Origin of the sequence: Chryseobacterium sp. C2(2020), assembly GCF_014218915.1 — a bacterium.
Taxonomy (GTDB): domain Bacteria; phylum Bacteroidota; class Bacteroidia; order Flavobacteriales; family Weeksellaceae; genus Chryseobacterium; species Chryseobacterium mucoviscidosis.
On sequence record NZ_JACLCT010000031.1, the window covers coordinates 1 to 50,577 of the forward strand.

General features: G+C 36.6%; 48 protein-coding genes and 1 tRNA gene. 34 read left to right on the forward strand and 15 right to left on the reverse strand.

Annotated features, from left to right (window positions below):
- Window positions 1–66 precede the first annotated feature (66 nt).
- The 3 genes from H6W52_RS15780 to H6W52_RS15790 form a co-directional block, all read right to left on the reverse strand.
- Entirely contained in the window at window positions 67–381 is a 315-nt protein-coding gene (locus tag H6W52_RS15780; RefSeq protein ID WP_116099251.1) for a GxxExxY protein, read from the reverse strand.
- Between the two features lie 192 nt (window positions 382–573).
- On the reverse strand, window positions 574–1,545 hold the full coding sequence (locus H6W52_RS15785) for an iron ABC transporter permease (RefSeq protein ID WP_116099250.1): 972 nt from the start codon (window positions 1,543–1,545) through the stop codon (window positions 574–576).
- A 14-nt stretch (window positions 1,546–1,559) separates the two neighbouring features.
- The gene (locus H6W52_RS15790; protein WP_116099249.1) at window positions 1,560–2,114 is read right to left on the reverse strand and encodes a TlpA family protein disulfide reductase; all 555 of its coding nucleotides are present in this window, start codon (window positions 2,112–2,114) and stop codon (window positions 1,560–1,562) included.
- 33 nt (window positions 2,115–2,147) lie between these two features.
- Here H6W52_RS15790 and H6W52_RS15795 point away from each other — a divergent pair, with 33 nt between their 5' ends.
- Window positions 2,148–3,272 carry a ferredoxin--NADP reductase gene (locus tag H6W52_RS15795; protein ID WP_116099248.1) on the forward strand — a complete coding sequence of 375 codons (1,125 nt, stop codon included), beginning with the start codon at window positions 2,148–2,150 and terminating at the stop codon, window positions 3,270–3,272.
- A complete protein-coding gene (locus tag H6W52_RS15800) occupies window positions 3,269–3,886 on the forward strand; it encodes a vancomycin high temperature exclusion protein (protein ID WP_185140318.1) in 618 nt (205 codons plus the stop codon). The genes H6W52_RS15795 and H6W52_RS15800 overlap by 4 nt, the downstream gene beginning before the upstream one ends.
- Window positions 3,887–3,929: 43 nt before the next feature.
- On the opposite strand, the gene H6W52_RS15805 is transcribed toward H6W52_RS15800, so the two are convergent.
- On the reverse strand, window positions 3,930–6,527 hold the full coding sequence (locus H6W52_RS15805; RefSeq protein WP_116099247.1) for a BamA/TamA family outer membrane protein: 2,598 nt from the start codon (window positions 6,525–6,527) through the stop codon (window positions 3,930–3,932).
- Here H6W52_RS15805 and H6W52_RS15810 point away from each other — a divergent pair.
- Window positions 6,513–7,244, forward strand: coding sequence for a TrmH family RNA methyltransferase (locus tag H6W52_RS15810; protein WP_116099246.1), 732 nt, complete (start codon window positions 6,513–6,515; stop codon window positions 7,242–7,244). The two genes, H6W52_RS15805 and H6W52_RS15810, sit on opposite strands and share 15 nt — an antisense overlap.
- Before the next feature lie 138 nt (window positions 7,245–7,382).
- Here H6W52_RS15810 and H6W52_RS15815 read toward each other — a convergent pair whose 3' ends face one another.
- From H6W52_RS15815 to porQ, 5 genes are all read right to left on the reverse strand, one after another.
- The gene (locus tag H6W52_RS15815) at window positions 7,383–7,880 is read right to left on the reverse strand and encodes a phosphoribosyl-ATP pyrophosphatase (protein ID WP_087710037.1); all 498 of its coding nucleotides are present in this window, start codon (window positions 7,878–7,880) and stop codon (window positions 7,383–7,385) included.
- 3 nt (window positions 7,881–7,883) lie between these two features.
- The gene (locus tag H6W52_RS15820) at window positions 7,884–8,192 is read right to left on the reverse strand and encodes a phage holin family protein (RefSeq protein WP_076390303.1); all 309 of its coding nucleotides are present in this window, start codon (window positions 8,190–8,192) and stop codon (window positions 7,884–7,886) included.
- Window positions 8,193–8,276: 84 nt separating this feature from the next.
- Window positions 8,277–8,621, reverse strand: coding sequence for a YtxH domain-containing protein (locus H6W52_RS15825; protein WP_076390302.1), 345 nt, complete (start codon window positions 8,619–8,621; stop codon window positions 8,277–8,279).
- Window positions 8,622–8,716: 95 nt separating this feature from the next.
- Window positions 8,717–9,391, reverse strand: coding sequence for a (d)CMP kinase (gene cmk / locus H6W52_RS15830; protein WP_076390301.1), 675 nt, complete (start codon window positions 9,389–9,391; stop codon window positions 8,717–8,719).
- A 96-nt stretch (window positions 9,392–9,487) separates the two neighbouring features.
- Window positions 9,488–10,480 (reverse strand): type IX secretion system protein PorQ, encoded by a 993-nt coding sequence (porQ, locus tag H6W52_RS15835; RefSeq protein WP_116099245.1) that lies wholly within the window; start codon window positions 10,478–10,480, stop codon window positions 9,488–9,490.
- Between the two features lie 380 nt (window positions 10,481–10,860).
- On the opposite strand from porQ, the gene pyrH reads away from it, so the two are divergent.
- Window positions 10,861–11,568 carry a UMP kinase gene (gene pyrH / locus H6W52_RS15840; protein WP_116099244.1) on the forward strand — a complete coding sequence of 236 codons (708 nt, stop codon included), beginning with the start codon at window positions 10,861–10,863 and terminating at the stop codon, window positions 11,566–11,568.
- A 105-nt stretch (window positions 11,569–11,673) separates the two neighbouring features.
- Window positions 11,674–12,228 carry a ribosome recycling factor gene (gene frr, locus H6W52_RS15845; RefSeq protein ID WP_116099243.1) on the forward strand — a complete coding sequence of 185 codons (555 nt, stop codon included), beginning with the start codon at window positions 11,674–11,676 and terminating at the stop codon, window positions 12,226–12,228.
- 64 nt (window positions 12,229–12,292) lie between these two features.
- On the opposite strand, the gene H6W52_RS15850 is transcribed toward frr, so the two are convergent.
- The 5 genes from H6W52_RS15850 to H6W52_RS15870 form a co-directional block, all read right to left on the reverse strand.
- Window positions 12,293–12,931 carry a hypothetical protein gene (locus H6W52_RS15850; protein WP_116099242.1) on the reverse strand — a complete coding sequence of 213 codons (639 nt, stop codon included), beginning with the start codon at window positions 12,929–12,931 and terminating at the stop codon, window positions 12,293–12,295.
- A gap of 310 nt (window positions 12,932–13,241) precedes the next feature.
- Window positions 13,242–14,030, reverse strand: coding sequence for a hypothetical protein (locus H6W52_RS15855; protein ID WP_116099241.1), 789 nt, complete (start codon window positions 14,028–14,030; stop codon window positions 13,242–13,244).
- Between the two features lie 131 nt (window positions 14,031–14,161).
- Window positions 14,162–15,622, reverse strand: a complete 1,461-nt coding sequence (locus H6W52_RS15860) for an LptF/LptG family permease (protein WP_116099240.1) — start codon at window positions 15,620–15,622, stop codon at window positions 14,162–14,164.
- Window positions 15,623–15,940: 318 nt separating this feature from the next.
- Window positions 15,941–16,588, reverse strand: coding sequence for a LolA family protein (locus tag H6W52_RS15865; protein ID WP_087710051.1), 648 nt, complete (start codon window positions 16,586–16,588; stop codon window positions 15,941–15,943).
- Between the two features lie 62 nt (window positions 16,589–16,650).
- A complete protein-coding gene (locus tag H6W52_RS15870) occupies window positions 16,651–19,224 on the reverse strand; it encodes an FtsK/SpoIIIE family DNA translocase (RefSeq protein WP_116099239.1) in 2,574 nt (857 codons plus the stop codon).
- Window positions 19,225–19,639: 415 nt separating this feature from the next.
- Here H6W52_RS15870 and ccsA point away from each other — a divergent pair, with 415 nt between their 5' ends.
- The 3 genes from ccsA (at window position 19,640) to H6W52_RS15885 (ending at window position 24,448) form a co-directional block, all read left to right on the forward strand.
- Entirely contained in the window at window positions 19,640–22,885 is a 3,246-nt protein-coding gene (ccsA, locus tag H6W52_RS15875) for a cytochrome c biogenesis protein (RefSeq protein WP_116099238.1), read from the forward strand.
- Window positions 22,886–23,206: 321 nt separating this feature from the next.
- On the forward strand, window positions 23,207–24,073 hold the full coding sequence (locus tag H6W52_RS15880) for an SPFH domain-containing protein (protein ID WP_116099237.1): 867 nt from the start codon (window positions 23,207–23,209) through the stop codon (window positions 24,071–24,073).
- Between the two features lie 186 nt (window positions 24,074–24,259).
- The gene (locus H6W52_RS15885; protein ID WP_076390291.1) at window positions 24,260–24,448 is read left to right on the forward strand and encodes an Arc family DNA binding domain-containing protein; all 189 of its coding nucleotides are present in this window, start codon (window positions 24,260–24,262) and stop codon (window positions 24,446–24,448) included.
- A gap of 81 nt (window positions 24,449–24,529) precedes the next feature.
- Here H6W52_RS15885 and H6W52_RS15890 read toward each other — a convergent pair whose 3' ends face one another.
- Window positions 24,530–24,730, reverse strand: coding sequence for a hypothetical protein (locus H6W52_RS15890; RefSeq protein ID WP_116099236.1), 201 nt, complete (start codon window positions 24,728–24,730; stop codon window positions 24,530–24,532).
- A 135-nt stretch (window positions 24,731–24,865) separates the two neighbouring features.
- On the opposite strand from H6W52_RS15890, the gene H6W52_RS15895 reads away from it, so the two are divergent.
- From H6W52_RS15895 to H6W52_RS16020, 26 genes are all read left to right on the forward strand, one after another.
- Entirely contained in the window at window positions 24,866–26,416 is a 1,551-nt protein-coding gene (locus H6W52_RS15895) for an aldehyde dehydrogenase family protein (RefSeq protein WP_116099235.1), read from the forward strand.
- A 93-nt stretch (window positions 26,417–26,509) separates the two neighbouring features.
- Window positions 26,510–27,835, forward strand: coding sequence for an L-lysine 6-transaminase (gene lat, locus H6W52_RS15900; RefSeq protein ID WP_116099234.1), 1,326 nt, complete (start codon window positions 26,510–26,512; stop codon window positions 27,833–27,835).
- A 62-nt stretch (window positions 27,836–27,897) separates the two neighbouring features.
- Window positions 27,898–28,125 carry a DUF2007 domain-containing protein gene (locus tag H6W52_RS15905; RefSeq protein WP_116099233.1) on the forward strand — a complete coding sequence of 76 codons (228 nt, stop codon included), beginning with the start codon at window positions 27,898–27,900 and terminating at the stop codon, window positions 28,123–28,125.
- Between the two features lie 209 nt (window positions 28,126–28,334).
- On the forward strand, window positions 28,335–28,604 hold the full coding sequence (locus H6W52_RS15910) for a SemiSWEET family sugar transporter (RefSeq protein WP_076390286.1): 270 nt from the start codon (window positions 28,335–28,337) through the stop codon (window positions 28,602–28,604).
- A 29-nt stretch (window positions 28,605–28,633) separates the two neighbouring features.
- Window positions 28,634–29,146 carry a GNAT family N-acetyltransferase gene (locus H6W52_RS15915; protein WP_116099232.1) on the forward strand — a complete coding sequence of 171 codons (513 nt, stop codon included), beginning with the start codon at window positions 28,634–28,636 and terminating at the stop codon, window positions 29,144–29,146.
- Between the two features lie 123 nt (window positions 29,147–29,269).
- Window positions 29,270–29,716 (forward strand): transcriptional regulator, encoded by a 447-nt coding sequence (locus H6W52_RS15920; protein ID WP_228457591.1) that lies wholly within the window; start codon window positions 29,270–29,272, stop codon window positions 29,714–29,716.
- A gap of 2 nt (window positions 29,717–29,718) precedes the next feature.
- A complete protein-coding gene (locus tag H6W52_RS15925; RefSeq protein ID WP_116099230.1) occupies window positions 29,719–30,903 on the forward strand; it encodes an efflux RND transporter periplasmic adaptor subunit in 1,185 nt (394 codons plus the stop codon).
- Window positions 30,903–34,049: an efflux RND transporter permease subunit gene (locus tag H6W52_RS15930; protein ID WP_116099229.1), complete on the forward strand. Its 3,147-nt coding sequence runs from the start codon at window positions 30,903–30,905 to the stop codon at window positions 34,047–34,049. The genes H6W52_RS15925 and H6W52_RS15930 overlap by 1 nt, the downstream gene beginning before the upstream one ends.
- Window positions 34,050–34,138: 89 nt before the next feature.
- On the forward strand, window positions 34,139–35,554 hold the full coding sequence (locus tag H6W52_RS15935) for a TolC family protein (protein ID WP_116099228.1): 1,416 nt from the start codon (window positions 34,139–34,141) through the stop codon (window positions 35,552–35,554).
- Window positions 35,555–35,754: 200 nt separating this feature from the next.
- Window positions 35,755–35,828, forward strand: a tRNA-Ala gene (locus H6W52_RS15940).
- A gap of 27 nt (window positions 35,829–35,855) precedes the next feature.
- A complete protein-coding gene (locus tag H6W52_RS15945; RefSeq protein WP_076390280.1) occupies window positions 35,856–36,233 on the forward strand; it encodes a hypothetical protein in 378 nt (125 codons plus the stop codon).
- A 403-nt stretch (window positions 36,234–36,636) separates the two neighbouring features.
- Window positions 36,637–37,203, forward strand: a complete 567-nt coding sequence (locus tag H6W52_RS15950; protein WP_076390551.1) for a C40 family peptidase — start codon at window positions 36,637–36,639, stop codon at window positions 37,201–37,203.
- Between the two features lie 737 nt (window positions 37,204–37,940).
- On the forward strand, window positions 37,941–38,753 hold the full coding sequence (locus H6W52_RS15955) for a 2,3,4,5-tetrahydropyridine-2,6-dicarboxylate N-succinyltransferase (RefSeq protein ID WP_076390279.1): 813 nt from the start codon (window positions 37,941–37,943) through the stop codon (window positions 38,751–38,753).
- A gap of 30 nt (window positions 38,754–38,783) precedes the next feature.
- Window positions 38,784–39,953: a glycosyltransferase family 87 protein gene (locus H6W52_RS15960; protein WP_185216813.1), complete on the forward strand. Its 1,170-nt coding sequence runs from the start codon at window positions 38,784–38,786 to the stop codon at window positions 39,951–39,953.
- A gap of 2 nt (window positions 39,954–39,955) precedes the next feature.
- Entirely contained in the window at window positions 39,956–40,885 is a 930-nt protein-coding gene (locus tag H6W52_RS15965) for a glycosyltransferase family 2 protein (RefSeq protein WP_116099227.1), read from the forward strand.
- Window positions 40,886–41,662 carry a polysaccharide deacetylase family protein gene (locus H6W52_RS15970; RefSeq protein ID WP_116099226.1) on the forward strand — a complete coding sequence of 259 codons (777 nt, stop codon included), beginning with the start codon at window positions 40,886–40,888 and terminating at the stop codon, window positions 41,660–41,662.
- Window positions 41,659–42,753: a glycosyltransferase family 4 protein gene (locus H6W52_RS15975; protein ID WP_116099225.1), complete on the forward strand. Its 1,095-nt coding sequence runs from the start codon at window positions 41,659–41,661 to the stop codon at window positions 42,751–42,753. The genes H6W52_RS15970 and H6W52_RS15975 overlap by 4 nt, the downstream gene beginning before the upstream one ends.
- 246 nt (window positions 42,754–42,999) lie before the next feature.
- On the forward strand, window positions 43,000–43,857 hold the full coding sequence (gene hisG, locus H6W52_RS15980) for an ATP phosphoribosyltransferase (RefSeq protein ID WP_116099224.1): 858 nt from the start codon (window positions 43,000–43,002) through the stop codon (window positions 43,855–43,857).
- Between the two features lies 1 nt (window position 43,858).
- Complete coding sequence (gene hisD, locus H6W52_RS15985) at window positions 43,859–45,151, forward strand: histidinol dehydrogenase (RefSeq protein WP_116099223.1); 1,293 nt, start codon at window positions 43,859–43,861, stop codon at window positions 45,149–45,151.
- Complete coding sequence (gene hisC / locus H6W52_RS15990) at window positions 45,138–46,163, forward strand: histidinol-phosphate transaminase (protein ID WP_116099222.1); 1,026 nt, start codon at window positions 45,138–45,140, stop codon at window positions 46,161–46,163. Before hisD ends, hisC begins: the two co-directional genes overlap by 14 nt.
- A 66-nt stretch (window positions 46,164–46,229) precedes the next feature.
- Window positions 46,230–47,324 (forward strand): bifunctional histidinol-phosphatase/imidazoleglycerol-phosphate dehydratase HisB, encoded by a 1,095-nt coding sequence (gene hisB / locus H6W52_RS15995; protein ID WP_116099221.1) that lies wholly within the window; start codon window positions 46,230–46,232, stop codon window positions 47,322–47,324.
- Window positions 47,324–47,902 (forward strand): imidazole glycerol phosphate synthase subunit HisH, encoded by a 579-nt coding sequence (gene hisH / locus H6W52_RS16000; RefSeq protein WP_185144428.1) that lies wholly within the window; start codon window positions 47,324–47,326, stop codon window positions 47,900–47,902. The genes hisB and hisH overlap by 1 nt, the downstream gene beginning before the upstream one ends.
- Before the next feature lie 8 nt (window positions 47,903–47,910).
- Window positions 47,911–48,633 (forward strand): 1-(5-phosphoribosyl)-5-[(5-phosphoribosylamino)methylideneamino]imidazole-4-carboxamide isomerase, encoded by a 723-nt coding sequence (gene hisA, locus H6W52_RS16005; RefSeq protein WP_116099219.1) that lies wholly within the window; start codon window positions 47,911–47,913, stop codon window positions 48,631–48,633.
- The gene (gene hisF / locus H6W52_RS16010) at window positions 48,626–49,378 is read left to right on the forward strand and encodes an imidazole glycerol phosphate synthase subunit HisF (protein WP_116099218.1); all 753 of its coding nucleotides are present in this window, start codon (window positions 48,626–48,628) and stop codon (window positions 49,376–49,378) included. The genes hisA and hisF overlap by 8 nt, the downstream gene beginning before the upstream one ends.
- Complete coding sequence (gene hisIE, locus H6W52_RS16015; protein ID WP_116099217.1) at window positions 49,375–49,962, forward strand: bifunctional phosphoribosyl-AMP cyclohydrolase/phosphoribosyl-ATP diphosphatase HisIE; 588 nt, start codon at window positions 49,375–49,377, stop codon at window positions 49,960–49,962. Before hisF ends, hisIE begins: the two co-directional genes overlap by 4 nt.
- Before the next feature lie 192 nt (window positions 49,963–50,154).
- Window positions 50,155–50,295, forward strand: a complete 141-nt coding sequence (locus H6W52_RS16020; RefSeq protein ID WP_157967267.1) for a hypothetical protein — start codon at window positions 50,155–50,157, stop codon at window positions 50,293–50,295.
- Window positions 50,296–50,577 lie beyond the last annotated feature (282 nt).

Sequence of the window (50,577 nt, forward strand, 5' to 3'; positions counted from 1 at the left end):
CCCGAACTGGATAAATGCATAGATGGCAAGGAAAACTAAATATAATTCAATATTTTAGCGTCGAGTTCACGTTAAATTACAATTCGTCATTTTGAGATAAGTTAGAAGTTGTGCTTTATGCGTTGAGTTAATATAATCAACAGTTTTTATCTCTAAAATTAATTTGTTTTCGACAATCATATCTAATCTGAAAGCACTTTCAATTTTTAATTCTTCATAAACAATTGGAAGTAACTTCTGTTTTTCTACAAAAAGTCCGGCTTTTTTAAGTTCGTAGAATAAACATTCTTCGTAAACATGCTCAAATAATCCGGCTCCTAGTTTTTTATGAATTTTTAATCCTATCTCAAAGACAATCTTTGATAATTCGTTTTCTGTCATTTGTGTTGCGTTTTTATTTTATCCTGTGTTGGTTTTTCGCAAAGGCGCAAGAAAATCAAAGATTTTCAGCAAGTGTACTGCGTTAATTTTGTAATAATTTTGCGATCCTAAATTTTATCAAAGATAAAATCCTTGCGCCTTAAACGCAAAATTATAAAAATAACTTTGCGCCTTTGTGAAAAACCAACAATATTAAATCTTATTCTGGTTCAAAAGCATCAGTAAAATTACGGGAATTCCGAAAACGGAGCTTATAACATTTAAAGGAATCTGTGTTTTTTCTGCGATGATGGAGAAAAAAAGCATCATCAGCATTCCCAGCATCATGTTTAAAATCCATTGCTGCCAAAGCTTTGCCGGATTATAAATCAGTCTGCTGAAATGCGGAACAATGATTCCGATAAATAAGATAGGACCTAGAAAAGCGGTGATAGAAGCAGAAAGAAGGGAAGAGGCCGCAATAATAAATAGTTTAAGCTGATTGAGATTAACTCCCAGACTTTGTGCATATGAAGTTCCCAATGAATTTCCTATCAATGGTTTTATTGTTTTAAAACAGACAAACAAGCCGATTATTATTAAAACAGATAAAACATAAATCTGATTTCTTGAAACCATATTATTCGCTCCGAAAGACCATAAAATATAGTTTTTAAGACTCTGATCTTCTCCATAAAACTGCAACAGAGAAACAATAGCTCCTGCAAAAGCCGAAACCAGAAACCCAAAAATAATGAGGTAAGATTTATCCTGAAATTTTTTGGAAATGGAAAGAAGAATCAGCATCAGTAAAAGACTTCCGCCGATGGCTGCAAAGCTTAAAAAACTGTTCTGAAGAAATTCCGGGATGAGAAGATCGTGCGAAAAAAAGATGTAAAATGCGACAGATAAACTGGCAATGGAAGTAATTCCTAAGATATCCGGTCCCGCAAGAGGATTCTGAAAATATTCCTGCATCAGAAAACCGGAAGTTGGGATAGAAATTCCTGCCAAAAGCATTACCAAAACACGGTTCACACGTATTTCCGCAATCTGGCTGTTGGAAGATTCTCCCCAAAAGTCCTGAAAATGTAAACTTAAAAATCCTGTATTCAGATTAATAACCGCTGCCAAAATAATGGCGATTAATAAAACGAAACACAGGATTTTAAACTTGTCTGACATAAAACGTCTGAAGTTTATTTTAATAAAGAATTGATTTTTTGGTTAAGCTGCTCTTCACTGATCATCCCTAAAGTTTCATCAGTTTTATCCCCTTTTCTCATGAATGTAAACGGAATTGCATTTCCTGTCCACTCTTTAAAATTAGAAGTAAAAAAATTACCGTCAAGCGAAGCACCGTCCAAAAGAATTGTGTTTTTTTCAATCCCCTGTTCTTGTACAAACTGCGGAACTTTTGTAGTCCACTCTTCTTTACTATCCAGACTAATAAAAGTAATTTTTACCGGTTTGCCTTTAAGCTCTTCAATCTTACTTTTAAAGTGAGGAATTTCCTTTACACATGGACCGCACCATGTTGCAAAAAAATTCGTGACATACAGCGTGTCATTTTTTTTGCCTAAAAATTCAGTTGCCTGCTCATTTGTAAATGTCTTTAAAGCAGATTGAGAGACTTTTGGTTCAGAAACTGCAACAGAATCCGTAACCGTGGAAGTTTCTTCACTTTGTTGATTTTCCTTTTTACAGCTTGCGAGTGAAAAAACTACAAGCGTGGATAAAATTATCTTCTTCATAAATTATTTTTTATCTATTTTTGAGTTGAAGTTATGGAACAACAAATCTATAAAGGGAAACTTACACAGTTTCATTGGTTAAAAATAGCGAAAAAGGAAGAACTGACCAAAAATACTTTTTCTCTGGAATTCGAGATTCCGGATAATCTGAAAGAAAATTTCAGGTTTGATGCCGGTCAGTTTGTCAGCATACAATTTCACGCTCACGGTAAGGAAATCATCAATGATTATTCGATGACTTCTGCTCCGTACGAACAAAAAATTACTTTAGGTATAAAGGTAAATTCTCCTGAAGGAGCTTCTTCAGAGTTATTTAAAAATTATCATGAAGGCGATGAGTTATTGGTAAGTGAGCCAAACGGAAGATTTACTTTAATTTCAAAACCCAGCGAATTCAGAACCATTGTAGGATTTGCGGCGGGAATAGGAATTACGCCGATTTTAAGTCATTTTAAAAATATTCTTCACAATGAACCGAGAACAAGATTATTTTTATTTTTTGGAAATAAAAGTTCTGAAGATCTGATTTACAGAGATGAACTGGATCGGCTCGCTACAATGCACGGAGAAAGATTGCAGATTTTTTATTTTTTCTCCAGAGAGAAAACCGCCAATAGTTTTTTCCATGGAAGACTGGATGATAAAAAATTAAGTCTTATCATCAACCAGATCCTTCATCTGGATGATACGGATGAAGAATCTACCATTTGGGATGCGGTGGATGAAGTTCTGATCTGCGGAAAAGGAGAAATGATAAAAACTCTTGCCAATGCATGTTATCATCACGGAATTCCGAAAAAAAATATTCATTTTGAGCTTTTTGAAGAATTTAATGACGATATTTATCCTGTAGAAAAAGAATTTCCGTTATTAGAAAACGTTGAGCTGGCTTTTAAAATGCTTGGAAAAGAATATACTACCATACTTCCGACCAACGAGGAAAGAATTTTGCAGCAGTTACTTGTACAGAAATTTCAGGTTCCGTATTCCTGCAAATCGGGAATTTGCGGAAGCTGTGAGTGTATTCTGGAGGAGGGCGATGTAGAATTGCTTGAAAATGAATATTTAACGGAGAATGAAGAGGAGAGAGGACATATTTTGGCTTGTATGTCGATTGCTAAAAGCAAAAAAATAAAGCTTAACTTTGACCTTAGTTGAGAATAATAAAAAACATATTTAACCTGATATTCATATCAATAGAAATGGGAATTCTGTTGATATGTCTCGCCAATGCGTGGGTTTTTGCGCTTACAGACGGAAGAACCTATACCAAAATTTCAAAAATTCCTCCAAGAGAAGTAGCTCTGGTTTTGGGAACTTCACCCAAAATGAGATCCGGCGTATCCAATCCTTATTTTACGAAAAGAATGGATGCGGCAGCCTTGCTTTATCATCACGGGAAAATCCGGAAAATTCTTGTAAGCGGTGAAAAAAGCAAAGGATATGATGAGCCTGCTGCTATGAAAAACTATCTTATTTATCAGGAAGGAGTTCCTGAGGAAATTATTATGGAAGATCCGAAAGGCTTTAATACCTATCAAAGTATTCTCCGATGTAAAGATGTGTATAGAAAAGACAATGTAATTATTGTTTCTCAGGGATTTCACAATCTTCGTGCTTTATTATTTGCCAGAAATAACAATATGAATGCATTAGGTTTTGACGCGCAGGATGTTACAAAACCTGAAAGTTATTACAGAAATCAGTTCAGAGAAATTCTTGCGAGAACGGTTGCAGTGGTATATTTTGCTTTAGGAATTTCGCCGGATTAAAAAAACAGGCAATATCATTTAGAGATACTACCTGTTATACTTTTTAGAAAGGATATCCGAATGCAATATTCAGAGTAGGTTTAAACGGCTGAATGTATTTCAGTCTCCATCTTTCACCTTCCGGTCTGTTGGGTTCGTACATTTTATAGGCTAAATCCAGTCTCAGTTTAATGTAGGCAATATTTACCCTTAATCCGAAACCGCTTCCTACACCAACCTGTCTGATGAATTTGTTAAATTTAAACTCATCTCCATATCCGTTGTTGTAGTTTTTAAGACTCCAGATGTTACCGATGTCCGTAAAAAGAGCGCCTTCATACATATCATTAAAAGGCATCCTGAATTCGATATTCGTAGTCAGTTTTAAATTATCAGTCATATATGTTCGAACTCTTTCATCCACCTGAGAATCTGCAGGACCCAATCCTCCGAAAGGAACCCATGCTCTGATGTCATTCGGTCCACCGTTGAAATAAGAACGGATGACAGGCATATTGGAAGAGTTTCCGTACGGAATTCCGACTCCGATAAACTGACGAAGCGCTAAAGTATTGTTTCCGAATTTAAAATATTTTCTAAAATCAAGATCAAATTTCACAAACTGCGCATAAGGAATATTGAAAATGGTTCTTTCCGGACTGGTAACAACACCTCCGTCATTTCTTTTCTGATTAAAAATACTAAAGATATTTCCTGCCAGTTCTACTTTTCCGTTAAAATAAAAAGCATTTGGATAATCTTTTTTCCCTATCTCATTGTAAATAAAATTATAAATGAAAGAAGAAATCAAAACATCCTGAGTCTGTCGGTCTTTATTTACCAAAGTTCCCACAAAGGCTACAAACCGGTCAACTCCCTGCTGATTTAATCCCTGAAGATAGGTCGTGTCTTCAATAATGCGCTGCGAAACCTGATCAATCGTCAGTAATCCGGCTTTAAATTCCTGATATACCGATGAGTTGTAAGCGAAATAATCTGCGAAAAACTCTTCACGGATAGCATTATCGTTAACGAAATAATCATAATACGCATCTTTGTTCTTCGTTAAACTCAGTTGCGTATTAAATAAGGTAAGTCTGTGCGTTACTTTATCATTTACCGTTGCCAGATAATTCAGACCGGTATTAAAGTTAAGTCTTCCCAAACCGATGTTACTCTGATCTGAAACACCCAGAGTAATAGAGGAGGTTGGGCTGTATCTTTTCGGAATTAATTTATAATAATCAAAAGGCAAAAGCAATCTGGGAAAATTCAATGAAGCCTGCGCCGAGATTTCGTAAGCCCAGATCCTGTTATCAATATTTTTAGGATTTACGATTCGCCCGAAAGTTCCGGAAAGACTGGTTGTAAGGTTTTCCGCCCCTCCAAAAATATTTCTCGTGGTAAGATCGATGGAAGGAGAAACCCCGAAATTCAGGACTTCGGAATAGTTTAAATCTGTTCCCACTTTCAGGTCGTATTTCGGAAGCGGTTTCAGTACGTACATTACATCTACGATGCTGTCATTCGGGCTTGTACCGCCACCTCTTCTTAAAGAATCTCTGGCTTTCAGAATGCTGAAATTATTCATTGCCAGAATATTTCTTTTGGTAAGATCTAGCTTTTTCTGATCGTAAACCTGTTTGTTTCCTACGATGATGGCTCTCCAGATCGCACGGGAATCGTAGCTGTTGTCTGTTTTATGAAAACGGATACCTCTTAAGCTGTCTTTTCTTGTATTATTCGGAAAATCTTTTGCCTCGTCTACGATGGCAACATCAATATTTCCGATGGTTGCCTGTTTATAAGGACTATCAAGAGAATCTTTGCGGATTTCCAGAACCAGCGGAACCTGTTTTGTGCTTTTAAGAGAATCTGCCACAAAACCTACCTCATCGCCTAAACTGTTAAAACGGTAATATCCATACTCCCTCATAAGATCATTAATCCTTCCAACTTCTTTCTCCAAAATGGTCTGATCCAGAATTTGTCCTTTCTTTATAAGAGTTTCCCGGATTTTCTGCTGATAAAGGCTTTTGATATTTGGATCTGATATGTTGTAATAATAATCCTTAATATAAGTAGGCTGGTTGTGGGTAATAAAATAATTAACGGCAGCTTTTTTTGCAGCGGAATCAAGTTCATGCTTAAATTTCACCTCTGCATCCCAATAGCCGCGGTACGTCATTCTTTTCTGGATAGATTCCGCACTTTTTGAAGTTTTTGTCTGGTCGAGAATCACCGGTGCAGAACCCCAGTTGTGGTATAACCTGTCGAAAAACAGACTTTTACCCACACTGTTTTTCATGTTGTATTTAATGAATAGAGAATCTCTCAGTTTTTGATTTCTCAGTTCATTAGGGTACGTCATGTACTCGTTAAGAAGCGTGTCGTATTTGGGATTGGCAGCATTGTAAAGCCAAAGGCTTAAAGGCATGAAAAGAAGCTGTCTTTTATTGGGCTTCTGCTGTACGTAATCTTTCAGTTCGCCATCGAAGGGTTCTTTCTTATCTTCAAACTGAAAATTGTTTTTTACCAGCAAATATTCGCCGTCCGGAACTTTTTTAGTGGTACTACAAGCATAAAGGAGACCTACAAATGTTGCAAATGATATTATTTTATAATACTTTTGAGGAGAATTCTTATAATGCTTACAGCTCATACAATAAAAATTTTACAGTCTTTAGATAAAAAGAAGTTCAGGCAAAAATACAATTTGTTTTTGGTTGAAGGTAATAAAATCATTCGTGAACTTCCCGATTCCAGATTTAAAATTAAAGAAATATTTTCTACGGATCCGCAAAAATTAGACCGTATGGAAGCTCCGGTAACTCATATCTCTGAAAATGAGTTGAAAAAAATCAGTTTTCTGCAAAATCCAAAAGATTCTGTGGCGGTCTGTTATCTTCATCCTGAAGAAAAAGCAGAGGATAAAAATCTCCAGTTGGTTTTGGATGGGATTCAGGATCCCGGAAATCTGGGAACGATGATCCGTCTTGCAGACTGGTTCGGCATCGAGCAGATTATCTGCAGTGAAGATACCGTAGATTTCTATAATCCTAAAGTTATTATGGCAAGTATGGGATCTTTTACGAGGGTAAATATCGTTTATACAAACCTGACTGAATATTTATCCGAAACAGGAAATATCAACATCGGAACCGATATGGACGGTGAAAATATTTATTCTTTCGAAAGACCTGAAAAAATGAATTTAATTTTAGGAAATGAAGGCAATGGGATGCGTCCGGAAACGGAAAAACTGCTTCATAAAAGTGTGATGATCCCAAGATTCGGAAAATCGCAGTCTACAGAAAGTCTTAATGTTTCAATGGCAGCAGGGATTATTTTAGGACAGTTGTTTGGAGGAAGTGAGTAATAGAGTGAGAGAATTGGAGGGTTTGTGTGAAAAAGATCAATAGACAGATCTTGAGGTTTAATCAAATATTAAAGGGTTTTAGAATGGGAGCGTAATGAGATTAACTCTTAAACACTCCAACTCTAAAACCCTCAAACTTTAAATAAGCTGTTCCATACTCGAAACACTTTTGTTTTTCTGATACGTTTCAAGTTTTTTTCTTACATATCTTAAGGCGACAGGAGCGAGATAGATCATCGCAGCGCCAATTAATTTATTCTTCCAGTTTGAACTTTTAAAGTTTTTTCTGGCATAATTTCCGACAAATGTTGTGACTGCAAGGTTTATCATAATATCCGCCGCATCTCCTTTGAAGGCAGAATTGGCTATTCCCATTGCTGTATTTTTATTGATCAGAGCTCCTTTAATTTCGGAAGTAATCTGTTTAGCAATAACATCTTTTCGCAGAACTACTTTTTCATCACCGTCTTCATCTACTTTTTCCTGAAGGTACTGGTCTGTTAAGCCATTGGTAAAAGCACTAAGGCTTTCCTTGGTATTTTTGAAGGTAAGGAGATCTTCCAGACCGTCTATTTCCTGCTTCAGCAGCTTTTTCTTTCTTCTCAGTTCCTCTAAGCTTTCATATTTTCTGCTCATAGTTTAATGATTTAAAAATTTAATTACCTGATCTGCCACATAATTTACGATTTTCTTTTTAAACAGCACGATAAGAATCATTGTTAAAAGATAGAATGCAGCTACAATAAGGAATCCGTAAGACTGGTCGCCCAATGCTTTACCGATAAGAAAGGCAATTCCGAAGTTGAACAGAATGATGAAAAAACCAAAAGCGACCAGCAAAACCACGAAATAGGTGATCATTCCTGCCGAAAGAGAGGATTTTTCGGTAGCTTCAATTTTCAGGAGATCGATCCTTTTTGAAGCGTATTCTTTAATAGTTTCAATCATTGTTTTTCTTTAAAGTTACAAAAAAAGGAACTTTCATTTATAAAGTTCCTTCTCATAATTTACCTAAAAAAATAAACTATATTATTATTTTAGATCATTTAGTTCAGATTCTACATTTTTTACTACGTCTGCAGTTTTAGAAACGATCTGATCTTTGTATTTATCATATCCGTCTTTTACGGTGTTTGCAACGCTGTTTGCTGTTTCTTTAAAAGTAGAAGAGATGTTACCATACTGGTCTTTTACTTTTTCAGAAACTTCTCCGTATTTATTTTTAGCCTGATCTTTAAGATCGTTCGCTTTAGTTTTAATTTTCTTTCTTGTTTCTTTACCTTCTTCAGGAGCATAAAGCATTCCTAAGATAACACCTGCCGCAGCACCTGCAAGAAGTCCTGCCAAAATACCCGCTGTATTGTTTTTTTTAGACATTTTCGTTTTTTTTAATAGTTAATAATATTAGCTTTTTACTTATGATGAAATGTACAATTAACATACCAAAGGAGAAAGACATCTATTAAAAAATGTTAAATCTTTTGGATGTGAGATAAAATCTCATCAATAGTTTCTTTCTTAGAAATATTGGTATTATCAATAACAATGGCATCTTCAGCCTGCTTTAACGGGGCGATTTCGCGTTCGCTGTCTATTCTGTCGCGTTCTATAAGGTTTTCTTTCACCTGCTGTTCATCTGCTTCAATTCCTAAAGAAATCAGTTCCTGATAACGTCTTCTGGTTCTTTCATCGATACTTGCGGTAAGAAAAAATTTATATTCCGCATTTGGCAGAACTACTGTCCCGATGTCACGTCCGTCCATAATAATGCCGCCTTTTTCTGCCAAATTGCGCTGAGACTGAAGCAGAAAATCTCTTACTTCTTTCTGTTTGGCAACAAAACTTACATTCTCCGAGACTTCATTCGTACGTATTGCTTTGGAAATATCAATATGATTCAGGAAAAGAACCAGTTCTCCATCAAGATTTTTAAATTCAAGCCCGATCTGATCAAACGAAGAAAATAATTTCTCAAGATCAATGGTTCCGCTGTCATTTAAACAGTTCTGAAGAGCAAACCATGTTACTCCTCTGTAAAGCGCACCTGTATCCAGATGAATAAGTCCCAGCTTTGCTGCAATGACTTTAGAAATTGAACTTTTTCCGGTAGACGAGTACCCGTCGATAGCTATTACAGGTTTTTTCATACTGCAAATTTCAAGATTTTTTCTTAAAAATCAAGAAACCTCAGGAGATTTTCTTGAGGTTTCTGATATTTATTTTGTTTTGAAAATGATTAACAATTAGTATCCTGCGTGGCTTGTAAGATCAATGGAAACTCCTATCTGGTTGACATTCGCAGAATTATGATACCTTACGTGTGCGTAATCCACACGGAATCTGGCAATTTTAATCCCGAATCCTGCCGAAAGTCCTGAGAAATTTCTCTGATCTGCAACGGCTAATTCATTCCCTCTCTTCACATTATATCCTAGTCTGATGTTGAATCCTTTTTCCGGAAACAATTCTGCCCCGATAGAGAAGTGATCGGCGATTTTTCTGCCTGTATTTACTTCCTGTCCGTTAACGTTGTACTGGGAAGAAATATTAAACTCCTGTAAATCATGCGCCGTAATGGTAACTGCTAAAGGAATTACTTTTAAAATTCTTGTATATCCCAAATCTACACGGAATGGCAGGTTTTCCCTTGTTCCGTTGAAAGAATTGAACTGATATCCAAAATTTCTGAAAACAACAGATGCTGTTTCCTTATTTTTTTTGTTGTGGTACGTAATTCCTGCGTTTCCTGAAATGGCAGAAGAAGTATAGGTGTCGATTTTCGAAGTAATGAAATTCAATCCTCCTCCAATCGTCCAGTCTTCTTCAAACTGATAGGCATATCCTGCTCCAATGGCAACATCCGAAGCTTTGAAAGTTCCGTTTTCGAAACCGCTGTCGTCTGTTCGCGGAATATCTCCGTAGCTCATGTATCTTGCATTGATGGTCGCCATGTGACCGTTATCAAAGTCTTTTGCATAGGCAATCGTTCCGTATTTGGAATCTGCAAGATAGGCAGTTGCATTTACAGAAAGCTGATTATCGGAATCTTTATTCAGTAGTGAGGGGTTTGCAATAGCAAAGGAAACATCACGATCTCTCACAGAAATTGCATCTCCTCCCAAAGCTGCCTGTCTCGCTGAAACAGGGATATTTAAGAATGGATAAACGTTTGTTCCTGTTTGTGCATAAGAAACAATTCCTGACAGAAATAATGAAAAAATGACAATTTTCTTCAACTCAGTTTATTAGTAATGCAAAAATAATCCTTTTTCGTACTTTTCAAAATATTTCTCACATTATTTATATTTAAATATTTAAGTTTTGTGGAAATCGTGGTTTTATTTTAAGTTCTATGCCATTTTTATTGAGCTTAATCTTTTAGCGTAAGATTATTATTTTGAATCTTCATGTTTTGTAATTTAATTAAACAGCCATCTATTCACTCAAATTATAAAAACAGGGACATTATTTATAAGGAAAAATGCTTTGCTGATCCCATAAAACATCACTTTTAAAATTTATAATGTATAATGAAAAATCAACCTTATTAATGATTATATTTGCAAAGTCAAATTTTAGACAGATATATCTAACGAAAAAAAGTTATTTACATACAATGAAATATAAAAGAATCCTTCTGAAACTGAGTGGTGAAGCCTTAATGGGAAACAGACAATATGGTATTGATAATGAAAGGCTACAGGAATATGCTGCAGAAATTAAGAAAGTGGTAGAAAAAGGCTGTGAAGTTGCCATTGTAATCGGAGGAGGAAATATTTTCCGCGGTGTAGCAGGAGCTGCAAAAGGAATGGACAGAGTACAGGGAGATTATATGGGAATGCTTGCAACGGTAATCAACGGGATGGCTTTGCAGGGTGCTCTGGAAGATGCGGGAATTAAAACAAGACTACAGTCTGCCATCGAAATGGATAAAGTAGCGGAACCATTCATCAAAAGAAGAGCAGTAAGACATCTTGAAAAGGGCAGAGTAGTGATTTTCGGAGCCGGAACAGGAAATCCGTATTTCACAACAGATACTGCCGCAACGTTAAGAGCCATCGAAATCGGGGCAGATGTTATTTTGAAAGGAACAAGAGTAGACGGAATCTACGACAGCGATCCTGAAAAAAATGCAGATGCAGTAAAATATAATTCACTATCTTTCGACGAAGTTTATGCGAAGAATCTAAAGGTAATGGATATGACGGCATTTACTTTAAGCCACGAAAACAAACTGCCGATTATTGTTTTTGATATGAACAAAGAAGGAAATCTGGAAAAAATTGTTGACGGCGAAAATGTTGGTACTTTAGTTGATTTGTAATAGTAAGTTCAGGGTTTTGAGTTTAAAGTTTTAAAAATTACTCATTACCAATTACTTATTACTTATCATTAACATATGTGTAACTTATCAAATTTTATTATAGTAATGGAAGAATTAGATCTTATAGTAGAGTCTGTACAGCAGGACATGGAAGCAGCTATTAAGCACCTGGATCATGCATTTCAGAGAATCAGAGCGGGACGTGCGTCTACAACAATGGTTCAGGATGTGATGGTGGAATATTACGGAGCATTAACTCCAATTAATCAGGTTGCCAATGTTTCTATTCCCGATGCAATGACGATTTCTATTCAACCTTGGGACGCAAAAGCCATTAATGATATTGAAAAAGCAATCATCAATTCAAATTTAGGATTTGCACCTTCTAATAACGGGATCAACATTATCCTTAATGTACCGCCTTTAACGGAAGAAAGAAGACGTGAACTGGCAAAACAGGCTAAGTCTGAAACAGAAGACACGAAAGTAGTTGTAAGAAACGCAAGACAGAACGGTCTGAAAGAGCTTAAAAGACTGGAAGGAGTTTCTGAGGACATCATTAAAGGTGTTGAAGCAGATATTCAGACGCTTACCGACAAATATGTAAAAGCTTGCGACGAGCATCTTAAAGTAAAAGAAGCTGAAATTATGAAAGTATAATTTTCGGCTCCTGAAAATATAAAAAGCGGTTTCATTTTGAAGCCGCTTTTGTTTTGTGTACAGTTTAAAGGCAATTGATTTCTCCTTTTCTGTCTTTATTTTTAAGGATTAAATGATAGTTTTTCATCAGCTCAGCAATATCACATTTTGTTTCTTTATTCGGAATTGAATCAGGATTCAGGTTATTTCCTTTTGAACGGATCGTGTAATTTTTTTCGAGGCACTGAATGGCTTTATCGTTTAAAACATAGCTTCTTTTTTCATTGACATCATCTTTTGTTTCCGGTTTTTCGGGCGTTCCGCTTTCATCAAAATTCCATACCGTTTCTTCTTTAAAAATGAAAAATACGCTGTTGTTTTTTACATAATATTTTGTGGATGAAGAAAAATGACTGTGTTCTGCATAAGAATCTTTGATCATTCTGAGATCTTTATTCTCATAATATAAAACAACTTCACCTTCTTTTTCGTCGCAGTTATACGTGAATTTTGTTGAATCCAGTTTTTTTGCAGATAAAAGATTATTTACGGCTGCATATTCTTTCTTTATATCTTCAACGGAAGTAATGGAATCACTCAATTTTTCCGAAACTGTATTCATGGTTGTATTATCAGTCACTGAATTATTTTGAATGTTTTCTGCATTTTCTTTCTTACAGGAAACAATAACAAGAAAACTTAAAGTAAAAAGAAGTATTTTCATAAAAATAATTTTGTTTAAGCATACTGCAAAAAATATGCGCAAAACTTATTTAAACTTAATCACTGTAACCATCGCAAAGGCGGAAAATATTCATTAAATATTGTCATGTTTTAAAGCGCAAAGATTTTATCTAAATAAAATTAAGCACCATCCTTATTGAAAATCTTTGATTTTCTTGCGTCTTAAAAATTTGAGATTAATAAAAATCTTGCTTTTTTGTACTTTTTGACAAGAATATTTCCATTAATAAAAAACTAAAATAAAAAAGCAGCTCCAAACTGAAACTGCCGTAAAAAATATTTTTAATAGATTATTTACAATTTTCGTTATAATCATAGATCACTTCATTCACGATCGAAAGATTATCTGCCATCGCATTGTCGATTTCATTTCGGATGAATTTTCCTAAACCCGATCTCTTTTTGGTATCATTTTTCAAAGAACCATATTCTCCTTTTGTTATTTTAGCTTTCACAACAGGGCAGTCTGCGGTAATGATCTTTGCTTTTGCAACATTAAGTTCTTCCGGTTTTCCGCCTTTTTTGGAATACACATACGCCGGATTTTCTCTCATTCTTTTGTTTTCCTCGTCTGCAACTGCAATTTGTCCGCCTGCTGAGAAAGTAGTCGGGAATCCGTATACTTTGTACACTTTAATTTTTCCGTCTGCCACAACTTCAGCAAACTGATTACTTTTTGTAAGGTTGTTGAAAGCTTTTAAACCACCACTTAAACCTCCGTTCTGGGTGTTGTACGCTTCTTTGGTGTTCGTGTATTTTATGGTTTCAAAAACTCTTTCCGTATTGTTGTCGATCGCCATATAACCTTTAAGATCATCTACATCATACGTTTTGAATTTTTGCTTTTTCTTTGAGTTGTCAATGTCCGAAGTTGCAATGAATTTCACTTTTTTCTGATTCGTCCACGGATTCATTTCGTCTCCGGCAAGTCTTACAATACCTTCGATCTTTTTCCCGCTTTTATCAATAATGTATCCCGGCTTTTCCCCGATTCTCATTTCATATTCCGTATTGTCTTCCTGCGCATAAGCATTGAAAGAAACAATACTGAATAAGCCAATCAATAATAATTTTCTCATATAGAATTGTTATAATTTTTGACAAAGATAATTTTTTACAGCTAAAATGAAATTGAAATTCATTTTTTAACATACCACAAAAAAATCCGGAAAAATTCCGGATCTTTTTATATTGTATAAGGTACAGCTTATTATTGATACCTTTTGTGTTCTTCATTCTTTACAAAAAGTTTGATAACAGGCTTGAAAGCCGCTTTGTATTTTTCGGCATCAAACAGTTGAGAATCCGTAAGAGCTTTGTACGTCATCCATACTCCGAAAGGAAACAGAACCAGATTCGGAACCCACGCTGCAAGATAAGGATTGATCTTTCCGGACCACGCCATGTTTTCAAAGCCTACATTAATCACATAGAAAATAATGAAAATAACAATCGCAATTACCACAGGAAGTCCCATTCCTCCTTTTCGGATAATGGAACCCAAACTCGCACCGATCAGAAAGAAAATGATGCAGGTGAAAGAATACGTCACGATTCTTTGCTGATAAATCACTACTTTGCTGTAATATTTTACGCCGGGATCAATCTCGTTATTTTTTCCTTCAAGCGTACTTTTCAGGTTATCAAGACGGTTATAAGCATTATTGATGATCTCCAGTTTTTTATCCCCTTTCACCGTATCGAGCTTAATAATCTGCTTCGGTTTTGCCTTTGCGCTGTTCTGTTTGGTGTCCATATAACTTACCACAGAATTGGTCTGTCCCAAAACATCGCTGCTTACATTGGTGAAGAATTTCTGATTGTCTTTTTTCGTTTTATCGATTGTCGTATTCAGCTCATGGAACGTCTGGAAACGGTAATCGTCCGTAATTTTTTCTTCTTCAATGGCTTTGTTAATGATCTCACTTACGTCGAAATGAAGCGTTAATGTATCAAATTTAATCACCTGGTCGGGCTGTTTCAGACGGATGTTTTCTCCTTTCCCGGCAAAATTATCTTCATAAACAAATCCGTTGAACAATTTTAGCTTTAAATAATTTGTATTTTCTGCCGGAGCAAAAACACCTTTCTGGGCAATTACAGTCTGCTGATTTTCGTAGGAGCTTGCTTTCTTATGAACAAAAACACCTTCTATATTTTCATCATTTTTGCCGTAAATCTTATCGAACTTCACCATGTTTCCTGGAATCTGATCGATAAACTGTCCCGGTGTGAAATTCAGTGCAGGTTTGGTCTGGGCAATATTGAAAAGCATATTTTTCGCCTTCCTCTGAAAATCCGGAATGATATTGTTGGAGAAAAAATACAGCATAATGGAAAGTACAACGGTTACTCCCAAAAGCGGCATCATCACTCTGGTCAGCGAAATTCCCGCGGCTTTCATGGCGGCGAGTTCATACCGTTCCCCGAATTCCCCGAAAGACATAATGCTCGCCAGAAGAATCGTGAGCGGTAAAACCATACTGATTACACTTACCCCGAGGTAAAAAAGAAGTTTCATGATTTGCCAGTAGCTCAGTCCTTTTCCCATAAACTGACCCAGCTGAATCCAGATAATGTTCACAATAAAGATGAAAAACAATACGCTGAATATAAAGAAAAACGGTCCGAAGAAGGTTTTTATAATATATCGGTCTAGTATTTTTAACATTCGCCAAAATTAAACAAAAAGCCACAAAGTTTTCTTTGCAGCTCTTATATTTTATGAAATTTTTATAATAAGTTTCGTTAAACTAATTTTAAATGTAACCGCAAAAGAGACAAAAGACTTTGTTGAGTTTATTTAAAGTATTTCAAAAGTCTGCAAAGAGAAAAATCTTTGATTTTTTTAACTTATGTGCTCTTTTTACATTTAAGTATTAAACTTAATAACTAAAGTGTTACAATCTTTTGCATCTTTTGCGGTAAAAAAGTTTAGACAAGTTTAATTAAAAGCAAATCCGCGTATTCGCTTGTCTGCTGATTATTTTTAAAGTTCTGTGATCAGGTAATTTTTGTATTTGTTTTTATCAAACGTAAACATTCCCGGATCCAAAGTCTGGTTTTCCTTGTATTCTTTAATCGCAATTACGGCAAGGTCTTTATTGTTTCCGTGCTGTTCCAGTTTTACCATCTGTTTTTTAGCAGAATCTACAAAAAGATAAACGTATTTTATTCCGTTGGATTTTACCGGAGTTAATTTAATGAAGTCTGCATTTACACCATCTACATTTTTCTTTCCTCCGTACGTTACATTATAATCTTTTCTGTAAGTAGAAAGATAGTTGATAGGGGAGAACATGGAGCTGCTTCCGTTAGGTTTCGCTACCGTAACTTCCATATCTTCTGTGTTGATGTTGTAGATTTTACTTCCGTCGAAGATCTGTTCTGTTTCCATGATCTTCAGTTTGTATTTATCTCCTGCAGCGTAATAAATTCCGGGTTCCGTTTTATCAACCTTTCCGTTGGTTCCGCTTCCGAAAGAAAACTTGAAGTACGAATTTTTCTTAGAGTTATAATTAGCTGTAATATCATCAAGAATTTTTTTTGCCTTTGCATCAATCTTCTGTGCATTCGTAAATCCGACCGCTCCAACTACCAAACTGCTTACTATAACTTTTGAAATAATATTTTTCATTTTATTAAATTCTTTAATCTTTAGACTTTCTTTAATGTTAAAAGTTAAACTGAAATTTCGCTTTAACTGCGCAGATCTTCCAAAAACTGTTCCAAAGAATGAAGGTCACTGATGAGAACCTCTCTTGCTTTTGCCCCGTTAAATCCGCCGACAATTCCGCTGGCTTCCAGTTGATCCATAATTCTTCCGGCTCTGTTGTAGCCCAGTTTCAGTTGTCTTTGAAGCATTGAGGTAGAACCTTGCTGAGTAGAAACAATAATTCTCGCTGCATCTTCGAACAAAGCATCTTTTTCATTCGGATCAAAAGCTCCCACTGTACTGGTAGAATCTTCAGAAACATATTCCGGAAGGATAAATGCGGAAGCGTATCCTTTTTGTTCCCCGATAAATTCTGCAAGTCTTTCCACTTCCGGAGTATCTACAAAAGCACACTGAAGTCTTAAAATTTCATTTCCGTTAAAATAAAGCATGTCTCCTTTACCAATTAACTGATCTGCTCCCGGAGAATCCAGAATCGTTCTGGAATCGACACTGGAAATTACCCTGAACGCTGCTCTTGCAGGGAAATTCGCTTTAATCATACCTGTAATTACATTTACGGAAGGTCTTTGTGTTGCGACAATTAAGTGGATTCCCACCGCTCTTGCCAACTGAGCCAATCTGGCAATCGGTAATTCAACTTCTTTTCCGGCAGTCATAATTAAATCTGCAAATTCGTCCACCACCAAAACAATGTACGGTAAATAACGGTGACCGTTTTCAGGATTTAATTTTCTTTCCGCAAATTTTTTATTGTATTCTTTTAAATTTTTACAAAATGCATTTTTAAGCAAATCATATCTCGTATCCATTTCAATACATAAAGAATTCAGAGTGTTGATTACTTTATTCGTATCGGTAATGATGGCTTCTTCCGCATCCGGAAGTTTGGCAAGATAATGTCTTTCGATTTTTGAATATAATGAAAGTTCCACTTTTTTAGGATCTACCATTACAAATTTCAGTTCACTCGGATGCTTTTTATATAGAAGAGAAGTGAGAATTGCATTAATTCCGACCGATTTACCCTGTCCTGTTGCTCCCGCCATCAGTAAGTGAGGCATTTTGGATAAATCTGCCATGAAAATTTCGTTTGAAATAGTCTTTCCGAAAACCACAGGAAGATCCATATCTGTATTTTGGAATTTCTGCGAAGCAATCACTGAACGCATAGAAACCATCGTCGGATTTTTTCTCGGAACTTCAATCCCGATGGTTCCTTTTCCGGGCATCGGTGCAATGATACGGATTCCTAAAGCAGAAAGATTCAGGGCGATATCATCCTGCAGTTTTTTAATCGCTGCTACACGAATTCCAGCTTCCGGTACAATTTCATATAAAGTAACTGTCGGTCCTATCGTCGCTTTAATTTCGGCAATTCCTACGTTAAAATTTTTCAGCAATCCGACAATTTTATTTTTGTTTTCTTCTAATTCGTCTTTGTTGATCGAAATTTCTTCGTTTCCGTAATCTTTCAGCAATTCAACAGGCGGCATCTGGAATTTGGCAAGATCCAGTTTATGATCGTACAATCCATGTTTATCTACCAATTCCTGAGACTGTCTTTCGGAATCATCAAGAATATCGATAACCGGAGCCACTTCTACATTAAATTTAATATTTTCCTGAGGTGCAGCCGCAGTAACTGTACTTACCGGAATAGAAGGTGTCATATCAAACGCCTGTTCCGGATTTGAAGTCGGAACTTTAGGTCTGGAATCGAGATTTAAATTGATGGAATTTGAAAAATCATTTTTAGGTTCCTCATCAAAAGAAGTTTTATTCGGTGTTACAATCGGATCCAAATTGCTGGATACCGGAACTTCCGGAAAACCTTTCGGAACTTTTACAGGTTCAGGCTCCGTCATTTTGGGAGCTGGTTTTTCTGCAACTTCCGTTACTTTTATTTTAGGTTGTTCTTCTTCCTGTTCTGCCGTTTCAATTTCCTCAATCAGTTCTTCATCGGCTTCAAAATTTTCATCAGAACTCGGCATCATCGATCTTACTTTTCCGATGGTATTTTCATTGATGTCATTTAATTTAGACTTGATAGAACTCGGACGAAGATTAAACTCTAAAATAAAATACAAAGCAATACTTGCAATTAAAACCAGCCAGAGACCATAAGAACCAATAATCGTATTCAGAGACTCCATGATCTGATATCCGTAAACTCCGCTTAAAACACCCTGTCCTTTAGTAATCGCTCCAAACAGAATCGGAAGCCAGCAAATGAAAAACAGGGAATGACCTACCGTTTTCCAAGGTTTGAACATTTTCTTTTTCAGGATAACGGTTCCGAAAACCAGAAATAAAAAGGCAATGATGAATGAAGCCACTCCGATACTTTCGAAAATAAAAATATTTCCGAGCCAGTCGCCCAGTTTTCCGAAAAGATTGGAAGATTTTATTGTTTTATCGAGCATAGTTCCTGCCTGACTCTGATCTGCCTTCCAGTTCATCAGATAAGAAACGAACGAAAAAGTAAGCACTACAGAAAAAAGAATGAAAGTAAGCCCGAAGAATACTCTTGGCTTAGATAAAAATTTGCCCTTATCAGGCGATTCAGTCGGTTTGTTTTGTGTGTTTTTATTCATAATGTCAATTGGCAAATTTAATGTTTTTCCTACATTAAATGGATGCGCACAAGCTTAAAAAGTAACTAATTTTTCCCTTATTTTAAAAGGAATTTAGATTGATTTGGTTTTAATGATTAAAAATATTTAAAATAAAATGAACTGGAAAAAAATAATTCATCATTTTTTGCTGTTTAGAAAATTTGAACCAAATAAAAATTAAAAATGCTGAATAAATAGAGCTTGTCAATCAATGGTATAGCTTTTATGAATTTAATTCTGATGCTTTTATCATTTTAAATTTTCTTCAAAGAAAAATTGCTTATTAAGAATCAATAAAAATAAGATTAAAAGCGGTCTCAACTGATAAATGACAGTTTTTTTTGGAGTCTTTGTGGTTTATCATCCTTATTTTTGCATGTCAAGTATATAAATCATGAAGAAGCTGCAAGATATTCTTATCTCGACCAGGACAATGGCTGTATTGTTACTGGTGTACGCATTTGCGATGGCTTATGCAACGTTCTTGGAAAACGACTACGGTACTCCTACAGCAAAAGCATTAATCTACGAAGCAAAATGGTTCGAACTCATTATGCTCCTGCTCATTCTCAACTTCATCGGAAACATCGGAAGATACAGACTTTGGAAGAGAGAAAAATGGCCGGTTCTGGTGTTTCACCTTGCTTTTATACTCATCTTCATCGGTGGTGCAATCACAAGGTACATCAGTTTTGAAGGAACAATGCACATCCGTGAAGGAGAAACGTCTAACGAAATTGTAACGGATAAAAACTTCCTTAAAGTACAGATTGAAGAGAAAGGCGATGTTCTTGATTATAAAGACATTCCTTACTTAATGTCTCCTTTGCACAAGGATCTGGAAGCAACCTATGAATTCCATGACAAAAAAGTAAAAGTAGTTGCCAAAGAATATGTTCAGCGAAAAAAAGACAGTCTTCTGGCTGATCCGAATGGGGCAGAATATCTTCATTTGGTTTCCACAGGACAAACCGGACGACAGAATATTTTCATCAAGTCGGGCGAAACAAAATCAATCAACGGAACTTTGGTAACGTTCAACAGAGCTATTGAAGGAGCGGTTGAATTTAAAAACGAAGGCGGAAAACTGTTCATCAAAACTCCTGTGGATGCAAGTTATATGACGATGGCAACTCAGGCAACCGGAACAACGGTGAAAGATGAATTCCAGCCTTTGGCTTTAAGAAGTTTATATTCCATCAACGAATTAAAATTAGTAGTTCCGGAAGGTCTTAAAAAAGGAAAACTGATGGCGATTGAAGGCGACAGAAAAAAAGATCAGAATGTTCCGGATATGTTGAAGGTGGAACTTCAGGGGCCTAAAACAAAGCAACTGGTAGATCTTTCGGTAGAAAAAGGAAATCCGAATGCTTACAAACAGGTAACAATGGACGGTTTGAACATTATGATCGGTTTTGGTCCTAAAATTTACAATACACCTTTCTCGCTTAAACTGGATGATTTCATCATGGAAACTTATCCGGGAAGTTCTTCTCCGAGTGCGTACGAAAGCCACATTAAAATTATTGATGAAGGAAAACAGACTCCTTTTAAAATCTATATGAACCACGTTCTGAACCATAAAGGATACCGTTTTTTCCAGTCGAGCTTCGATCCGGACAGAATGGGAACGGTTCTTTCCGTAAACCACGATTATTGGGGAACTTTGATTTCCTACATCGGGTATACATTCTTATTCGGGGGAATGTTCTTTATGTTCTTCTGGAAAGGAACCCACTTCTGGAAATTAAACAAAATGCTGAAAGACGTTAACAAAAAGAAAGCGGCGGTAGTAATTTTATTATTGTTGAGTTTCGGCTTAAATGCCCAGAAAATTGAAACACATGGCACAACCGACGGAAGCAGGGAACACATCCATGTGGAAGGTGATAATCACAGTCACGCTCAAAGTTCAGAAACATTAAAACCACAGGGAGCGCAGCCGTTTACAAAAATGAAGGTGGTTTCTGCCGATGAAATTATTGCAAGAAATAAAATCAGTGCAGAACATGCCGATAAATTCGGATATCTTTTGGTGCAGAATTTTGAAGGAAGAATCGTTCCGATTAATACCGAAGCTTTGGATGTTTTAAGAAAGCTTTATAAAAAGGACGAGTTTAAAGGAACAGACGGAAAATCTTTAACAGCAAACCAATGGTTTTTATCGGTGAATATTGATACGCCAAGCTGGACAATGGTTCCGATGATTAAAGTAGGAACAAAAGGTGGAGACGAACTGAAAAATAAGACAAAAGCAGACGAAGACGGATATACTTCTTTAATGAATCTTTTCCCGGCAGATGCCAACGGAAATTTAAGATATATCCTTGAAAGCGATTACAACACTGCGTTCCGTAAAAAACCGGCTGAACAGACCAATTATGATAAAGAAGTGATTGCGGTAAACGAAAGAGTTCAGATCTTCAACGAATTTTTCAGCGGTCAGTTTATGAGAATTGTTCCGGTAAAGAACGACGCTAATCACACATGGCATTCATGGCTGGATCAGAAAATGGAACCGGATATGGAGTCTCAGCAGGTTATGGGACCATACTTTGCAGAAGTTTTGCAGGCTCAGCAATCAGGAAATTGGGCAAAAGCAGATGCGCAACTGGCGAAACTTTCAGAATATCAGCAAAAATGGGGCAAAGCTGTCGTTCCTGCAAAATCTAAAGTTGATCTTGAGGTGTTTATGAATAAAGTGAATATCAACTTCAAATTGTTGATCTTCTATACATTAATCGGAGGATTGCTATTAATCTTAGGTTTCGTTGAATTATTTAAGTCTAAAAAAGTTTTAAACAAAGCAATTAAAATCATCATTGTTTTAGGTATTGTAGGATATCTGTTCCATTTCCTTGGTTTGGTGGCAAGATGGTATATTTCCGGTCACGCTCCGTGGAGTAACGGGTATGAAGCCATTATTTTCATTTCTTGGGTAGGAATTACAGCAGGTTTATTACTTTACAGAAATTCCAATGCCTTAATTCCGGCAGCCGGATTTATGGTAGCTGTAATTATGATGGGATTTGCGCATGGAGGTTCTGCTCTTGATCCGCAGATTACGCCGTTGGTTCCTGTATTGAAATCCTATTGGCTGATTGTTCACGTTGCGATTATTACCTCAAGTTACGGGTTCTTTGCATTGTCGATGATCATTGCAGTAATCAGTTTGGTATTTTATATCATTTCCAATAAAGAAACGTATAAATTGCATCACGATACAACGTTGAAAGAACTGGTAATCGTTTCTGAAATGTCTTTAACCATAGGTCTGTTTGCATTAACCGTAGGAAACTTCTTAGGAGGAATCTGGGCAAACGAATCATGGGGAAGATACTGGAGCTGGGATCCGAAAGAAACATGGGCATTCATTTCCATTATGGTATATGCATTTGTTCTTCACATGAGACTGGTTCCGGGATTAAGAAGCAGATGGGCATTCCACGTTGCGACGATGTTTGCATTCTGTTCAATGGTCATGACGTATTTCGGAGTAAATTATTACCTGAGCGGACTTCACTCTTATGCAGCGGGAGATCCGGTTCCGGTTCCGGCTTGGGTTTATATCGGACTTGCAACAATGGCACTTTTATCAGCCGCATCTTATTACAAGTTCAGAATTTTAAATAAAAAATAAATTTAAGATAATGATTATCCGTAATTTGGCATAACTAAAAAACCTTTGAGTTCTTTGCTGAGTGAAACGCCTTTGTGAACTTAAAAACAGTTAGTATATAAAAAGAATCTTGGCGATCCTTTGCGTTAAAAAGCAGTATTACTAATAACGAATAATCAATAAAATATCATACATACAATCCCTGAAATTAATTTTTCAGGGATTTTTTTGCTTAGAATTGAACCGACAAGTCAAAAGAAATTTTAAAATAAAAGATTTTTCATGTAAAAAAAAGTTATATCTTTATGATATCAAAATAGTATCAAATTAAAATTTAATATCATGGAAAAAATCTTAAAACCAATGTCGGGATACCTTACTTTGGTCATTTGTCTTGGATTGTTTGCCGTTTCCGTTTATTTATTTGCAATCGGTGTCGATAACAGTGTTACGCTTGTCGTTTTATCATTATTGTCATTTATTCTGTTTTGCTTTTTTATGAAAGGGTTAATGATTATTCAGCCGAATCATTCCAGAGTGCTGAACTTTTTCGGAAAATATGTCGGAACCGTAAAAGACAATGGTTTGTTTTTTATCAATCCCTTATATTCCTCACAGAAAATCAGTCTCCGTTCAGAAAACCTTCAGGGACAAACTCTGAAAGTAAATGATAAGATGGGTAACCCGATTGAAATTGCGGTAGTAATTGTCTGGAAAGTGGGAGATACCTACAAAGCCGCTTTTGATGTGGAAAAATATTCAGATTTTGTAAAGATGCAGAGTGAAGCTGCGGTACGTCATTTGGCGATGAGTTTTCCTTACGACAATTTAGAAGACGATCATGCGCCGATTACTTTAAGAGAAGGCGGTGAAAAGATCAACGCTATTCTGGAACAGGAACTTACCGAAAGACTTTCAAAGGCAGGAATTACCATTCAGGAAGCAAGAATTTCACATTTGGCTTACGCGTCAGAAATTGCAGGAGCAATGCTGCAGAGACAGCAGGCAACAGCAATTGTAGCGGCAAGAACAAAGATCGTGGAAGGTGCTGTAGGAATGGTAGATTTAGCCCTGAAAAAGCTTTCGGAAGAAAATATTGTAGAACTGGATGACGAAAGAAAAGCCGCAATGGTAAGCAATTTAATGGTGGTTCTTTGCGGTGAAAAAGCGGCACAACCAATTTTAAATGCCGGAACTTTGTATAATTAAAGATTTGCAATGTATTTTGTCATTTCGACGAAGGAGAAATCTTTTTATGATTGTCTGTAATTTGTCATAATTAGAAAACCTTTGAGTTCTTCGCTGAGTGAAACGCCTTTGCGAACGAAAAATATTCACAATAATTAAAAGAAATCTTTGCGCCATTTGCGTTGAAAACAAAAAGAATTAACAAAAATGAAATCAGAAAAAGCTCAGAATCCTTCCGAAAATAAAGGCAAAAAATCTTTTGTTTTAAGGATTGATGAGTCTACATTTAAGCTTCTGGAAAAATGGGCAAATGACGAATTCCGGAGTGTAAACGGACAGATTGAGTATTTGCTGCATCAGAGCCTGATTAATTCAGGAAGGAAAAAGAAAGAATAAAATATCGTCATTCCGAATGACCTTGAATCAAAAACAAAAGCTGAGAAATTTCTCAGCTTTTTGTATCTATATATCAATTAATTAATCAAAAATTCCGGTAATATAATCGGAGATCACCGTCCAGAAATTCTTTCCCAGAAAATAAATCAGCGTAGAGGTAATAATTCCTTTTACGGTAAAAAATATAATTCCGCCAATCCCGAATTTCTTTACCAGACTTTTCCATCTGGAGGATTTTTTTTCCTCTGTGGCAGGTTCGTTATTAATCTTATTATTTTTCATTCCTGAAATAAAATGATTCCTATACAAAGATAACTATGTTTATAATTAGTCCAAATAAAAAACATGTTAAAAAATTAAAATTTTGCGATTCGCATAATATTTCTATCTTTAGAGGAAACGAAAAGTAAAATTTTTATGTCTAAAAAAGTAAAGGATTTTGGGATCGAAAAAACACTCAAAAATCTAGGAATTAAGGATGAAAATAAGGGAACTTCAGTAGGCGGAAAATACTTTGCATCAGGGAAAACCATCGAAAGTTACTCTCCTGTAGACGGAAATCTGATTGCTAAAGTAAAGACTTCCGGAGAATCTGATTATGACAAGGTAATTGAGACGGCTGAAAAAGCTTTTAAAGAGTTCAGACTGATTCCGGCTCCTAAAAGAGGGGAAATTGTAAGACAGTTAGGTCAGAAATTAAGACAGTACAAAGACGATTTGGGGAAACTGGTTTCCTATGAAATGGGAAAATCCCTGCAGGAAGGTCTTGGAGAAGTTCAGGAAATGATTGATATCTGCGATTTTGCAGTAGGAGTTTCAAGACAGCTTCACGGGTACACAATGCACTCGGAAAGACCGGGGCACAGAATGTACGAGCAGTATCATCCATTGGGAATTGTAGGGATCATTACCGCATTCAACTTTCCGGTAGCAGTTTGGGCATGGAACACAGCTTTAGCATGGATCTGCGGTAACGTTACGATCTGGAAACCGTCAGAAAAAACACCGCTTTGCGCGATTGCCTGCCAAAACATCATGAACGAAGTGTTAAAAGAGAATAATCTTTCCGAAGGTATTTCCAGCGTATTGGTTGCAGATCATGAAATCGGACAGAAATTAGTGGATGACAAGAGAGTCGCTTTAGTTTCTTTTACCGGTTCTACAAGAGTGGGAAGAATAGTTTCCGCAAATGTTGCGCAAAGATTCGGGAAATCAATCCTTGAATTAGGTGGAAACAATGCCATTATTATTTCTAAAGATGCAGATATTGATATGTCGATCATCGGAGCAGTTTTCGGAGCTGTAGGAACGGCAGGACAGAGATGTACTTCCACAAGAAGACTGATTATCCACGAAAGTGTTTATGATGAAGTAAAGAACAGACTGGTAAAAGCGTACGGACAACTGAAAATCGGAAATCCTTTGGATGAAACGAATCATGTGGGACCGCTTATTGATACCGATGCTGTGAATATGTACGAAGAAGCCATCAAAAAAGGCAAAAAAGAAGGCGCAAAATTCATCGTGGAAGGTGAAGTTCTGAAAGGAAAAGGATATGAATCCGGTTGTTACGTAAAACCATGTATCGCTGAAGTAAAGAATTCTTACGAAATCGTTCAGCACGAAACTTTCGCACCTATTTTATATTTAATTAAATACAAAACTTTAGAAGAAGCAATTGCTATTCAGAATGATGTTCCTCAAGGATTGTCGTCTGCAATCATGACGCAGAACTTAAGAGAGGCAGAATTATTCCTTTCTCATGCAGGTTCAGACTGTGGAATTGCCAATGTAAACATCGGAACTTCAGGTGCGGAAATCGGCGGAGCTTTCGGTGGAGAAAAAGAAACCGGAGGCGGAAGAGAATCCGGATCAGATGTTTGGAAGTATTACATGAGAAGACAGACCAACACCATCAATTATACCACAAACTTACCTTTAGCACAGGGAATTAAGTTTGACCTTTAAAAACTAACATCATGAGTTTAAAAATTTGGAAACAGATTTTTAAGTCTCAAATTATTATTAAATTTTAATCACCCCTAAGATTTTTATTTAAAAATGGAACAGACAATTGAAATAAAAGCAAATAAAGTAAAAGAAACCGTTGGAAGACACGTTTTGGCAGATGGTTTCGATTTCGTGATGGATATTGAAAAATCCCACGGTTCATGGCTGTACGATAAACTTACAGACAGAGAATATTTAGATATGTTTTCCATGTTTGCTTCGGCATCCATCGGTTACAATCATCCCTATATCGTTGAGAAATCGGCATGGCTGGGAAAAATGGCAGTCAACAAACCCACTTTGGCAGATGTATATTCTGAAGAATATGCGCATTTCTTAGAAGTTTTTGAAAGAGTGGTAATTCCTGAAGAACTGCAGTATGCTTTCTTTATTGAAGGCGGAACTTTAGGAGTAGAAAATGCCCTGAAAGCGTGTTTCGACTGGAAAACGCGTAAAAATTTTGAAAAAGGTCTTAATCTGGAAGCGGGAATCTGTATCCATTTCAAACAGGCATTCCACGGAAGAAGCGGGTATACGTTAAGTTTAACCAACACTTCAGATCCAAGAAAATATCAGTATTTCCCGATGTTCGACTGGCCAAGGATCCTAAATCCTAAACTTACTTTCCCGATCACGGAAGAGAATTTGGAAGAAACCATTAAAAATGAAAGACTGGCTTTATTAAATATCGAAGAAGCGATTTTAATGAATCCGGATAAAGTGGCGTGTATCATCATCGAGCCGATTCAGGCTGAAGGCGGAGACAACCATTTCAGAGACGAATTTTTAATGGGATTGAGAAAAATCTGCGATCAGCATGACATTCTTTTAATTTTTGATGAAGTTCAGACCGGTATCGGAATTACGGGAAAAATGTGGGCATTTGAACATTTTACAGCAAAACCGGATATTATTTCTTTCGGTAAAAAAGCACAGGTTTGCGGAGTTTTAGCCAATAAAGAAAAATTTGATGAAGTTCCGAACAATGTTTTCAGAGAAAGCTCAAGAATCAATTCCACTTTCGGTGGTAACTTTATCGATATGCTTCGTTTCCAGTTGGTAATGGAAGTTATTGAAAAGGAAAATCTTGTGGAAAATGCAAGAGTGGTAGGAGAATATTTGCTGAACGGATTAATCGGTCTTGCAGAAAAATATCCTGAAAAACTATCCAATGCAAGAGGAAGAGGACTGATGTGCGCCATCGATCTTCCGACTTCTGAACAGAGAAATGCATTAAGAGACGAGCTTTGGAACGACGGAATGATTATCCTTTCATGTGGAGATCAGTCACTTCGCTTCAGACCGCATCTGAACGTTACGAAAGAAGAAATTCAGATCGCTTTAGATAAAATCGAAAATAATATTCATAAAATTTAAAAGCTGAAATTTGTGATTTTCAAAAAAACGTTATATATTTAGATACTCAAACGAGATAGAATATGGAAAGAAGTACAAGAGTATCAGTTTTTGAAAGTGACAAACCTGCAGAAATCCAATTGATAAAGTCTAAACTGGATGATGCGCAGATTCAAAATTCAGTAGAAAACAATTACCTTACTTTTACAACCACGCCTACGGCGACATCGCTGAAAGTAATGGTGAAACTTGAAGATGAGAAAAAAGCATTCGAAATTATCGATGCATATCTTCAGCAAAGTGAAAATTAACAAAAACAATTTCATAATTTTAAATTTTACTACTTCGAACCGAAAATTAATATCATTAGTTTTCGGTTTTTTATTTATCTGATAATCATACATTTGCATGAGATAATTAGCATAAATAACTGTCATATTTTAACAAAACAAGTATGGTTTAACGTTTAATCTTTGTTTTATTTTTATTATATTTAAGTTATAATTCAAAAAATACTAATATGATAGAGCAGATAATTGGTTATTCGGGAGCATTAATTTCATCCATTTCTTTTTTACCGCAGGTAATCAAATTGTGGAAGACAAAATCCGGAAAAGACCTTTCAATGGTCACTTTATCATTTCTTACTTTAAACGCTTTGCTTTGGGCTGTTTACGGAATGATGAAGGATGCAAAACCTCTTTGGATTACAAACGTTTTAATGTTAATTATGCTGATTGTGATGATATTTTTAAAAATAAAATACAGAAATAATAAAGCTGATTCTTAATAAACAAACTTAAAATCAATAGAATAAACGTGGCACAGGAAATTAAGCTGAGAAAAGCAGAAATTGAAGACAGAGATATAATCTGGAATATTCTGCAACAGGCAATCGAAAGAAGAAGAAAGGACGGAAGTATACAATGGCAGGAAGGTTACCCGAATTTGGGAACCGTGGAAAGCGATATTGCAAAAGGTTTCGGATATGTAATGATGGCAGATGGGGAAATTTCTGTTTACGTTGCTTTAATCCTGAATGATGAACCCGCATACAGCACCATTGAAGGAGCCTGGCTAAGTAACGGAGAATTCGTCGTGGTACACAGAGTTGCTGTTGATGAAAAATTTGCAGGACAGGGAATGGTAAAAATTCTTTTCGACCACATTGAAGAATTCACCAGATCTCATGGAATTCAGAGCATTAAGGTTGATACCAACTATGATAATATTCCGATGCTGAAGATCTTAGAAAGCAAAGGTTACAGCTACTGCGGTGAAGTATTTCTCGCAGGAGGTGTAAGAAAAGCCTTTGAGAAGATTATTTTTTAGCCCAAAAGTTAAATCCGTTTTCATTGAAATTTTAAAAAACCTGATATTTATAAACTCTATCAGGTTTGTTCGTTTAGTTCAGAACTAATTTCTATTTTTGTTTCAAATTTATATACAATGCATATGAGTATAGAAATTGATGAAAAAATTTTTCAGAATGCCGTAAAGTTCTACGGAACCATTTTCAGCCTTCCTCCTTTAGCTTCAAAGATTTATGCCTACCTTTTATTCGATTATGATAAAGTGGGCATTACTTTTGATGAGTTTGTGGAAGTGCTTTCCGCGAGCAAAAGTTCAGTCTCCACAAGTATTTCTTTACTGCTGAACGCAGAGCTCATCGTAGATCACAACAAAATGGACGAGAGGAAACGGTATTTTTTCATCAATGATGGTTATAAGAAGATAAGATTTGAAAAAATAGTTCAAAAAATGCAAGACGAATTACAACTACTGGATGATTTAGACAATTTTAAAAAAAATCATGACGATTACAATGAAAAGATGGAAGCTTACAAAGCTCTTTTAAACAGGAACATTAAAAATATTCAGGAATCTCTTAATAAACTATAAAAATGAATAATAAGCTAGTTATACTTTCTGTTGCAGCTCTCTCTTTAGTGGCTTGCAAAAAAGAAGCTCCGAAGCAGGACGGTCCGAAACCGTATCCTGTGGTAAAGGTGGAGGCGAAAAATATAGTGGGCTATCAGACTTTTCCGGCTACCATTCAGGGGAAGGTTAATAACGATGTCCGTGCTAAAATTCAGGGATATATCACACAGGTTTTGGTAGATGAAGGGCAGTATGTAACCAAAGGACAGCCGCTTTTCCGTTTGGAAACCAATATTCTGAACGAAAATGCGGCGGCTTCAAAAGCAGGAATCAGCGCTGCAGAATCCAATATTGCGGCAGCGCAGGCTGCTGTTGCGGCGGCAAATGTTGAAGTGAACAAACTTAAACCGCTGGTTCAGAAAAATATCATCAGCAATGTACAGTTACAGACCGCGCAGGCAAATTTAGCACAGGCTCAGGCGCAGCTAAAACAGGCACAGGCTGCAAAAAGTCAGGCAGTTGCCAATTATAAAGGAGTAGAAGCCAATATCGAATATTCTGTTATTCGTGCGCCTATTTCCGGAGTTATCGGAAAGCTTCCTTTAAAAGTGGGAAGTTTGGTAGGTCCTTCAGACCAGATTCCTTTAACCACCATTTCAGATACTTCTCAGATTTACGCCTATTTTTCAATGAACGAAAAAGAATATTTTGATTTCCTTGAAAAATCTCCGGGTGCATCTATGCCTGAAAAAATAAAAAACCTTCCGATGGTGGAATTACAGCTTGCCAACGGAAGTCTTTATCCTGAAAAAGGAAGAATTGAAGCTATTACTGGACAGATCGATCCAACAACTGGAACCATCCAGTTCAGAGTTGCGTTTACCAATGCGCAGAAACTTTTAAGCAACGGAAACAGCGGAACCATAAGATTCCCTCAACGTTACGACAATGTTCTGGTAGTTCCGGAAAGTGCAACTTACGAACAACAGGGAATTGTTTACGTATATAAAGTGGATAAAGACACTGCGAAAAATGTGGTGATTAATGTGATCGACAGAATCGACAATATGGCATTGATAAAATCCGGAGTTAACAAAGGGGAAACCGTAATTGCAGCAGGAATCGGAGGTCTGAAACCGGGAACTGCCGTGATAAAGAAACCTGTGAAAATGGATAGTCTTGTTCAATCTATAAAACCGAAATTCTAATGATTAAAAATTTTATCAACAGACCGGTTTTATCTACCGTAATCTCAATTTTAATTGTGATTCTCGGTGTTTTAGGACTGATCTCGTTACCCGTAACGCAGTATCCTGATATTGCGCCGCCGACGGTAAGTGTATCGGCAAACTACACCGGAGCGAACGCAGAAACCGTAATGAAAAGTGTGGTTGTTCCTCTGGAAGAACAGATCAACGGGGTGGAAGGAATGGATTATATTACTTCATCTGCCGGAAATGATGGTTCTGCACAGATTCAGGTATTTTTTAAGCAGGGAATTGATCCGGACATTGCGGCGGTAAACGTACAAAACCGTGTCGCAAGAGCAACTCCTTTACTTCCAAGTGAAGTAACGCGTTCCGGAGTTGTTACCCAGAAACAGCAGACAAGTGCTTTGATGTATATGTCTTTCTATTCTGAAAATAAAGATCTGGATGATGTATATCTTCAGAACTTTTTGAACATCAATGTTATTCCGAATTTAAAAAGGATTAACGGAGTAGGAGATGCCAATGTTTTCGGAGGTAAAAACTACTCGATGAGAATCTGGCTGGATCCTGCTAAAATGGCAGCTTACGGATTAACACCTACCGATGTTACCAATGCCATCAATGAGCAGAGTAGAGAAGCTGCCGCAGGTTCTATCGGACAAAACAGCGGAAGTTCTTTCGAATATATTATTAAGTATGTAGGTAAATTTAACGATAAGGAACAGTACGATAATATCATCATTAAATCTTTAGCAGACGGACAAAATTTAATGTTAAAAGATGTTGCCAAAGTAGAACTGGCAGGACAGTCTTACACCGGAATCGGGGAAAACGGAAATAATCCTTCCATCAGTATGGGGATTTTCCAGACACCGGGTTCCAATGCGCAGGAAATTATTAAAAATATCAAGTCTTACCTGAAATCGGCAGAAGGAAGTTTTCCGCAGGGAATTAAATATACATTCAACTTTGATACGAACGAATTCCTTGATGCATCTATTGAAAAGGTAGTGCATACCTTAATTGAAGCCTTCATCTTGGTTTTCATCGTGGTATATATTTTCTTACAGGATTTCAGATCTACCTTAATTCCGGCAATTGCGGTTCCGGTTTCTATTGTGGGAGCCTTTTTCTTCCTGAATTTATTCGGATATTCATTAAACCTGTTAACGTTGTTCGCTTTGGTTCTTGCCATCGGTATTGTTGTGGATGATGCAATTGTCGTCGTCGAAGCCGTTCATGCCAAAATGGAACACGGTATTTCGGATGCGAAAAAAGCAACCGTGGAAGCAATGGACGAAATTACAGGAGCTATTATTTCAATTACTTTGGTAATGGCATCTGTATTTATTCCGGTAACATTCATTACAGGTCCTACCGGAGTTTTTTATCAGCAGTTCGGGATTACTCTTATTGTAGCGATCATAATTTCTGCGATCAATGCATTGACGTTGAGTCCGGTTTTATGTTCATTATTCTTAAAACCTCACGATGCGCACCATAAAGAATATAAGAATTTAAATTTCATTCAGAAGTTTTTCTATAAATTCAATATTGCTTTTAAAACAACAACAGAGCGTTACGGAAGAGGATTCATCTTCTTATTGAGACATAAATGGGTTACGCTGATTATTTTTGCCGTAACAGGCGGAATTTTATACTGGGCGAGTTCTACCATGAAAAAAGGTTTCGTACCTACGGAAGACCGCGGAATTATCTTTACCGATGTTCAGCTTCCTCCGGGAGCGTCTATGGAAAGAACGTACAATGCATTGAAGACGCTTCAGGCAAACGCTTTAAAAGTTCCGGGAGTACAAAACGTTACAATTTCCACTGGTAGAGGATTCTTATCCGGAAACGGAAGCAACAACGGTTTGGCTTTCATTAAATTAAAACCTTTTGAAGAACGTAAAAAAGACGGGCAGACTTCTGAAGATATTACGAAAAGACTATTCGGGATTTCAGGAAAAGTTCCGGATGCAAAAGTGGTTTTCTTCCAGCCGCCGAGTGTGCCCGGTTTTGGTAGCAGTGCCGGTTTTGAAATGGTGCTTTTAGACAAATCAGGAGGAGAATATGCAGATTTAGATACAAAAACCAATGAATTTATCGGGAAACTGATCGAAAGACCGGAAATCGATTTTGCCCAGACTTCATTCAATACAAAATATCCTCAGTATGAAATGAAGATCAATGTTCCTTTGGCTAAACAGTTGGGAGTTTCTGTAAGTGACATCTTAGCAACGATGCAGGGATACATCGGAGGAGTTTATACTGCCGATTTTACAAAATACGGAAAACAGTTCAGGGTAATGGTTCAGGCTCTTCCTGAAAACAGACAGAATATTGAAAACCTCAATGAACTGTATGTAAAAACAGGTTCCGGAGCCATGTCGCCGATTTCACAGTTTGTAACGCTTACCAAAGCTTACGGACCACAGTCGGTGAGCCGTTATAACCTCTTTACTTCAGTGAAAATTACAGGAGCAAACTCTGCGGGATTCAGTTCCGGAGATGCCATTTCAGCAGTGCAGCAGGTAGCGAAAGAAACCCTGAACCAGAATTATGATGTAGAATTTACAGGGCTTTCAAGAGAGGAGTTAAATTCAGGATCTCAGACAGTTTTGATCTTTGGATTGAGTTTGATTTTCGTTTATTTCATTCTTTCTGCACAGTATGAAAGTTATATTCTTCCTTTAATTGTAGTGATTTCTCTTCCTCTTGGAGTAATGGGAGCTTATTTCGGACAGAAAATCATGGGCTTGGAAAATAACATTTATTTCCAGATTGCCCTGATTATGTTGGTCGGTTTATTAGCAAAGAATGCGATTTTAATTGTGGAATTTGCCGTTCAGAGAAGACATCACGGTGAAACCATCGTTATGTCGGCAATTAATGCGGCTAAAGCGAGATTAAGACCGATTCTGATGACTTCATTTGCCTTCATCTTCGGTTTATTGCCATTGGTTTTGGCAAGCGGAATCGGGGCGGTAGGAAACAGATCCATCGCAACAGGAGCCGCAATCGGTTTGTTGATAGGAACTATTTTAGGACTTTTCGTGATCCCTGTTTTATATGTCATTTTTGAATATTTACAGGAGAAAGTAAAACCTATCAAACCAAAAGAAATCAATTTAGCAGAATAAAATTAAGTGAGTTCGGGGTTTTTGATGTAAAGTTTAAATAATAACTAAAAACTGAAAAGCCCTGATCTTTAAACCTTAAACTTCAAATAATGAAGAGTATTTTAAACATCATAAAAGGAATAACATTTTCAGTCGCTGTTCTTGCCGCCGTATCATCTTGTATGGCGAGGAAAGAATACCAGAGACCGGATAATGTGGTAGACGAAAAACTCTACCGTACAGATATGCTTCCTACAGACAGCACCAATATCGCGAATGTTTCCTGGAAAGAAATTTTCACAGATCCTGTTCTTCAGGGACACATTACAAAGGCTTTGGAAAATAATCTGGACATCAGAATTGCTTTACAGAGTATTTCTTCAGCAGAATCTTATTTAAAACAGAGCAAGGCAGCGTATGAGCCAACCTTATCAATAGGACCGAATTACACATTCCAGACCCAGTCTATCAATACCCAGTTTGGGCAAATTATCGGAGAAAGACGATATGTAAATCAGTTCGATATTACGGCAAGTCTTGGTTGGGAAGCCGATATTTGGGGAAAACTCAGAGCACAGGAAAAAGCGCAGTTAGCAACATATTTAGGGACTGTGGAAGCTCACAAAGCTGTAAAAACAGACCTTATTGCTTCTGTGGCTTCATCATATTATCAGTTGCTTACCTATGATGCTCAGAAAAGAATCATCACAGAAACCATTAAAGTACGTGAGCAGAATTTAGAGACGACAAAAGCTTTAAAGACGGCGGGAACTTTAACGGAAGTTGCAGTGCAGCAGAGTGAAGCTTTGGTGTACAACGCAAAATCTTTGTTGATTGATATTGATACACAGATTCAGTTGCTGGAAAACACCATGAGTCTTCTGATGGGAGAGCCATCTCATACCATTGAACGTTCATCTTTGGAAAATCAGAACGTTCCGATTGATCTTAAATTAGGATATCCTGTACAACTGTTATCCAACAGACCGGATGTGAAAAGAGCAGAATATAATCTAATTAATGCTTTTGAGCTGACAAATTCTGCAAAAGCACAGTTTTATCCGACTTTAAAATTAACAGGAAGCGGAGGGGTTCAGTCGGTGGATATCGATCATCTTTTCAGCGTCAATTCTTTATTTGCGAACGTTGTTGCAGGTCTTGCGCAGCCGTTGCTGAACAAAAGAGCCATCAGAACCAATTACGAGGTAAGCCTTGCCAATCAGGAAACCGCTTATCTGAATTTCCGAAAAGCCATTCTTACCGCAGGAAAAGAAGTTTCTGATGCCATAAGAGTGTATTCCGTTCAGGATCAGTACATCGATTTAAAACAGAAAGAACTGGTGAATTATAAAAATTCCGTAAACTATTCTCAGGAATTAGTAAACTACGGAATGGCAAATTATCTTGAGGTACTGAATGCCAGTGTTAATTCTTTAAATGCAGAATTGAATATTGCCAATGCACAGTACAGTAAAATGAAAGCCGGAATAGAGCTTTATCAGGCTCTCGGCGGCGGTTGGAAATAAATTCTGACAATAAAAGTAAAAAGAAAAGCGCATACGGATTTATTTCTGTATGCGTTTTTTATTTGGTCTTAAAAAAATCATTTCTGCTAAAATATTTACAGATATTTCCATCAGTTTTTAAAGAAAATGTAATAAAATGTTTGTATATGTGGTTTAAATACTTACTTTTGTACGGCTTCGGAATTTTGAAGAAAACGAGAGGGGGATTAGCTCATCTGGCTAGAGCGTTAGACTGGCAGTCTAAAGGTGGTGGGTTCGAGTCCCATATCCTCCACAAAAATTGTTTAACTACTTGTAAACTATGAAGAAAATATTTTTACTTTTATTAACAGCTTTCTTATTCGTTGGTTGTGGCAAAGATGAAGATACAATTTATGATTTCATCGGAACCTGGGCGGGAACGTACGAAGGAACCGAAAAAGGCGACTGGAATGTAGTGGTAGCTACCGACGGAAAAGTAACCGGAACATTACATTCTGATCAAACAACAGAAAACTATTATATTTCAGGACATCTTAGCGAATCCGGAGATCTTGTTGCAACGATCGGTTTTCCTGAAGATGGCGAATTCAGAGGAACTTTCACAAGAGAAGACAAAAAAGCTACGGGAACATGGTCTAATGCAGTTCCTACGCCTACAAGAGCCGGAACCTGGAAAGGTGCTAAAACTTCAAAATAAAAAGATTTTTACATACAATATAATAAAGCTATCCTTCCGGGATGGCTTTTTTTTAAGTTTTTAAGCAGCGGGTATATGATGAAGACTTTATTGGATTTATTTAAACTATTTCAAAAGTCTGCAAATAGAAAAAATATTTAATTTTTTAACTTATGTGCTCTTTTTTTTCAATTAGACTTAAAAAACTAAAGTGTTTAAATCTTTTGTAGTAATAAAGTTTAACATCTAATGTCTAAAAAATCAACATACAATTTTAAAAAGAAAACTTCGCATTCTTTGAGTTTAAAAAAATAATATCATTCAAATGAACAGTCTTAAAATTTTTGTGGTATTTCTTACTTAAGCTCTGCGAAAGCATAATTTTATTATATTTGTATAGATTGTAAAAATTCAGGGAAATATGATGAATAGATTTTTAGGCAAAAAAAAGTTTGTTAAAAACATATTTATTGTATCACTGTTTTCCGTATTTATCATTTCCTGCGGAAGTTCAAAAAACGTTGTAAAAAAAACTCCGGTTACCAAAACCGTTGCCAAATCTGAAAACCTCAGAAAACTTGATTCCAGATTTGACGGTAAAATTTCAAAATCCATCAACGAGCTCCTGAAAGACGCAGAAAAATATTTGGGTGCGCCTTATAAATTCGGCGGAAATACTTCTTCAGGTTTCGACTGTTCCGGATTTACCGTAAAAGTTTTTGAGGAAAATGACTTCAAACTTCCGAGAAGATCCGCAGATCAGGCAGAAGCCGGATCTCAGATTGACATCAAAGATGTAAAGCCGGGAGATCTTCTGTTTTTCGCAACAGCAGGAGGGAGCAGAGTTTCGCACGTCGGGATCGTTCATGATATCGGAAGTGACGGAGAAGTAAAATTTATTCACGCTTCCACATCAAAAGGCGTTATTATTTCTTCCTTAAATGAAACCTACTGGAACAAAGCCTATCTTCACGCGCAGAGAGTTCTGTAATTTAAGTTGTTTAGCTGTTTTGTAAATAAAGGAATTTCAATACCTTCTGATAATCAAAATATTACAACCTTTTTTATGTTGCCTTAATAAACAAAAAGGCATTGTATAACTTAAAAACATAAGATTTTTAAAGTAAAAGAGTTTTGATCCATTAGGAGCAGAATCTGTGTAGAAATAGTAATAAAAAAACCATCAATCCGTAGGATTGATATCTTTAATGCGACAATGTTCTAAAGATAAGCGTTTCATATTATCTGATATATCAATAGAAATGGGCTTTAGCCCATTTTAAATAATTAAGAATACAATTGGCTTTAGCCAAAACATATCATAAATTTCCGCTTTAGCCGGTTTTGATTTACTTAAATCGTATGTGGCTTATACAATTACATTAAAACATTGTTTAAAGCATCCGGAATATTAAAATCATGAAGTTGTTTAAACTAATTTTAAATTTAACCTTAAAGGATACAAAAGACTTTATTGGATTTATTTAAAATATTTCAAAAGTCTGCAAAGAGAAAAAATCTTTGATTTTTTAAAACTTAGGTGCACTTTTTTTTCCATTTAAATATAAACTGAACTTAAGAAACTAAAGTGTTTAAATCTTTTGCTTCTTTTGCGGTAAAAAAGTTTAAACAAGTTTCGTTCTAAACAAAATACTTTCAAAAGGTTTTGCTGATCTTTTTTGTATCTTTGGCAGCGTATAATTTTTCAATTTAAATTAAATAATAAACATGTCGTTACAACAAACTATTGAAAATATCTGGGAAAACAGAGAACTATTGCAGAATGAAGACAGCCAGAAGGCGATTAGAGAGGTGATTTCTTTGGTGGATAAAGGAGAGCTTCGTACCGCAGAACCTACAGAAAACGGATGGCAGGTAAACGAGTGGGTGAAGAAAGCAGTAGTAATGTACTTCCCGATTCAGAAAATGGAAACGATTGAAGTCGGTCCGTTCGAATTTCATGATAAAATGCCTTTGAAGAGAAACTACGCTGAAAAAGGAGTGAGAGTTGTTCCGCATGCAATCGCAAGAGAAGGAGCTTACATCGCGCCGGGAGTTATTATGATGCCGTCTTATGTAAACATCGGTGCTTACGTTGATTCCGGAACCATGGTGGATACATGGGCAACGGTTGGAAGCTGCGCGCAGATCGGTAAAAACGTTCATCTGAGTGGTGGTGTTGGTATCGGTGGTGTTTTAGAACCGCTTCAGGCTGCTCCGGTAATTATCGAGGACGATTGTTTCGTAGGATCAAGATGCATCGTTGTAGAAGGAGTTCATGTTGAAAAAGAAGCTGTTTTGGGAGCTAATGTGGTTTTAACGGCATCTACAAAAATTATTGATGTAACAGGTGAAACTCCGGTTGAGATCAAAGGAAGAGTTCCTGCGAGATCAGTAGTTATTCCGGGAAGTTATACTAAAACTTTTCCTGCAGGAGAATATCAGGTTCCATGTGCATTGATTATTGGAAAAAGAAAGGAATCTACAGACAAAAAAACGTCTTTAAATGATGCGTTGAGAGAGAATAATGTTGCTGTTTAAGATGAATATTTTAAACTAAAACCTCACATCTTGAAAGAAAAAATTCTTAAAATATTGCTAAACCCTAAATACATATTTGGGGTTTATCTTATTATAGCTGTTGCAACGGCGTTATCCAAATATTTCAGAGGACCACAGGCGATTAACAATTATCTGATCTTCAAAAATGTTTTTGTAAATACCATCGAGCAGAAAAATCTCTACTTGCAATATCCCGAAAGATACTTAGATGCCAATCATTATGGAATACTTTTCAGTATTCTGATTGCTCCTTTTGCTTTGATTCCCGATTGGCTTGGAATTTCATTATGGAACGTTGCCAACGCAGCCATTTTCCTGTTTGCCATTTACAAACTTCCGTTTTCAGACGCTAAAAAAGCACTTTTTTCACTGCTTTGCCTTCAGGAATATATTACAGCGGCGGTAAGTCTTCAGTTCAATATTGCTTTGGTAGGATTGCTTATGCTGTCTGCCATTTTTATTTATGAAAAAAAAGAAGTACAGTCTGCTACAGCCATTTTAGTCGGAGTATTTGTAAAACTGTACGGAATTTTGGGACTTTCGCAGTTTTTCTTCATCAAAAACAAGCTGAAATTTATTCTGTCCGGAATTGCAGTTGCGGCTTTATTTTTTATATTACCGATGGCAATTTCCAGCCCGCAGTTCGTTGTACAGAGCTATACGGACTGGTTCCATTCTTTGGCTGAAAAAAACGGACTCAACCAAAGTCTGGATTCTTATCAGGACATTTCTTTAATGGGATTTGTAAGAAGAATTTTGCAGGATGCTTCAATCTCCAATCTTACTTTTATGGCTTTCGGAGCGCCCTTATTCTTTTTGCCGTATGTGAGGATTAATCAATATAAGAATTATGCTTATCAATTGATGATTCTTGCCTCAACACTTCTTTTTTTAGTATTGTTCAGTTCAGGATCAGAATCTCCCACCTACATTATTGCAGTAGCGGGAGTGATGATCTGGTTTTTCCTTCAGAAAAAAAGAACACCGCTTGTTTATGCCATGCTCATTTTCGTAATTGTTCTCACCTGTTTTTCGCCATCAGACTTATTTCCGAAATTTATAAAACAGAATTATATCGTTAAATATTCTCTAAAAGCTTTACCTTGCATCGTTGTCTGGTTCAGGATCATTTATGAACTGGTAACAAAAGACTTCGAAAAAGACTACAGCCTGAACTGATTATGAAAAAAATTTCAATTGTAATTCCTGCGCATAACGAAGAAGGAAACGTGGCTTTGGTTCATCAGAAAATTAAAGAAGTTTTTGATGGACTGGATGATTACGGCTTTGAAATTATTTTCGTGAACGACGGAAGCCGCGACAAAACCCAGCAGAAACTTGAAGAACTTTCCGCAAAATATGACGAAGTAAAATTCATTGAATTTTCACGTAATTTCGGACATCAACCCGCCGTAAAAGCAGGAATGGACAACGCTTTCGGAAATGCAGTCATTTCAATGGACGGCGATCTGCAGCATCCTCCCGAAATGATTCCGGAAATGATTAAAAAGTGGGAAGAAGGCTACGACATTGTTTTTACGATTCGAACCTATCCTAAGCAGATTTCCTATTTCAAAAGAAAAACGTCCGACTTTTTTTATAAAATCCTGTCGAGTTTGTCCGATGTTAATTTAACAAAAGGAGGCGGTTCAGATTTCAGACTGATGGATGCGAATGCCGTGGAAGTGATGAGAACTTTCAACGAGGATGACCTCTTTTTACGGGGTTTAACAAGCTGGATGGGCTTTAAACAGACCGGAATCGAATTTACAGCCAATGAAAGACTTTCAGGCGAAAGCAGCTATAACCTCAAGAAAATGATCACTTTTGCATTTACAGGGATTACGGCATTCAGTGTAAAACCATTGTATATTGCAGCCTATTTAGGATTCCTTTTTTCCGCATTTTCAATTGTCGGATACGGTTTGTATGTCATTTATTCCTTCGTGGCAAAAACCGAAATTTCAGGTTGGGCTTCATTAATTATGACCATCGTATTTTTTGGCGGTCTGCAACTGATTATTTTAGGAATTATGGGAATTTATTTAGGCAAAATTTTCAAACAGGTAAAAGAAAGACCCAATTATATCATCAAAAATAAAAATTTTTAAATGGTTTTATTAAGTTTTGACATCGAGGAATTTGATATGCCATTGGAATACAAAGGAGAAATTTCCTTTGAACAGCAAATCTCAATTTCACAGAAAGGCGTCGAAAGAATTTTAGATATTCTCAAAAAACACCATGCAAAAGCAACGTTCTTTTCAACCGTAGTTTTTGCAGAAAACAGCAAAGAACTCATCAGAAGACTGTTAAATGAAGGTCACGAATTGGCTTCTCACACATGGTTTCATTCAGATTTTGAAGAAAAACACCTTAAAGAATCCAAAGAAAGACTCGAAGAACTGTTTTCAACGCAGGTTACAGGACTCAGAATGCCCAGAATGATGCCTGTAAGCAAAAATGCCGTTGAGAACGCGGGATATTCTTACAATTCCTCCATCAATCCCACCTATCTTCCCGGAAGATATAATAATTTAAAAATATCGAGAACTTATTTTAACGAAGGAAATGTGGTGCAGATTCCGGCTTCCGTTTCACCCAATTTCAGAATCCCGTTGTTTTGGCTGAGTTTTCACAATTTTCCCTTGTTTTTCTACAAAAAACTGGCTTCCGACGTTTTGAAAAAAGACAAATATCTCAACATCTACTTTCATCCGTGGGAATTTGCCGAAATAAAAGATGAAGCCTTTAAATTACCCGGTTTTACCGTGAAAAATTCAGGAATAGAGATGGTAAAAAGGTTCGATGAATTTCTTACATGGTTAAAAAGTAAAAATTATTCATTCGGAACAATTCAGGAATTTCAAAAACAAATACAGCCATGAAGATAGCATTTGATGCCAAAAGATTTTTTCACAACACCTCCGGTTTAGGGAATTATTCCCGCGATCTTGTTAGAATTTTAGCACAGTATTTCCCTGAAAACGAATACATTCTGCTCAACAAAAACAAATCGGAAAGAGGATCTGATATTTTAGAAAACTCCAACGTTCATTTTGTGGAAACTTCCAAAGGAAAAATGTCCCGACAGTTTAAAATGGGGAAGGATGCCCAAAAACAGAACGCCGATATTTTTCATGGATTATCCGGCGAATTGCCTTTGAAATGGGATAAAAAACCCATCAAAAAAATTGTCACCATTCACGACCTTATTTTTGAAAGATATCCGCAATATTATTCCTTTTTCGACCGTAAAATTCACTTCTGGAAATTCAGGAAAGCCGCAAATTCTGCCGATAAAATCATTGCCATTTCAGAACAGACCAAGCGCGATATTATCCAGTTTTTAAAAGTTCCCGAATCGAAGATCGAAGTCATTTATCAGGGATGTCATAAAGCGTTTAAAGAACAGCAATCCGAAGAATTCATTCAGAAAACCAAAGAAAAATACAGTCTTCCGGAAAAATTCATTCTCAATGTCGGAACCATCGAAGAACGTAAAAATCTTCTCAATGTGGTAAAAGCTTTGAAAGACACGAATATTCCACTTGTGGTTGTCGGCAAAAAAACAAAATACTTCAGGAAAGTAGAACAGTTTGTTCAGCAGCATAAAATCAGCGTACAGTTTCTCGAAGGAGTTTCCATGGATGAACTCGCTGCAATCTACAAACTTGCCGATATCTTCGTTTATCCAAGCTTTTTCGAAGGTTTCGGAATTCCCGTCATCGAAGCATTATTTTCGAAAACAGTAGTTATTACAAGCAATACAAGCTGTCTTCCCGAAGCGGGCGGACCCGATTCCGTCTATGTAGATCCGGAAAATCATCTCGATATTCAGTCTAAAATTAAATTTTTATGGGACAATGAATCCGAACGTAAACGCCGTGCTGATAAAGGTTTTCACTTCGTTCAGCAGTTCAATGACGAACCGATTGCCAATAACCTGATGAATCTTTACCGAAAAATTATTTCGTAAATTTTTTGGCAGTTTAAAAATAAGTCCTAAATTTGTACCACAATTTTCAACAATGAAACCGAATTTTTTAACAGTACATCATTATCATCATCATCTCTGCTAAGACGGAATTGATTGATATGTACTTATGTTAAAAATCAAAATAATTAAAACCGTCTGAGTAAACAGGCGGTTTTTTGTTTCTAAATTCATCCCGGGCAATTTATTTCCAAACCATCTTTTTACTCAGGCACAACAAAAAGTGAAATGAGTAAATTAAAAATAGCCATACAGAAAAGCGGTCGCCTTTACGAAGAATCTCTTCAGCTCTTAAAAGACTGCGGTATTTTCGTTAACAACGGAAAAGATCAGTTAAAAGTTTCCGTAGAAAATTTTCCGATGGAAATCATGTATCTCAGAAACTCGGATATTCCTCAGTATCTGGAAGACGGAGTGGTGGATATTGCCATTGTGGGAGAAAATCTTCTGGTGGAAAAACAGAAAAAAATTGAAATCGTTCAGCCTTTAGGATTTTCAAAATGCAGGGTTTCTCTGGCAGTTCCGAAAGAAATTGAAACCGATGACATCGCCTATTTTCAGGGGAAAAAAATAGCCACTTCTTATCCGAATACCCTGAAAAACTTTTTGGATAAAAACAATATTTCAGCAGATATTCACATCATTTCAGGCTCTGTAGAAATCGCTCCGAACATTGGACTTGCCGACGGAATCTGCGATATTGTAAGCTCAGGAAGCACCCTCTTCAAAAACGGATTAAGAGAAACCGTTACCATTCTTACTTCTGAAGCCGTTCTGGCAAAAACATTCAGACTGGATGAAGAAAAAACCAGAATTCTTGAAAAATTTCTCTTCAGAATTAAAGCCGTTCTTAAAGCAAAAAATTCAAAATATATTCTCATGAATGTTCCGAACGACAAGATCGGAGAAGTTTCAAAAGCGCTTCCTGTGCTAAAAAGTCCGACGGTGATTCCGTTGGCGGAAGAAGGGTGGAGCAGTATCCATTCCGTGATAGACGAAGCGCGTTTCTGGGAAGTGATTGATGAACTGAAAGACAAAGGAGCGCAGGATATTTTAATAATTCCAATCGATAAAATGGTGATTTAATATGAAGGTAGAAAGATATCCTGAAAGGGAACAATGGTCTGAATTAACAAAAAGACCCATCATAAAAAGAGAAAGACTAACAGAAATTGTTGCCGGAATTTTCGATGAAGTGAAGAACAACGGAGATCAGACGCTGATTGATTTTGCTAAAAAATTTGATTCCGCTGAAATAAACAGCATTAAAGTTTCTGAAGAAGAAATTGAAGCCGCTGAAAATCTGATCAGTGAAGAACTGGAAACAGCCATTCAGGAAGCAAAATCGAATATTACCAGATTTCACGCTTCACAAATTCCAACGGTCGAAAAAATAGAAACAACAAAAGGAGTGGTTTGCTGGAGAGAAAACCGAGCGATAGAAAAAGTAGGAATTTATATTCCGGGAGGAACAGCACCGTTGTTTTCTACGGTTTTAATGCTTGCCATTCCGGCTCAGTTAGCGGGTTGTAAAGAAATTATTCTCTGTACGCCGCCCGATAAAAACGGCAATGTAAATCCTGCAATTTTATATACAGCAAAATTGTGCGGAGTGACGCAGATTTTCAAGACAGGGGGCGCTCAGGCGATTGCAGCAATGACTTTCGGAACCGAAAGTATTCCCAATGTCTACAAAATTTTCGGACCGGGGAATCAATATGTTGTAGCCGCTAAAGAATACGCGCAAAACTACAATATTGCCATCGATATGCCTGCCGGACCGAGTGAAGTTCTTGTAATTGCCGACGAAAAAGCAGTTCCTGAATTCTGTGCAGCAGATTTGCTTTCTCAGGCAGAACACGGAAGCGACAGTCAGGTGATTTTCCTTTCCACAGACGAGAAAATTCTTAATGAAACGATTTTGGAGACCCAAAAACAGCTTGAAGCACTTCCTAGAAATGAAATGGCAGCAGAATCTTTGAAAAACAGCCACTTTATTTTACTGAATTCAATAGATGAAGCTTTGGAATTCAGCAATTTGTACGCTCCGGAACACTTGATTTTAGCCGTTAATGATTTTGAAAATTATATTCCGAAAATTCAGAATGCCGGTTCTGTTTTCTTAGGAAATTATTCTTGCGAGAGTGCGGGAGATTACGCGAGCGGAACCAATCACACCCTTCCTACGAACGGTTTTGCGAAAAATTACAGCGGGGTTTCTCTTGACAGTTTTGTTAAGAAAATTACTTTCCAGAATCTGTCGGAACAGGGATTGAAAAATTTAGGAAAAACCATTGAAATAATGGCGGAAGCGGAAGGGCTTTTCGCTCACAAAAATGCCGTAAGTATCAGATTAAAAGAACAGAATGAAAGAATTTAATATCAAATATTTAGTACGAAAAAATATTCTGGAATTGCAGCCTTATGTGAGTTTCAGGGATAACAATACATTTGAAAATCCTGTTTTTCTGGATGCGAATGAAAGCGCATTCGGAGAACTGAACCGCTATCCGGATTCTACCCAGAAAGAATTGAAAGAGAAATTGGCTGCACTGAAAAATGTTTCAGCAAAACAGATTGCAGTCGGAAACGGAAGCGACGAACTGATCGATCTTATCGTGAAAGTTTTTTGTGAACCGAAAAAAGATGCTATTTTGATGATGAATCCTTCTTTTGCGATGTACGGATTTTATGCTTCGGTGAATGAAAATAAAGTGGTCAAACTGAATCTGAATGAAAATTTTGAAATCGATAAAGAAGAGTTTTTAAAAATCTCAAACGAAGAAAAACCAAAAGTTTTCTTTTTATGTTCGCCCAATAATCCTACCGGAAATTCAATCGAAGATATTGAATTTTACATTCAGAATTTTGAGGGAATTGTTGTGGTTGATGAAGCGTATATTGAATTTTCAGGAAAGAAATCGTGTGTTGAACTGTTGGAAAAATTTCCCAATCTTATCGTTCTTCAGACGTTTTCCAAAGCTTGGGGAATGGCGGGAGCAAGAATTGGAATTGCATATGCTTCAGAAGAGATTATTCAACTGATCAATACAGTAAAATCTCCGTATAATGTTAATTCTTTAAGTTTAAATAAAATATCAGAACTTATTAGTAATAAAGAATTTGTGAAATCCAATATAGAAAATACTTTAAATGAAATTTCCTGGTTGAAAAATGAATTAGAGACAATAAACTGCATCAAAAAAGTATTTCCAAGCGATGCTAATTTCTTCCTTATTCAGTTTGAAAACGTAGATAAGGTATACCAGAAATTGCTGGAAAATGAAATTCTGACGAGCAAAAGAAGTCCGCAGATTCCGGATTGCATTAGAATTAATGTGGGTAATAGAGAAGAAAACAATAAGCTGATTAACGTCTTAAGAAGTATTTAATTAAATCTGAAACCTAACAGATTTTTTAAAACCTGTGAGGTGTAGAAAAAGTAAAAGAAAAGTAAAATGAAAAAAGTATTATTTATAGATCGTGACGGAACTTTAATCTTAGAGCCGCCCATTGATTTTCAGGTTGATTCTCTTGAAAAGCTAGAATTTTATCCCGGAGTTTTCCAGAATCTTTCCCGAATTGCCAGAGAACTTGATTTTGAACTGGTAATGGTAACCAATCAGGATGGTTTGGGAACCGAAAGTTTTCCTTATGAGGATTTCATCAAACCACAGGAAAAAATGTTAAAAGCTTTTGAAAATGAAGGAATTGTTTTCAGTGATATTCTGATCGACAGAAGTTTTGAAAGTGAAAACCTGCCGACAAGAAAACCGGGAACCGGAATGTTGGGAAAATATATTTACGGAGACTACGATCTGGAAAATTCATTTGTGATTGGAGACCGGCTTACAGATATTCAGTTGGCAAAAAATTTAGGAGCAAAATCTATATTGATCAATAAAGTTCAGAATGATGAAGCTGACTTAACAACGGAAAGCTGGAGCGAAATCGCACAGTTTTTGACGAATATTCCGCGAAAAGCCAAAGTTTCAAGAAGAACCAATGAAACAGAAATTGAGGTTGAAGTCAATCTTGATGGAAGCGGAGCCTCTGAAATTTCAACCGGATTACACTTTTTTGATCACATGCTCGAACAGATTTCCAAACACGGAAATTTAGATTTGAAAATTAATGTCAAAGGAGATTTGCAGGTTGATGAGCATCACACGATTGAAGATACAGGAATTGTTCTTGGAGAAGCTGTTTTAAAAGCTTTGGGAAAGAAAAAAGGAATTGAACGTTACGGATTTCTTCTTCCGATGGATGATTGTTTAGCACAGGTCGCCATTGATTTCGGAGGAAGACCGTGGTTAATGTGGGAAGCAGATTTCAAACGTGAGAAAATTGGCGATGTTCCGACCGAAATGTTTTACCACTTCTTCAAATCGTTCACCGATTCTTCAAAGTGTAATCTCAACATTAAAGTGGAGGGTGACAACGAACACCACAAGATCGAATCTGTGTTTAAAGCATTTGCCAAAGCGGTAAAAATGGCAGTGAAACAGACGGATAAGAATTTTAATTTACCATCAACCAAAGGAAGTTTATAATGATTGCCATCATCAAATACAACGGCGGAAACGTCAGTTCCGTACAGAATTCATTGAACAGATTAAATGTAGAATCTGTGGTAACCGATGATTTTGACCTGATAAGAAAAGCCGACAAAGTAATTTTTCCGGGAGTGGGTGAAGCATCTTCTACCATGAAATTGTTAAAGGAAAACGGCCTGGATCAGTTAATTCCGACTTTAAAACAGCCGGTTTTAGGCGTTTGTCTGGGCATGCAGCTCATGTGTAAAAATAATGAAGAAGGAAATACAGTCGGGATGGGAATTTTTGATATCGATGTAAAAAAGTTTCCTGCAAAGAATATTGTTCCGCACATGGGATGGAATACAATTTCAGATTTTAAATCCGGAATATTTTCAGGTATCGAAGAAAACAGCGATGTGTATTTCGTTCACAGTTTCTACTGCGAATTATCGGAAAATACAACGTCAGTTTGCGATTACATTCTGCCGTTCAGTGCTTCTCTGCAAAAAGATAATTTTTATGCCATGCAGTTCCACCCTGAAAAATCAGGAGATATAGGAAGCCGTTTACTGGAAAACTTTTTAAAACAATAAAACTGAATATGAAAATTATCCCCGCTATAGACATCATCGACGGAAAATGCGTTCGTTTGTCGAAAGGAGATTACGATACCAAAAAAATATATAATGAAAATCCGCTTGAAGTCGCCAAAGAATTTGAAAGTTTTGGCATACAATATCTTCATCTGGTGGATCTTGACGGTGCAAAATCAAAGCATATTGTTAACCAAAAGGTTTTGGAAACCATTGCAAAAGAGACTTCTCTGGAAATTGATTTCGGGGGCGGACTGAAAACTCTGGAAGATATTGAAATTGCTTTTAATTCAGGAGCAAAGCAGATTACGATTGGAAGTATTGCGGTTCAGGATCCCGATTTCTGTTTTGATCTGATTGAAAAATACGGTCCGGAAAAAATTATTCTCGGAGCCGATTGCGAAAACCGAAAGATAAAAACTTCGGGCTGGCTGGAAGAAAGCCAACTGGATGTGATTGATTTTATTCTCAAATATAAAAATAAAGGAATTAAAAATGTGATCTGTACGGATATTTCCAAAGACGGAATGCTTCAGGGCGCTTCGGATGAACTGTACAGAGAAATTGTAGAAAAAACAGAAGTTCAGTTAATTGCAAGCGGCGGAATTTCGTGTATTGAAGATGTTGAACAGATGAAAAAGATCGGCTGTTCCGGAACGATTATCGGAAAGGCAATTTATGAAGGAAGAGTAAGTTTGCAGCAACTCCAAAATTTTATTGAAAATGCTTAAAAAAAGAATCATTCCGTGTCTGGATATCAAAGACGGAACTACGGTGAAAGGAATTAATTTTGAAGGATTAAGAAATGCGGGAGATCCTGTAGAACTTGCCAAAAGATATGAAAAAGAAGGCGCAGACGAATTGGTTTTTCTGGATATAACCGCAACGATAGAAGAACGGAAAACTTTTGCCGGACTGGTACAGAAAATCGCAGCAGAATTAAGTATTCCATTCACGGTCGGTGGCGGAATTTCTACGGTGGAAGATGTAAGAAGACTCTTGGAAGCAGGAGCAGACAAGATCAGCATTAATTCTTCGGCAGTTAAAAATCCGGCATTAATTTCGGAGTTGTCAAAAGAATTCGGAAGCCAGTGTGTTGTGGTTGCAATTGATACAAGATTGGTAAACGGATCGGACTGGGTTTATGTGAAAGGAGGAAGGGAAATAACGGATCTGAAGACATCAGACTGGGCAAAGAAAGCAGAAGAACTGGGTGCGGGAGAAATTCTTCTTACTTCGATGGATGGCGATGGTACAAAAAACGGTTTTGATCTCAGAATAACGAAGTTAATTTCCGAAAATGTAAATATTCCTGTTATTGCTTCCGGAGGTGCAGGAAAAATAGAAGATTTTGAAACCGTTTTTAATCAGACAAAAGCAACAGGAGCTTTGGCGGCAAGTATTTTCCATTTTGGAGAAGTGCAGATTCAGGATCTGAAAAATAATTTAAAATTTAAAAAATTGGCAGTACGATGAAAATTGATTTTAATAAAAGTGAAGGCTTGGTTCCGGTGATTATTCAGGACGACAGAACGTTGCAGGTTTTAATGTTGGGTTACATGAACAAAGAAGCTTTTGAAAAAACAAAAAAAGAAGGGATTGTAACTTTTTTCAGCCGTTCCAAAAACCGTCTCTGGACAAAAGGAGAGGAGTCGGGAAATGTTTTAACCGTTAAAAATATTGCCGTAGACTGCGATCAGGATACGATTTTAATTAAGGCAATTCCTATGAATGTTGTTTGCCACACCGGAAGCTTCAGCTGTTTCGGGGACAAAGATTCTAAAGGTTTTCTGTATGAGCTGGAAGAAAAAATAAGCCAAAGAATTGATGAAAAAACCGAAGGTTCCTATACGTATTCATTATTTCAGAGAGGCATCAACAAAATGGCTCAGAAAGTGGGAGAGGAAGCCGTAGAAGTGGTGATCGAAGCCAAAGACAACAATGATGATCTGTTTAAAAATGAAGCGGCAGATCTGCTGTATCACCTTTTGATTTTACTGAAAGCCAAGAATTTTACACTGAAAGATATTGAAGAAATTTTGCTTTCCAGAAACCGGTAAAGTTGTATTTTTATCTCTAAACTCATTAAGAATCAACCGCAAAAGAGGCAAAAGACCATTATGTTGCAAGAATTAGAATATTCAAAGCTATCAGAAGAATAAAATCGAAGATTTTTTAAACTGTTTTAAATGAAATTTCAGCTTATTTTGTGACTTATGTGTTTTAAATACAATTCATTAAAAAATTATCCCATGAAAGAAGACAACAAAGAAAATCAGCAATCCAAAACCGAACCGGAAAGTAAAGGAAAAATTAACCCTGAAAAGGGAAAAGTAAAAGAAGTAAAACCTCCCAATTCTGATACTGCAAAAGGCGGTACAAGAGCCGGATAAATTAGAAGCCAGTCGGATTTTTCGACTGGCTTTTTTAGAACAATTCGATTATCTCTATTTTTTCGATGCGACAGCGAAATGCTGCAATGCGCCGATTGCCGCTTTACCGATATTAAAAACATATTGTACATCAGTATTCGCAAAAGTATCATCCGCAGTATGAGGAAGATCACTTCTGAGATATTCAAAAAATCCGGTGATTACTTGAGGTCACTGAAAAACTAAATTTTTATTAACCAATAAAAAAGGAGTGTAAAACGTATAGTTTTACGCTCCTTCTTT

Coding starts and splice junctions, on each gene's coding strand:
- H6W52_RS16020 (WP_157967267.1), top strand. CDS start 50,155: ATGAAAGAAGACAACAAAGAAAATCAGCAATCCAAAACCGAACCGGAA.
- hisC (WP_116099222.1), top strand. CDS start 45,138: ATGAAAGAATTTAATATCAAATATTTAGTACGAAAAAATATTCTGGAA.
- ccsA (WP_116099238.1), top strand. CDS start 19,640: ATGAAGAAGCTGCAAGATATTCTTATCTCGACCAGGACAATGGCTGTA.
- H6W52_RS15795 (WP_116099248.1), top strand. CDS start 2,148: ATGGAACAACAAATCTATAAAGGGAAACTTACACAGTTTCATTGGTTA.
- H6W52_RS15895 (WP_116099235.1), top strand. CDS start 24,866: ATGTCTAAAAAAGTAAAGGATTTTGGGATCGAAAAAACACTCAAAAAT.
- H6W52_RS15965 (WP_116099227.1), top strand. CDS start 39,956: ATGAAAAAAATTTCAATTGTAATTCCTGCGCATAACGAAGAAGGAAAC.
- H6W52_RS15855 (WP_116099241.1), bottom strand. CDS start 14,030: ATGAGAAAATTATTATTGATTGGCTTATTCAGTATTGTTTCTTTCAAT.
- H6W52_RS15890 (WP_116099236.1), bottom strand. CDS start 24,730: ATGAAAAATAATAAGATTAATAACGAACCTGCCACAGAGGAAAAAAAA.
- H6W52_RS15975 (WP_116099225.1), top strand. CDS start 41,659: ATGAAGATAGCATTTGATGCCAAAAGATTTTTTCACAACACCTCCGGT.
- hisF (WP_116099218.1), top strand. CDS start 48,626: ATGCTTAAAAAAAGAATCATTCCGTGTCTGGATATCAAAGACGGAACT.
- H6W52_RS15790 (WP_116099249.1), bottom strand. CDS start 2,114: ATGAAGAAGATAATTTTATCCACGCTTGTAGTTTTTTCACTCGCAAGC.
- H6W52_RS15810 (WP_116099246.1), top strand. CDS start 6,513: ATGCTTACAGCTCATACAATAAAAATTTTACAGTCTTTAGATAAAAAG.
- H6W52_RS15950 (WP_076390551.1), top strand. CDS start 36,637: ATGAATAGATTTTTAGGCAAAAAAAAGTTTGTTAAAAACATATTTATT.
- cmk (WP_076390301.1), bottom strand. CDS start 9,391: ATGAAAAAACCTGTAATAGCTATCGACGGGTACTCGTCTACCGGAAAA.
- H6W52_RS15820 (WP_076390303.1), bottom strand. CDS start 8,192: ATGATTGAAACTATTAAAGAATACGCTTCAAAAAGGATCGATCTCCTG.
- H6W52_RS15825 (WP_076390302.1), bottom strand. CDS start 8,621: ATGTCTAAAAAAAACAATACAGCGGGTATTTTGGCAGGACTTCTTGCA.
- H6W52_RS15880 (WP_116099237.1), top strand. CDS start 23,207: ATGGAAAAAATCTTAAAACCAATGTCGGGATACCTTACTTTGGTCATT.
- lat (WP_116099234.1), top strand. CDS start 26,510: ATGGAACAGACAATTGAAATAAAAGCAAATAAAGTAAAAGAAACCGTT.
- H6W52_RS15920 (WP_228457591.1), top strand. CDS start 29,270: ATGAGTATAGAAATTGATGAAAAAATTTTTCAGAATGCCGTAAAGTTC.
- H6W52_RS15930 (WP_116099229.1), top strand. CDS start 30,903: ATGATTAAAAATTTTATCAACAGACCGGTTTTATCTACCGTAATCTCA.
- H6W52_RS15850 (WP_116099242.1), bottom strand. CDS start 12,931: ATGAAAATACTTCTTTTTACTTTAAGTTTTCTTGTTATTGTTTCCTGT.
- H6W52_RS15860 (WP_116099240.1), bottom strand. CDS start 15,622: ATGTTAAAAATACTAGACCGATATATTATAAAAACCTTCTTCGGACCG.
- pyrH (WP_116099244.1), top strand. CDS start 10,861: ATGAAATATAAAAGAATCCTTCTGAAACTGAGTGGTGAAGCCTTAATG.
- H6W52_RS15815 (WP_087710037.1), bottom strand. CDS start 7,880: ATGAGCAGAAAATATGAAAGCTTAGAGGAACTGAGAAGAAAGAAAAAG.
- H6W52_RS15785 (WP_116099250.1), bottom strand. CDS start 1,545: ATGTCAGACAAGTTTAAAATCCTGTGTTTCGTTTTATTAATCGCCATT.
- hisH (WP_185144428.1), top strand. CDS start 47,324: ATGATTGCCATCATCAAATACAACGGCGGAAACGTCAGTTCCGTACAG.
- H6W52_RS15935 (WP_116099228.1), top strand. CDS start 34,139: ATGAAGAGTATTTTAAACATCATAAAAGGAATAACATTTTCAGTCGCT.
- H6W52_RS15805 (WP_116099247.1), bottom strand. CDS start 6,527: ATGAGCTGTAAGCATTATAAGAATTCTCCTCAAAAGTATTATAAAATA.
- H6W52_RS15905 (WP_116099233.1), top strand. CDS start 27,898: ATGGAAAGAAGTACAAGAGTATCAGTTTTTGAAAGTGACAAACCTGCA.
- H6W52_RS15945 (WP_076390280.1), top strand. CDS start 35,856: ATGAAGAAAATATTTTTACTTTTATTAACAGCTTTCTTATTCGTTGGT.
- H6W52_RS15885 (WP_076390291.1), top strand. CDS start 24,260: ATGAAATCAGAAAAAGCTCAGAATCCTTCCGAAAATAAAGGCAAAAAA.
- H6W52_RS15925 (WP_116099230.1), top strand. CDS start 29,719: ATGAATAATAAGCTAGTTATACTTTCTGTTGCAGCTCTCTCTTTAGTG.
- H6W52_RS15910 (WP_076390286.1), top strand. CDS start 28,335: ATGATAGAGCAGATAATTGGTTATTCGGGAGCATTAATTTCATCCATT.
- H6W52_RS15865 (WP_087710051.1), bottom strand. CDS start 16,588: ATGAAAAATATTATTTCAAAAGTTATAGTAAGCAGTTTGGTAGTTGGA.
- hisA (WP_116099219.1), top strand. CDS start 47,911: ATGAAAATTATCCCCGCTATAGACATCATCGACGGAAAATGCGTTCGT.
- H6W52_RS15970 (WP_116099226.1), top strand. CDS start 40,886: ATGGTTTTATTAAGTTTTGACATCGAGGAATTTGATATGCCATTGGAA.
- H6W52_RS15780 (WP_116099251.1), bottom strand. CDS start 381: ATGACAGAAAACGAATTATCAAAGATTGTCTTTGAGATAGGATTAAAA.
- hisG (WP_116099224.1), top strand. CDS start 43,000: ATGAGTAAATTAAAAATAGCCATACAGAAAAGCGGTCGCCTTTACGAA.
- hisD (WP_116099223.1), top strand. CDS start 43,859: ATGAAGGTAGAAAGATATCCTGAAAGGGAACAATGGTCTGAATTAACA.
- hisB (WP_116099221.1), top strand. CDS start 46,230: ATGAAAAAAGTATTATTTATAGATCGTGACGGAACTTTAATCTTAGAG.
- hisIE (WP_116099217.1), top strand. CDS start 49,375: ATGAAAATTGATTTTAATAAAAGTGAAGGCTTGGTTCCGGTGATTATT.
- H6W52_RS15955 (WP_076390279.1), top strand. CDS start 37,941: ATGTCGTTACAACAAACTATTGAAAATATCTGGGAAAACAGAGAACTA.
- frr (WP_116099243.1), top strand. CDS start 11,674: ATGGAAGAATTAGATCTTATAGTAGAGTCTGTACAGCAGGACATGGAA.
- H6W52_RS15870 (WP_116099239.1), bottom strand. CDS start 19,224: ATGAATAAAAACACACAAAACAAACCGACTGAATCGCCTGATAAGGGC.